This window comes from Methylobacterium hispanicum (genome assembly GCF_022179285.1).
Taxonomy (GTDB): domain Bacteria; phylum Pseudomonadota; class Alphaproteobacteria; order Rhizobiales; family Beijerinckiaceae; genus Methylobacterium; species Methylobacterium hispanicum.
In genome coordinates, this window is the sequence record NZ_BPQO01000006.1 from 50978 (window position 1) to 105503 (window position 54526).

Annotated in this window: 52 protein-coding genes and 1 tRNA gene (1 of these 53 only partly in view); 17 read left to right on the plus strand and 36 right to left on the minus strand. The window is 71.8% G+C overall.

Annotated features, from left to right (window positions below; all coding sequences use genetic code 11):
* Window positions 1-674, plus strand: partial view of a hypothetical protein gene (locus tag MFF56_RS08640; RefSeq protein WP_066924398.1) — the 3' portion only. 31 nt of this gene lie to the left of the window's left edge; the window shows 674 of its 705 coding nt (coding positions 32-705); its start codon lies beyond the left edge, outside the window; the stop codon is at window positions 672-674.
* A gap of 289 nt (window positions 675-963) precedes the next feature.
* Here the strand turns inward: MFF56_RS08640 and MFF56_RS08645 are convergent, their stop codons facing one another.
* The 6 genes from MFF56_RS08645 to MFF56_RS08670 form a co-directional block, all read right to left on the minus strand.
* The gene (locus MFF56_RS08645; RefSeq protein WP_197430649.1) at window positions 964-1818 is read right to left on the minus strand and encodes a DUF4145 domain-containing protein; all 855 of its coding nucleotides are present in this window, start codon (window positions 1816-1818) and stop codon (window positions 964-966) included.
* Complete coding sequence (locus MFF56_RS08650; protein ID WP_156453849.1) at window positions 1797-2231, minus strand: DUF5615 family PIN-like protein; 435 nt, start codon at window positions 2229-2231, stop codon at window positions 1797-1799. The genes MFF56_RS08645 and MFF56_RS08650 overlap by 22 nt, the downstream gene beginning before the upstream one ends.
* A complete protein-coding gene (locus MFF56_RS08655; RefSeq protein WP_082773164.1) occupies window positions 2197-2841 on the minus strand; it encodes a DUF433 domain-containing protein in 645 nt (214 codons plus the stop codon). The genes MFF56_RS08650 and MFF56_RS08655 overlap by 35 nt, the downstream gene beginning before the upstream one ends.
* A 110-nt stretch (window positions 2842-2951) precedes the next feature.
* Complete coding sequence (locus MFF56_RS08660; RefSeq protein WP_066924397.1) at window positions 2952-3260, minus strand: hypothetical protein; 309 nt, start codon at window positions 3258-3260, stop codon at window positions 2952-2954.
* 51 nt (window positions 3261-3311) lie between these two features.
* Window positions 3312-4619 (minus strand): tyrosine-type recombinase/integrase, encoded by a 1308-nt coding sequence (locus tag MFF56_RS08665; RefSeq protein ID WP_066924396.1) that lies wholly within the window; start codon window positions 4617-4619, stop codon window positions 3312-3314.
* Between the two features lie 110 nt (window positions 4620-4729).
* Window positions 4730-4819, minus strand: a tRNA-Ser gene (locus tag MFF56_RS08670).
* 295 nt (window positions 4820-5114) lie between these two features.
* Between MFF56_RS08670 and MFF56_RS08675 the strand changes: the two genes are divergently transcribed.
* The gene (locus MFF56_RS08675) at window positions 5115-5243 is read left to right on the plus strand and encodes a TFIIS helical bundle-like domain containing protein (RefSeq protein WP_066924395.1); all 129 of its coding nucleotides are present in this window, start codon (window positions 5115-5117) and stop codon (window positions 5241-5243) included.
* An 84-nt stretch (window positions 5244-5327) separates the two neighbouring features.
* Here MFF56_RS08675 and MFF56_RS08680 read toward each other — a convergent pair whose 3' ends face one another.
* Window positions 5328-5930, minus strand: a complete 603-nt coding sequence (locus MFF56_RS08680) for an exopolysaccharide biosynthesis protein (RefSeq protein ID WP_066924394.1) — start codon at window positions 5928-5930, stop codon at window positions 5328-5330.
* A 317-nt stretch (window positions 5931-6247) separates the two neighbouring features.
* Here MFF56_RS08680 and bcsS point away from each other — a divergent pair, with 317 nt between their 5' ends.
* Window positions 6248-6997, plus strand: a complete 750-nt coding sequence (gene bcsS, locus MFF56_RS08685) for a cellulose biosynthesis protein BcsS (RefSeq protein ID WP_238229938.1) — start codon at window positions 6248-6250, stop codon at window positions 6995-6997.
* A gap of 59 nt (window positions 6998-7056) precedes the next feature.
* Here the strand turns inward: bcsS and MFF56_RS08690 are convergent, their stop codons facing one another.
* Window positions 7057-7803 (minus strand): SDR family NAD(P)-dependent oxidoreductase, encoded by a 747-nt coding sequence (locus MFF56_RS08690; protein WP_066924390.1) that lies wholly within the window; start codon window positions 7801-7803, stop codon window positions 7057-7059.
* A 130-nt stretch (window positions 7804-7933) separates the two neighbouring features.
* On the opposite strand from MFF56_RS08690, the gene MFF56_RS08695 reads away from it, so the two are divergent.
* The 3 genes from MFF56_RS08695 to MFF56_RS08705 all read left to right on the plus strand — a co-directional run bounded on the left by MFF56_RS08695 (window position 7934) and on the right by MFF56_RS08705 (window position 9404).
* On the plus strand, window positions 7934-8800 hold the full coding sequence (locus tag MFF56_RS08695; RefSeq protein ID WP_066924389.1) for a formyltransferase family protein: 867 nt from the start codon (window positions 7934-7936) through the stop codon (window positions 8798-8800).
* Between the two features lie 7 nt (window positions 8801-8807).
* Window positions 8808-9008 (plus strand): DUF2256 domain-containing protein, encoded by a 201-nt coding sequence (locus MFF56_RS08700; RefSeq protein WP_197430648.1) that lies wholly within the window; start codon window positions 8808-8810, stop codon window positions 9006-9008.
* A 174-nt stretch (window positions 9009-9182) separates the two neighbouring features.
* On the plus strand, window positions 9183-9404 hold the full coding sequence (locus MFF56_RS08705; RefSeq protein WP_066924388.1) for a hypothetical protein: 222 nt from the start codon (window positions 9183-9185) through the stop codon (window positions 9402-9404).
* 23 nt (window positions 9405-9427) lie between these two features.
* On the opposite strand, the gene MFF56_RS08710 is transcribed toward MFF56_RS08705, so the two are convergent.
* From MFF56_RS08710 to MFF56_RS08750, 9 genes are all read right to left on the minus strand, one after another.
* A complete protein-coding gene (locus tag MFF56_RS08710) occupies window positions 9428-10039 on the minus strand; it encodes a nucleotidyltransferase family protein (protein ID WP_066924387.1) in 612 nt (203 codons plus the stop codon).
* On the minus strand, window positions 10032-11066 hold the full coding sequence (locus MFF56_RS08715) for a molybdopterin-binding protein (RefSeq protein ID WP_066924386.1): 1035 nt from the start codon (window positions 11064-11066) through the stop codon (window positions 10032-10034). The genes MFF56_RS08710 and MFF56_RS08715 overlap by 8 nt, the downstream gene beginning before the upstream one ends.
* Complete coding sequence (locus MFF56_RS08720) at window positions 11063-11758, minus strand: XdhC family protein (RefSeq protein ID WP_066924381.1); 696 nt, start codon at window positions 11756-11758, stop codon at window positions 11063-11065. The genes MFF56_RS08715 and MFF56_RS08720 overlap by 4 nt, the downstream gene beginning before the upstream one ends.
* Window positions 11758-12081, minus strand: a complete 324-nt coding sequence (locus MFF56_RS08725; protein WP_066924379.1) for an XdhC family protein — start codon at window positions 12079-12081, stop codon at window positions 11758-11760. The genes MFF56_RS08720 and MFF56_RS08725 overlap by 1 nt, the downstream gene beginning before the upstream one ends.
* Before the next feature lie 138 nt (window positions 12082-12219).
* Window positions 12220-13770, minus strand: a complete 1551-nt coding sequence (locus MFF56_RS08730) for a GGDEF domain-containing protein (protein ID WP_066924378.1) — start codon at window positions 13768-13770, stop codon at window positions 12220-12222.
* A 143-nt stretch (window positions 13771-13913) separates the two neighbouring features.
* Entirely contained in the window at window positions 13914-14759 is an 846-nt protein-coding gene (locus MFF56_RS08735; RefSeq protein ID WP_066924376.1) for a 23S rRNA (adenine(2030)-N(6))-methyltransferase RlmJ, read from the minus strand.
* Between the two features lie 32 nt (window positions 14760-14791).
* The gene (locus tag MFF56_RS08740) at window positions 14792-15493 is read right to left on the minus strand and encodes a ribonuclease T2 family protein (RefSeq protein ID WP_082773163.1); all 702 of its coding nucleotides are present in this window, start codon (window positions 15491-15493) and stop codon (window positions 14792-14794) included.
* Between the two features lie 40 nt (window positions 15494-15533).
* The gene (locus MFF56_RS08745) at window positions 15534-16019 is read right to left on the minus strand and encodes a hypothetical protein (protein WP_066924374.1); all 486 of its coding nucleotides are present in this window, start codon (window positions 16017-16019) and stop codon (window positions 15534-15536) included.
* Window positions 16020-16193: 174 nt separating this feature from the next.
* Window positions 16194-17195 carry an extensin-like domain-containing protein gene (locus tag MFF56_RS08750; protein WP_238229939.1) on the minus strand — a complete coding sequence of 334 codons (1002 nt, stop codon included), beginning with the start codon at window positions 17193-17195 and terminating at the stop codon, window positions 16194-16196.
* A 107-nt stretch (window positions 17196-17302) separates the two neighbouring features.
* On the opposite strand from MFF56_RS08750, the gene MFF56_RS08755 reads away from it, so the two are divergent.
* Window positions 17303-18538: an amidase gene (locus MFF56_RS08755; protein WP_066920348.1), complete on the plus strand. Its 1236-nt coding sequence runs from the start codon at window positions 17303-17305 to the stop codon at window positions 18536-18538.
* A gap of 175 nt (window positions 18539-18713) precedes the next feature.
* Here MFF56_RS08755 and MFF56_RS08760 read toward each other — a convergent pair whose 3' ends face one another.
* Complete coding sequence (locus MFF56_RS08760) at window positions 18714-19088, minus strand: hypothetical protein (protein ID WP_066920346.1); 375 nt, start codon at window positions 19086-19088, stop codon at window positions 18714-18716.
* 95 nt (window positions 19089-19183) lie between these two features.
* Here MFF56_RS08760 and MFF56_RS08765 point away from each other — a divergent pair, with 95 nt between their 5' ends.
* Window positions 19184-20122, plus strand: coding sequence for a LysR family transcriptional regulator (locus MFF56_RS08765; protein WP_066920344.1), 939 nt, complete (start codon window positions 19184-19186; stop codon window positions 20120-20122).
* 4 nt (window positions 20123-20126) lie between these two features.
* Here the strand turns inward: MFF56_RS08765 and MFF56_RS08770 are convergent, their stop codons facing one another.
* Entirely contained in the window at window positions 20127-21011 is an 885-nt protein-coding gene (locus tag MFF56_RS08770; protein WP_238229940.1) for a collagen-like domain-containing protein, read from the minus strand.
* A 244-nt stretch (window positions 21012-21255) separates the two neighbouring features.
* On the opposite strand from MFF56_RS08770, the gene MFF56_RS08775 reads away from it, so the two are divergent.
* Window positions 21256-21528, plus strand: a complete 273-nt coding sequence (locus tag MFF56_RS08775) for an usg protein (protein WP_066921295.1) — start codon at window positions 21256-21258, stop codon at window positions 21526-21528.
* Between the two features lie 20 nt (window positions 21529-21548).
* Here the strand turns inward: MFF56_RS08775 and MFF56_RS08780 are convergent, their stop codons facing one another.
* On the minus strand, window positions 21549-22733 hold the full coding sequence (locus MFF56_RS08780) for an MFS transporter (protein WP_066921292.1): 1185 nt from the start codon (window positions 22731-22733) through the stop codon (window positions 21549-21551).
* A 431-nt stretch (window positions 22734-23164) separates the two neighbouring features.
* On the opposite strand from MFF56_RS08780, the gene MFF56_RS08785 reads away from it, so the two are divergent.
* Window positions 23165-25126, plus strand: a complete 1962-nt coding sequence (locus MFF56_RS08785) for an acyl CoA:acetate/3-ketoacid CoA transferase (protein ID WP_066921290.1) — start codon at window positions 23165-23167, stop codon at window positions 25124-25126.
* Between the two features lie 17 nt (window positions 25127-25143).
* On the opposite strand, the gene MFF56_RS08790 is transcribed toward MFF56_RS08785, so the two are convergent.
* Window positions 25144-25461 (minus strand): hypothetical protein, encoded by a 318-nt coding sequence (locus tag MFF56_RS08790; protein WP_066921288.1) that lies wholly within the window; start codon window positions 25459-25461, stop codon window positions 25144-25146.
* Between the two features lie 296 nt (window positions 25462-25757).
* On the opposite strand from MFF56_RS08790, the gene MFF56_RS08795 reads away from it, so the two are divergent.
* The gene (locus MFF56_RS08795) at window positions 25758-25952 is read left to right on the plus strand and encodes a hypothetical protein (protein ID WP_156453657.1); all 195 of its coding nucleotides are present in this window, start codon (window positions 25758-25760) and stop codon (window positions 25950-25952) included.
* Between the two features lie 27 nt (window positions 25953-25979).
* Here the strand turns inward: MFF56_RS08795 and MFF56_RS08800 are convergent, their stop codons facing one another.
* From MFF56_RS08800 to MFF56_RS08820, 5 genes are all read right to left on the minus strand, one after another.
* The gene (locus tag MFF56_RS08800) at window positions 25980-29507 is read right to left on the minus strand and encodes a CheR family methyltransferase (protein ID WP_308445265.1); all 3528 of its coding nucleotides are present in this window, start codon (window positions 29505-29507) and stop codon (window positions 25980-25982) included.
* A gap of 60 nt (window positions 29508-29567) precedes the next feature.
* Window positions 29568-30587 carry a chemotaxis protein CheB gene (locus MFF56_RS08805; protein WP_238229970.1) on the minus strand — a complete coding sequence of 340 codons (1020 nt, stop codon included), beginning with the start codon at window positions 30585-30587 and terminating at the stop codon, window positions 29568-29570.
* A 77-nt stretch (window positions 30588-30664) separates the two neighbouring features.
* Window positions 30665-33835, minus strand: a complete 3171-nt coding sequence (gene polA, locus MFF56_RS08810) for a DNA polymerase I (RefSeq protein WP_066918218.1) — start codon at window positions 33833-33835, stop codon at window positions 30665-30667.
* Between the two features lie 89 nt (window positions 33836-33924).
* Window positions 33925-35100 carry a PepSY-associated TM helix domain-containing protein gene (locus tag MFF56_RS08815; RefSeq protein ID WP_238229941.1) on the minus strand — a complete coding sequence of 392 codons (1176 nt, stop codon included), beginning with the start codon at window positions 35098-35100 and terminating at the stop codon, window positions 33925-33927.
* A 271-nt stretch (window positions 35101-35371) separates the two neighbouring features.
* The gene (locus tag MFF56_RS08820) at window positions 35372-36541 is read right to left on the minus strand and encodes a YihY/virulence factor BrkB family protein (RefSeq protein WP_082773233.1); all 1170 of its coding nucleotides are present in this window, start codon (window positions 36539-36541) and stop codon (window positions 35372-35374) included.
* Between the two features lie 256 nt (window positions 36542-36797).
* Between MFF56_RS08820 and MFF56_RS08825 the strand changes: the two genes are divergently transcribed.
* On the plus strand, window positions 36798-38666 hold the full coding sequence (locus MFF56_RS08825) for a cation:proton antiporter domain-containing protein (protein WP_066924996.1): 1869 nt from the start codon (window positions 36798-36800) through the stop codon (window positions 38664-38666).
* A gap of 11 nt (window positions 38667-38677) precedes the next feature.
* Here MFF56_RS08825 and MFF56_RS08830 read toward each other — a convergent pair whose 3' ends face one another.
* The 6 genes from MFF56_RS08830 to MFF56_RS08855 all read right to left on the minus strand — a co-directional run bounded on the left by MFF56_RS08830 (window position 38678) and on the right by MFF56_RS08855 (window position 43222).
* Window positions 38678-39031 (minus strand): HepT-like ribonuclease domain-containing protein, encoded by a 354-nt coding sequence (locus MFF56_RS08830; RefSeq protein WP_066924998.1) that lies wholly within the window; start codon window positions 39029-39031, stop codon window positions 38678-38680.
* Window positions 39021-39299, minus strand: a complete 279-nt coding sequence (locus MFF56_RS08835; RefSeq protein ID WP_238229942.1) for a nucleotidyltransferase family protein — start codon at window positions 39297-39299, stop codon at window positions 39021-39023. Before MFF56_RS08835 ends, MFF56_RS08830 begins: the two co-directional genes overlap by 11 nt.
* A gap of 60 nt (window positions 39300-39359) precedes the next feature.
* Window positions 39360-40790 carry a UdgX family uracil-DNA binding protein gene (locus MFF56_RS08840; protein WP_066925001.1) on the minus strand — a complete coding sequence of 477 codons (1431 nt, stop codon included), beginning with the start codon at window positions 40788-40790 and terminating at the stop codon, window positions 39360-39362.
* A 1-nt stretch (window position 40791) separates the two neighbouring features.
* Complete coding sequence (locus tag MFF56_RS08845) at window positions 40792-42003, minus strand: putative DNA modification/repair radical SAM protein (RefSeq protein WP_066925004.1); 1212 nt, start codon at window positions 42001-42003, stop codon at window positions 40792-40794.
* 82 nt (window positions 42004-42085) lie between these two features.
* On the minus strand, window positions 42086-42517 hold the full coding sequence (locus MFF56_RS08850) for an OsmC family protein (RefSeq protein ID WP_066925006.1): 432 nt from the start codon (window positions 42515-42517) through the stop codon (window positions 42086-42088).
* A 96-nt stretch (window positions 42518-42613) separates the two neighbouring features.
* Window positions 42614-43222, minus strand: a complete 609-nt coding sequence (locus tag MFF56_RS08855; RefSeq protein ID WP_238229943.1) for a RecX family transcriptional regulator — start codon at window positions 43220-43222, stop codon at window positions 42614-42616.
* Between the two features lie 119 nt (window positions 43223-43341).
* On the opposite strand from MFF56_RS08855, the gene MFF56_RS08860 reads away from it, so the two are divergent.
* Window positions 43342-44748 carry a TAXI family TRAP transporter solute-binding subunit gene (locus tag MFF56_RS08860; RefSeq protein WP_066925016.1) on the plus strand — a complete coding sequence of 469 codons (1407 nt, stop codon included), beginning with the start codon at window positions 43342-43344 and terminating at the stop codon, window positions 44746-44748.
* A gap of 23 nt (window positions 44749-44771) precedes the next feature.
* Here MFF56_RS08860 and MFF56_RS08865 read toward each other — a convergent pair whose 3' ends face one another.
* A complete protein-coding gene (locus MFF56_RS08865) occupies window positions 44772-47585 on the minus strand; it encodes a PAS domain-containing hybrid sensor histidine kinase/response regulator family protein (RefSeq protein WP_066925008.1) in 2814 nt (937 codons plus the stop codon).
* 205 nt (window positions 47586-47790) lie between these two features.
* A complete protein-coding gene (locus MFF56_RS08870; RefSeq protein WP_066925010.1) occupies window positions 47791-49224 on the minus strand; it encodes an FAD-linked oxidase C-terminal domain-containing protein in 1434 nt (477 codons plus the stop codon).
* A gap of 305 nt (window positions 49225-49529) precedes the next feature.
* On the opposite strand from MFF56_RS08870, the gene MFF56_RS08875 reads away from it, so the two are divergent.
* Window positions 49530-49889: a c-type cytochrome gene (locus MFF56_RS08875; RefSeq protein WP_066925012.1), complete on the plus strand. Its 360-nt coding sequence runs from the start codon at window positions 49530-49532 to the stop codon at window positions 49887-49889.
* A gap of 76 nt (window positions 49890-49965) precedes the next feature.
* Here the strand turns inward: MFF56_RS08875 and MFF56_RS08880 are convergent, their stop codons facing one another.
* Window positions 49966-50484: a MarR family winged helix-turn-helix transcriptional regulator gene (locus tag MFF56_RS08880; protein ID WP_238229944.1), complete on the minus strand. Its 519-nt coding sequence runs from the start codon at window positions 50482-50484 to the stop codon at window positions 49966-49968.
* Between the two features lie 249 nt (window positions 50485-50733).
* On the opposite strand from MFF56_RS08880, the gene MFF56_RS08885 reads away from it, so the two are divergent.
* Window positions 50734-51156 (plus strand): organic hydroperoxide resistance protein, encoded by a 423-nt coding sequence (locus MFF56_RS08885; RefSeq protein WP_066927778.1) that lies wholly within the window; start codon window positions 50734-50736, stop codon window positions 51154-51156.
* Window positions 51157-51489: 333 nt separating this feature from the next.
* Here the strand turns inward: MFF56_RS08885 and ctrA are convergent, their stop codons facing one another.
* The gene (ctrA, locus tag MFF56_RS08890) at window positions 51490-52191 is read right to left on the minus strand and encodes a response regulator transcription factor CtrA (protein ID WP_066927780.1); all 702 of its coding nucleotides are present in this window, start codon (window positions 52189-52191) and stop codon (window positions 51490-51492) included.
* A 422-nt stretch (window positions 52192-52613) separates the two neighbouring features.
* Between ctrA and fliI the strand changes: the two genes are divergently transcribed.
* Together fliI and fliJ are read left to right on the plus strand one after the other, a co-directional pair.
* Window positions 52614-53966: a flagellar protein export ATPase FliI gene (fliI, locus tag MFF56_RS08895; RefSeq protein ID WP_238229945.1), complete on the plus strand. Its 1353-nt coding sequence runs from the start codon at window positions 52614-52616 to the stop codon at window positions 53964-53966.
* 61 nt (window positions 53967-54027) lie between these two features.
* Entirely contained in the window at window positions 54028-54435 is a 408-nt protein-coding gene (fliJ, locus tag MFF56_RS08900; protein ID WP_066918072.1) for a flagellar export protein FliJ, read from the plus strand.
* The last annotated feature ends 91 nt before the right edge of the window (window positions 54436-54526 follow it).

Here is a 54526-nt window from a genome sequence, read left to right on the forward strand (position 1 = left end):
TCGCCTCGGCGCGGGCCGCCAGCGCCGCTCACATCGCCGCCTGCAAGGGCCTGGATGAGGACGACGAGGCAGCGGTAGCGCGTTGCAACGAGGCCTGCGACGCCGACGCCGAAGCCAGCAAGGCGCTGGCGAAGGTGTTGCCCACCACGCCGGCCGGGCTGATCGCGCTGGTGGCCTTTTACGCCGAGGATGGGGAGGGCACCGACACGGCCTCGCTCTACCTCGACCGGATCTTGGTCGTGCTGAAGCACCCTGATTCCGAACGGCTGTTTGCGGGCCTCAGCCCGCAGATTGCATCGGCGGAACAGGCACTTGGCCGAGTGATTCCGCAGGCCGGTTTCGAGGCTTTCGGGACGATGCCCGGCCTATCCGACATCGAGGCGGCATGGCACGGCCTGCCGGCCGAGACCCGCAACCGCATCGGCGTGACGGCCGTCGACATGGTGTTCCAAGAGTTCATCCACGGCGACGCGTGCGTGGTCAACGGTCAGCCCGAGGACCGGCCGTTCCCGGGCGAGACAGAGGAGCACATCGCGATCCGCTGCGCCGCCATGGACGCGACCAACCAGCGCCTGAACGAGCTCACACCGCTGATCGAGGGCGCACTCCCGGACCTGTTCGGCTCGGACGGTGAGAACCCGGCTTGGTGCCCGAACCCGGGACCGAGGCCTTGAAGCGCCGTGGCGTACCTGAGCCTGTCACCCCCGCCCGCATCGAGCGCGCCCTGCGGCTCTGCGCATACCTTGTCGCGCGAGATGGCGACGGGCTTGATCTCGTCCCGATCATGGACCGTCTGGAATCGGAGCTCGCCCGCGCCCGATCCGAGGAAGATCCGGTCTGCCGCGCGCGGCGGCTGCTAAGCGCCTACACCGCCGTGGGCTACTCTCAATATGTTAGCGAATATTCCAATAGCAAGGCGCGACATATTGCACAGTAGAGGAGGCAATGCCAATTCGAGCTTAGTTAATCTTTTTTCTCAGTTTTTACGGGCTTCCTGGGTGGAACTTTGGATTTCATTTCGGTGGCTTTTGCATCAAGGCGCGCCTTTCTAGATGGGGCAACGAACGTGTCATGCACAAAATGCTCCAGTATCTCAGTCATCAAAACAAGATCGGACGCCGCTGGCTTCCAACCGCGATGCGCTGAAGCACTTCCTGCATCGACCAGTGTGGCAAGGCGAGATTTGTCTGCGATGCCAATATGTCCTTTCTCAACTATCTCATCTAGTTTTTTCTGGAAAGACTGCTCGGTATTGATGCCCAACAGTTCGGAGGCGACGTCAAAGGCTGTTCTAATTCTGATCCCTGCCAAAATATTCAAGTCGTTGTCCAGAGCTCCGTAGAGTTCGATTAGAGCTTGATCTAATTTGCCAACATTTGGGGCGTCTATGCCAAATTCCGACATCCACTCCGGCCTTTTCCTCTTCGCAAGTGCTGGCCAATACTTTACCGTCTCATCAAGCTCCATGCCCCAGCCGCCAGCGCCATCGGAAGTATGATGGTAGTTCTCGGTGTCGCACATAATTCTTTGGACAAATATGTAATCACACCCGCGACATTGAAGTATGCGCCAGTCGTCCCACCACTGCATGTGCTCGTCGCTATCAGAAACCTGGTAATGGCCGCGAACCTCACACCACCTTAATCCCCCGCACTTTGCACATTCTGCCTTTCGAGGTTTTATTGTTGTTTCATCGCCCACATTTATCTCCAGCAATATAAAATTCACTTGAGAGCAGTTGGAATTTCTATCTAGAAAATCCAACAAATCTACATAAATTTGCCGTAAACTGGTTTCTATCGAAAAGTCCTTATCCAATGTGGGCCGATCTCGATATAGAGCCGCCGCGATGGCTTCTCGCAGCAGTAGCTCCATTCGAGCAGTATGAGATCCAGCGCTTGTTCTATGCGTGATGCTGCCATTGGTTCGGGGCAGCCCAATTTAATGAGATGAAGCTTCTGAAATTTTTGGTCAGCCATGCCGTAGCGGCCCGCAATCCGCTTCATATCTTTGTCAATGGCTATCAATATGGCATGATTGAGAAGCGCAGTCTTTGCAACGAGGGCGTCGTCTGCACCTTGAAATAGTACATCGCCGTGTAGGATGGCTTCGTAATTCAGGCGCCTGAGCAACGCTGCAACTGAAACGGGAACGCTCTCATCTAAGAGAACGCGAAAGGGATCAGAGACGTCAGCTTCAGGCTGCGGCAGCGTGAGCGATTGCCGCTTCAACGTCTCGCTCCGTTAGCGAAGGATATTCCTTAAGTATTTGATCGACCGAATACCCGGCTTCGGCAAAAGCCTTGATGCTCGCAACCTGAATGCCAGTGCCTGCAATCACAGGTTTGCTTCTTGCAAGACCTTTGACTGTCTGGATCTGGCCAACACTCTCGTCCTTACGGGCACGCATCGTTTTGACCGAGCGTGCCATGTCTGCGCGTACGATCTCCAGGGGGATGCTCAGCACCCCTTGTCCTGTCAGGACTTCTTCGCGTTCACCTGTCTCTGGGTTGTGAAAAACGACACGCTTCTTGAGTACATACAACGTCGTTTTAGCCCAAACGTCGTCACCCATGTCGGCGAGCCGCTGCTTAACGTCGCGCAGATGCTGCAGGGATACGCCGCTGCCGTTGCGAAGCCTATCAAGAACTTGGAGGCACACAAGGTCTCTGAACGAGTAGAGACGGCTTTCATCCCCCTCGCCGAGCTCGACTTTCAAGCTCGGGACGAAAAAGGACGTGCGTCTCCAATACCTGAGCTGCGTCAGGCTGATGCCCGTCACTCGCTGCGCTTCCTCTTCGGTGAACGCAGCGATGACGATTCTGCCGGAGCCCGTCGTCATGCCCGATAAATACCGCGGAACTCGACCACTGCAATGGGCCAGATGCCACACAGGCATCACGTTGAAACCCTAGGTGGGCGACGCCTCGGCCCTCGTGAAGCGTTTGGCTATCACTTCGGATCCACGAACGCCGAAAGCTGCGCGATCATCTCTCTAAGTTGGTCCGGCCACATCGCGCCGCTCGCCGGTATCGTCGGCGCGCCTCGCTGGTCGTACCACATGAGCCAAAAGGCCTCCGTACCCTCTTTCTTGTCTGTGATGTGTTCCAGCCAGAGGCTGTATCCCGAATGCACCAGCGGCACCGGGAAGACGCTTCCACGCGCTTGCCCTGGCCCATGCGGGTGGCCCTTATTCAGGTTGGTCATAAAGCGCGCGTTCTCGCATGTGTACGGCGCGCCGCCGATCCACCACTTGGACATCTGATTCGCTCCTCCCGGAGCCAGACTTTTACCGCACTGCGCGGAACCTGCTTACACCTCCGTCGGCGCGCGGAACGCGATCCGCTCCAGCCACTCCCGCTTTTGGGCGAGGCTCGGCCCGACGCCGTAGCGCGGGCGGTGGTACTTGTGGCCCATCATGGCCGCCGCGACCTTGTCTGGCGCCTCGACCGCCGTCAGCCGGTCCTCGAAGGTATGCCGCAGCGAGTAGAGTGTGGTCCCCTCGGTCGGTAGCAAGCCGTTCTCGTCCAGGAATTTGTTGATCGTGGCGGAGACGCTGGCGGCCTTGTCCCGGTAGCGCGGGAAGCCGTCGGGCTGAGCCTGCATCGCAGCGAGCGCCACGCCGACGAGCGGCATGTCCCGTTCGGACTGGTCCGTCTTCATGCGGCGGCCGATCGGGCGGACCATGACGTGCGGTACGGGATCGTCCAGGCGGATCGTCTCGGCCGTCAGGTTGCAGGCCTCGGACAGCCGCAGGCCGGTCTCGGCGATCAGGTAGAGCAGGCGGCGGGCGTCCGGGTTGAGCCCGTCGAGCGCGCCGGCCTTGAGCAAGTGGTCCTGAACGAAGGCCGGGGCGAAAGCCACGCGCTGGCCGGTGCGGCCGCCCTCGATCCGCATCTGCGCGAAGACGGGCCCGAGGCCGAGCCGGTGGGTGTGCTCGACCTTGCCGAGCATTTTGTTGAGGTGGCCGATGTCCTTGTTGGCCGTCTCGATCTCGACGCCCTCGACCATCACGCGATCGATCCACCAGCGCTGGAAGTCGAGCGCGTCCGAGCGGGTGAGCTTGGACAGCGGCTTGTTGCCGATCACGGTCACGAGGTTGGCGATGGCCCGCTTCTTCGGGTTGCGCCACTTCCGGACCTGGTCCTCGGACATGCCCTTGAGCGAGGGCTTCATCAGCGCCTCGAACTCGTCGAAGAGGCCGTCGATGTCGAGGGCAGGGGGCTCGACGCGGCCGAGCACCGCGTCCTCGGCCGGGCGGTCGTCGGGTTTGCCCGCGGCCAGCGCCTCGAAGCGCGCCAGGATCTCGGCGATCGGGCGCTGCGCGACCTCGGCCGCGGTGATGTACTCGAAGCCGAGCCGCCGTGCGTCTTTCCGGGCGCGGTCGTAGCGGGCCTTGGCGTCCGTGCTCTCGCCGACGAGGCTGGCGCGCCAGAAGGCCTCCAGCTCGGCGTTGATGCGATCGGCCGCCCGGCCGGCGCGGGTGCCGCGCGGATCGTCGGCGATGCGGATGCGGGTGGACTGCCGGACGATGCCCCGGGTGTCGTGCTCGGCGAAGGCGAGGGGAACGCGGCGCTGGTAGTGCCAGAAGCCGGCGCGGCGCGTCAGGAACTCGGACATCCGGGCCCGTGTAGGACGTTACGTAGGACGCTACCGTGCCCCATGAGGGCACGATCGGTCAAGAAACGCCCTCAGCGCGTTGAGATATATAGATTTTCAGATGTAGGACGTGGCGGAGGGAGCGGGATTCGAACCCGCGATACCGTTGCCGGTATACACACTTTCCAGGCGTGCGCCTTCAACCACTCGGCCACCCCTCCAGACCTCGCCAGGGCTCCGAGGCGACGCGGGGAGGCGTCGTGTTGGGGCAGGCCGGACGAGGTGGCGGTGCTGTAGCGTCCAGGCCCGCTCCTGGCAAGGCGTTTGCTGCCGCGCGCGGTGTGGAACGGGCCGGCGCGCGGCGCCTGCTCGTCCGCGGACGGGCAGGGCCGGGCCCGAGGTCCGTCCGGGGGGCGCCGGGGAACGGCCCGACAGGCTCGACCGTTGGATTAGGAGAGCCGTGCCGCCGCCGCCGGAAGGTCGCCGGTGCGCGTGAACGCCAGAGGATCGAGTCCCATGAGCCTGATCGGACGCATCGTCACCAAACTCCTCGGCAACGAGGATCGAGCCGTCGCACGCGATACGCGCAATGCCGATTCGAGCACGCCGATCGGGCGCCTCGTGACGAAGATCCTGCGCCGCTAGCGCGAGCCAAAGGGTGGTTTGCCACGAGGGAGCGGCCCCTGGATCGCACGGGAGCCGCTTCCGCCGCCGCGATCCGCGGCAGCTCTACGGGCTGAACAGGCTCATCAGGCCCGCCACGATCGCGTAGACGAAGCCGGCGTTCAGCGCGACGCCGGCCGTGCCCACCACGAGGCCCGCGATCACCACGACGCCGTCCCGCTCCACCAGCCCGAGCCCGACGAGGCAGACGGCGAGGCCGAGCGGGATCTGGCCGATGATCGGCGCAGCCACGATCAGCGCCATCGCGAGCGTCAGGAGCGCGAGACCCATGCCGCGCATGCCGAGGGCGCTCTCGAACACGCTCATGCGCGGGCGCGACCAGCGCTCCAGGCGCTGCAGGATCGGCACTGCGCGCCGCACCGCGCGCTCGACGTCCTGGCGCGCGATGGAGCGGCCGAGCAGGCGGCGCGGCAGCCAGGGCGCCGACATCCCGGCCGCGATCTGGACGGCGACGAGCAGCAGCAGCAGGCCGCAGACCAACGGGATCGGCGGCGGCATCGGCAGGCAGTTCGGCAGTCCGAGCAGCACCACCAGCAGCGCGAAGGCCCGGTCGCGCAGGACCGCGACGATGTCGCCGACGGTCAGCCTGTCACCGTCCTGGCTGGCCAGGACGGTGAGGACTTCGGACGTTCGTGCACCGGAATACAAGGCTCGGCCGTTGTTTGCTGTCCCGGCGCGGCTCTACCGGACTTCGCCTGCGCCGCCAAGCGCGGGGCCCCCGGGCGGGGTGGGAGGCAGCCGCGGCGGCGAAGGCCATGCAGGCGCGCTTCACGCGTGTCCCGAAGTTAACCTCAAGTTTGATATGGTCGCAATGTTTACTTGAGGTTTGAAGTCTTCATGCGCCGGATTTTGCGTGAGAACCCTTCGTTCGAGCGTTAACGTCTGGTGGTTCTCAATCCCCGCATGTAGGATTGTTGGCACATCTCAGGTTCGCGCGCCGCGCGACGGTCTGAGGAGTGCGCGCGGTGAGCGTTCGGCCGGCCACGTTCCCTCGGTGGATCCGCAGCCTCGGGGCCTGGGTCGCTGAGCTGGGCGCGCTGATGGGGCCCGTGCCGGCCGCGACGGCCGGCGAATGGGACACGGTTCTGTTCGGCACCCTGGACGCGGGCGCCGCGACCTTTCTGAGTGCCGGGGCGAAGGTCGCGCCGGGCGGCGCTGCGGAGGATGGGTTCGTCCTGCTGGCGAGCGTCGGCGCGGGTCACAGGCGCGAGCGCGGCATGTGCGCCTGCGCACGCCTGCCGGTGATGGCGAGCCTCTCGCGCACGACCGCGCTCGGTGCCGTGGTCGCCGGGTACCAGTGGTTCCACGAGTGGGGCGTGGTCGCGCTCTTCGCCGGGCCGGAGGGTTCGGTCGAGATGCTGAGCGGATCCGCCGGCAGCCTGCCGCTACCGGCGCGCTGGGGCCTGCGCCTGCACGGCGAGGTCTGGGCACGGCCGACGCCCGAGACCCTGCTGCAGGCCACCGCGATCCTCGGATCGTCGCGCGAGGATGCCTGGGGACGCCTCGCCTGGGGCTACCGCCTCTGGGGCGCCTATCTGGGGCCGGAGGCGAGCCTCTACGCGGACCGGACCGCGTACCGGAAGTGGAACCTCGGCCTGCACGCCACGGATTTCGCGCTCGGCGGCTTCAGCCTCCGGGCCTCCGCGGGCGTGCAGTTCGAGACGGCACGCCGGCCTGGCCCCTACCTGGCGCTCGCCGTCTGGACGCCGCTGTAGGGGTGCCGGGAAAAGCGCTTGGGAAAGGCGCACCGTGGAGCGGCCGTCGGTGGGCGGTCTCAGCCCTTGGTGCGCAGCGTCGAGCGGCCGCCGTCGGCCCCGATGACCTGTCCGGTGATCCAGGCGGCCTCGTCGGAGACCAGGAAGGCGGCGAGGCGCCCGACATCGTCCGGCTCGCCGAGCCGCTGCAGGGCGTGCATGCCGGCGATGCCCTGCGCCAGGGTCGCGTTGGCCGTGATGGCGGCGGCCAGCGGCGTGCGGGTCAGGGACGGCGCCACGACGTTGACGCGGACCTGCGGAGCGAGTTCGGCCGCGAGCGAGAGGGCGAGGCCCTCCACCGCGCCCTTGGCCATCGCCACGCTGGCATGGGCGGTGAAGCCCTGCCGCGCCGCGACCGTCGAGAACAGCACGACGCCGGCCCCCGCCTCGCCCGCGCCGGCCCGGAGGGCGTCGGCCGCCGCCTGCACCGCCGAGAAGGCGCCCAGCGCGTTGAGCCGGAAGTCGGCCTCCGCGTCGGCCCGCGTCAGCCGCGCGAGCGGGCGCAGGTTGATCGTGCCGACCGCGTAGACGAGGCCGGCCAGGCCCGCGCCCGCCGCCTCCGTCGCCCGCGCGAAGAAGTCCGGGTCGGCGACATCGCCCGCGCTCGTCGTGGTCTCGCCGAGTTCCGCGGCCGCGGCCTCGAGCCGGCCGGCGTCGCGGGCGGCGAGGTGGAGGGCGTAGCCGCGCCCGCGCAGCGCCCTCGCCGTGGCATCACCGATCCCGCCGGTTCCGCCGTAGATCAGAACCCGTCCCCGCGCCCCGCTCATCGATCGCCCCTTGCCTCCGCGCCGAACCGGCTCAAGGTATGGCGGGCCGCGACGGCTGGGAGGCCGCGCGGTCGAGCCGGACCCGTTCACGGCGTCGCAGGCCCTCCGGGGAGACCAGGACGTTGAGACCATGAAGTTCGCCTTCGCGGGCATCGATTTCCTCGGCGGCGTGTTCGAGGCCCTGGTGGGTGCCGGCTGGACCCCAATCAAGCTGTTCAGCCGCCCCTGCGACGGGATCTACGATCACAACGAGGTCGTGCTGGCGCGCGCGCGCGAGGCCCGCGTGCCGATCCAGCTCTCGCGCCTGCGGGTGCAGGACCTCGAGGCGCTGCGGGCGGCGCACGGGCGGGACTGGGCGCTGGTGGTGGCGGGCTATCCCTGGCTGATCACGGGCTGGCGCCCCTTCGCGGCCTACGGCCTCAACCTCCATCCCTCGCCCCTGCCGACGGGCCGCGGTCCCTACCCGCTGTTCCGGGCGGTGGAGCAGGGCTACGAGACCTGGGGCGTCACCGCGCACGTGCTCGCCGAGGAGGGCTTCGACACCGGCGACATCCTGGCCCAGGAGCTGTTCGGCCTGGGGCCGCAGGAGAGCCACGAGAGCCTGCTGGCCAAGTGCCAGATGGCGGCCCGGCGCCTCGCCGCCGGCCCGCTCGCCCGGGAGTTGCCGCAGCGCTGGCGCCGGCCCGAGCCCCAGGGCGACGGCTCGTACTGGCCGCGGGCGAGCGATGCCGACCGGACGCTCGATTTCCGGGCCGGAGTCGATGCGGTGCTCAGGCGCGTCAGGGCCTTCGGGGCGATCGAGACGATCGCGCGGGTCGAGGACGCCCGCATCTTCGTGTCTGAGGCCGGCGGCTGGCACGCGGCGCACGACTACGCGCCCGGCACCGTGGTGCACCGATACCGCCGACACCTCGTGATCGCGGCCCGCGACGGCTTCGTCCAGCTCACGCGCTGGTCGCCCGTCGGCCTCGCCGAGGCAGCGCGGATCGGGCGCTGAGGCCGCGATGCCGCGGATGCGCCGCAAGGGCGACCTGCCGGAAAAGGTCTGCGCGCAGTGCGGACGGCCCTTCGCGTGGCGCAAGAAATGGGAGCGCGTGTGGGACGCGGTGCGCTACTGCTCCGACCGATGCCGAGCGGAGGCGCGCCGCGCGCGGGGCTCCGAGCCGGGCCAGGCCGATCCTGAGACGGATCCCGGTGCTCAGTGATCCGGGCGGACGACTCCGCCCCGCGGATCCTGAGGCCGGAGCGGGCTTGGAAGCCGCGTCGATACGCGTCGATACGCATCGGTCCTAATCCGGAAGCTCTGTTCCGCGCGTTCTATCTCTGGTTGTATACTTGCCGCCGCCATGGGCTTGATCGGCACCGTGGTGCGAGGCCGGATGATGACGGACGAGCTGTGGCGACGGGCGAGGGCGGCCTTCCGGGAGAGCCGCCGCCTGGTGCGCGAGGCGGAGCACCTGCGCCGCAGCGGCGAGGACCTGCGCCACGACCTCGCCGGCACGCTGGAGGACATGCGCGACTTCAACGTCCGGGCGAGCGCCTGGCTTCGGGTGGGGGCGGTGCGGCCGCACGCGCCGCGGCCCGCCCGGCGGCGCGTCTGAGCCGCGGCGCCGGCCGCCCCGGGTCACAGGGCCGCCAGCGCCTCCGGCGTGTCGATGTCGAGGCCGCTGCCGGCCTCGCCCGCGATCTCCACGACGTCCGGCCGCCCCGCCAGGAGGGGGCCGGCTCCGCGGTCGCCCGCGAGCCCGTCGAGTTCCGGCGCCAGGCGGCGGTGGTTCAGCAGGACCGGATTGCCGCGCCGTCCCTGCCAGACCGGCACGATCGCGGCGGCGCGCCCGTCGAAGGCCTCGGCGAGGCGGCGCAGGAGGGCGGGCGCCACGCGGGGCATGTCGCCGAGCATCACCACGGCACCCGGGCACGCCTCCGGCAGGGCCGCGAGCCCGGCCCGGAGCGAGGTGGAGAGCCCGTCCGCGTAGGCCGGGTTCTCGACGAAGCGGATGTCGAGCCCGCTCAGCGCCGCCCGCACGGCGGGCGCGTGCGCGCCGAGCACCGCGACCACCGGGCCGAGGCCCCAGGCGCAGGCGGCCTCGCAGGCGGCCTCGGCCGCGTGCCGCACGAGGGGGCGGCCGCCGAGCGCGGCCAGGAGCTTCGGCTCGGGGCCGAAGCGGGTGCCGCGCCCGGCCGCCAGCAGCACGATGCCGATTCCGGGGGGGAATGCGGGGCCGGGCTCAGGCATCCGCCTCGTCCGGCTCGCCCCCGTCCCGCGGCTGGGGCCGGGAGACGATCTCCATGAGCAGTCCCCCGACGCCGAGCGCGACGATGTCGGCCCGGGTGACGGCGAGGCCCGCGAGCAGGCGGTGCAGCACCCAGTCGAACCCGTTCTCCTTCGGCGAGCGGGCGCAGCCCGGCGCGCCGATCACCGGCATGGCGCCGAGGCTCCCGACCAGGAGGAGGTTGCCGGGATCGACCGGCATGCCGAGATGCTCGACCCGGCCGCCCGCGCGCTCGATCCCGGCCGGGATCACGTCCTGCCGGTCGGCGATCGCGGAGGCGCCGAAGACCACCGCGAGTTCGGCGCCCGCGCGGGAGAGGCCGCCGAGCGCGTCGGCGAGCGATGCGGGATCGTGCGGAACCCGCTCGTCTGCGACGATCCGGGCCCCGGTCGGCGCGAGGCGCTCCGCCAGCACGCGCAGCGTGCGGTCGATCGTACCTTCCTTCAGCCCGGGCAGGCGCGTCGAGACGACGCCGACCCGACCGAGCCGGTAGGGGGCGACCCGCAGCGCCCGCGCCGGCACGGCGGCGCAGGCGCGCTCCAGGACGTCGCCCGCGACCGCGTACGGGATGACCTTGACGGTCGCCACCATCTCGCCCGCGACGACGGGCCGGAAGGGCTGCAGCGTCGCGGCGGTCACCGCCTCGTCCACGGCGTTGACGGCGTCGATCGCGGCGCGCTCGACGAGGAGCACGCCGGCCCGCTCGGCGAAGAGGTTGCAGCGGCCGGTGAAGGGCTCGGCGACGCGCAGCGACCCGTCGCCCGGCCGATCGGCCAAGCGCTCGGCGAGCCGCCGGGCCGCGGCGTCCTCGCCGACGTCGCCGGGGTCAAGGCGCACGGCCACGAGGTCGTCGAGGCCCGCCGCCGCCATCTGCCGGGCCATCTCGGGCGTGACGACGTGCCCCTTGCGCAGGGTCGCGCCCCCCGCCCGCACGGTGTGGGCGGTGACGAGCCCCGCTGCCTCCGAGACGGGGACGCGCCCGAACCTCATGGGGCGGTCTCCGGGCGGCGCAGGGCCTGGACGACCTGCGCCAGCACCGCGACCGCGATCTCCGGCGGGCTCACGGCGCCGATATCGAGCCCGATCGGGGCGCGGATGCGGGCGGTCTCGGCCTCGCCGAGGCCGGCCTCACCGAGGCGCGCGAGCCGGGCCGCGTGGGTCTTCCGGGAGCCCAGCGCGCCCACGTAGAAGCAGCCGGCCCGGAGCGCCGCCGCCAGCGCCGGGTCATCGATCTTCGGGTCGTGGGTGAGCGCGGCCAGGGCGCAGTAGCGGTCGAGGGCCGGTACGGCGCCGCCGAGCGCGGCGTCGGGCCATGCCGGTACGAGTTCCACGCCGGGGAAGCGCTCCGGACTGGCGAAGGCGGTGCGCGGATCGATCACGGTGACGGCGAGGCCGAGGGCGGCGGCCATCGGGGCGAGCGCCTGGCTGATATGGACCGCGCCCACCACGACGAGGCGCACCGGCGGGACCTGCACGGTGAGGAAGAGCTGCCGGCCGTCCCGCTCGACGAGGCCGCTGCGGCCGGCGGCGAGGGCCCGGCGCAGCTCCGGCGCCAGCCGATCCCCATCGATCGCCCCGGCCGTGACGAGGCGCTGCGCCCCGTCCGCGATGTCGGTCACGAGGATCGCGGCCCTGCGCGCCGCGCGCTCGGCATTGAGGGCGTCCAGCGTCTCGGCGCGCATCAGTCCACCCGCTCGACGAGGACGCGGATGCGGCCGCCGCAGGAGAGGCCGACCTGCCAGGCGGTCTCGTCGGCCACGCCGAATTCGAGCACGCGCGGGCGCCCGTCCGTGATCACGTCGAGCGCGTCGGTGATCACCGCGCCCTCGACGCAACCGCCCGAGACGGAGCCCAGGAAGTTGCCGTCCTCATCGATGACGAGGTGGCTTCCCACGGGGCGCGGGGCCGAGCCCCAGGTCTCGATCACGGTCGCGAGCGCCACGCCGCGGCCGTCGCGCCGCCACGAGGCGGCGGCGGTCAGGATATCGGTATCGGAGGAGAGCATCGCCTTGCCTTCAAGACCGGCGCTTGCCCGCTCGGGGCCCGGCCTTCCCCCACGAGGTATGTCGGGCCGGTTCCGGCGCAAGATCGCCCCGCGCGACGGTGCCCGCGCCCGAGGCCGCGCACCGGGGCGTGCTGCCCGCTACGCGCCGACCACCCGCAGGGCCGCCCGCCCGCGCGCGGCCGGGGAAGCGGCCTCGGGCTCCGGCACCGTCGCGCGGCAGGTCCGGTTCCGCCCGGCCTCCTTCGCGGCGTAGAGGGCGCCGTCCGCGAGGCGGAAGAGGTCGTCGGCGGCCGTCTCCGCCGCGGCGCAGGCCAGGCCGATGCTGACGCCGACCGTACCCGCCGCGATCCCGGCCTCCGCGATGGCCAGCTCGGCCACCCGGGCGTGGATCCGCTCGGCGATGCGGGCCGCGCCCGCCATCTCGGTGTCGGGCAGGAGCAGGGCGAACTCCTCGCCGCCGACGCGCGCCACGAGATCGTCCGGCCGGTGGACGCTCGCCGACAGGCCCTGCGCAAGGCCCTTCAGCACCGCGTCGCCGACAGCGTGGCCGTAGCGGTCGTTGTAGCGCTTGAAGTGGTCGGCATCGACGATCAGGAGGCAGAGCGGCTGGCCCGTGCGGCGCGCCCGCTCGCAGGCCGCGCCGAGCGCCGCGTCGAAGCCGCGGCGGTTGGTGAGGCCCGTGAGGACGTCGGTGCGGGAGAGCCGGGCGAGTTCGGCCTCGATGGCGGTGCGGCGGCGCAGTTCCCGCCCGAACAGCAGGGACAGGCCCGCCGTCAGGCCGCCGAGGGCCAGCAGGATGCCGCCGAGGACCAGGGCCTTCCGGCGCCACTCGGCATCGATCTCCCGGGTCGCGACGGCGACGTTGAGGACGAGCGGCAGATCCGGGAACTGGACGAAGGTGTAGTGCCGCTCGACGCCGTCGCTCAAGGTGGTGCCGACGAAGGTGCCCCTGTCCCGGTGCAGGAAGCGCTGGAAGTTCGGGGCGGCGAGGAAGTTCGGCGGCGGGGCGGAGACCGGATCGGGGGTCGGGTAGCGCAGGAGGCGCGTGCCGTCGCGGTGGTACAGGTTGATCGTGCCCTGCCGTCCCAGGTCGATCCGGTCGAACAGGCGGTCGAAATAGGAGAGCGACAGGCTGGCCAGGGCCACGCCGCCGAAGGAGCCGTCCGGCTTGCTGATCCGGCGGCTGAGCACGATGACGGGCGCGCCCGTCAGGCGCGAGACGACCGGGTGGCTGATGTGGAGGCCGAGGTCGGCGCGCGCCTTGTGCGCCTTGAAGTAGTCGCGGTCGGCGTTGTTCACCCGGCGCGGCGTCGTGGAGGCCGCGTCGAGGATGCTGTCGCCCGCCTCGTCGAGGACGAGGGTTATCCCGACGTCCTGGGCGGAGGTCACCCGGTCGAACAGGACGAGCTGGCGCAGCTCGGGGCTGGCCTCCGCCACGCCCGGCGCCTTCAGGTTGTCGACGATGGCCTGCAGCGAGAGGTCGATGATCTCGACGTTGCGCGCGACGTCGCGCTCGATCACCTGGAGAAGGTTGCGCGAGGTCTGCTCGGCCTTCTCCCAGGCGTCCCGCCGCAAGTCGAGCAGCATGAGGCCGGAAACGATGAGCATACCGACCGGCGCCAGCATGCCGAGGACGGTCCACGACCTGGGCGAGCGGAGCGGCCCTGCGAGCCGGCGCGAGGCGGTCATCGATGGCGGCTCCCCGTGACCGGTTCCATTCCGGGCGGAACATCCTCCAGAAACACTGACCAATGCTTTAAAGAAGCCCGGACAATCGCGATTTAACAGTCTTCCGGGGCGATGCGCGGTGCGCGGTGCGGGTTCCGGCGGCCTCAGGCCGGCGGCCCGAGCGGGTCGCAGCGGAACGCGCCGTAGTCGCCCCGGGCGAGGCGCTCGGCGAGCGCGGGCAGGAACAGGGCGGCCTCCTCGGCCAGCCGCCAGGGCGGGTTGACCACGATCAGCCCGGTGCCGGTGAGGCGGGTGGGATCGGGCGGATCGACCACGAGGTCGAGGCGCAGAGCCGGCCGCCGCAGGTCGCGGTCGAGGGCCGCCACCATCCGCTCCACCGCCGCCGCGTCCTTGATCGGATACCACGCCAGGAAGACCCCGGTCGGCCACTTGGCGACCGCCTTCGCCAGATGCGCGCCGAGCCGCTCGACCTCGCCCGGCACCTCGAAGGGCGGGTCGATGAGCACGAGGCCGCGCCGCTCCGGCGGCGGGATCATCGCGTTGAGGGCGGTCCAGCCGTCGAGGTGCAGCACCTTGGTGCGGGCGTCGCGGGCGTAGCGCGCCCGCAGGGTCTCGTGATCGACCGGGTGGAGCTCGACGAAGACGCCCTTGTCGCCCGCGCGCAGCGCCTCGCGGATCAGGGCGGGCGAGCCCGGATAGGCCGCCGCCCCGTGGCGCGCCCGCACGGCCGCGACGGCCTCGCGGTAGGGCGCGAGCAGCGCCTCGACCGGGTCGGCGAAGGGCGCGTCGAGCCGGCCCCAACCGTCGCGCCACTCGCCCGTGCGGGCGGCCTCGTCCGCGTCGAGGTCGTAGAGTCCGAGCCCCGCGAAGGCGTCGATCGCCCGGAAGGCGGCCGGTTTCAGGCAGAGATGGGCCAGCACCCGCACGAGGACGAGATGCTTGAGGACGTCGCAGAAGTTTCCCGCGTGGAAGGCGTGCCGATAGTTCATCCGGGCGCCTTACCCGCGGCGCGGGCGCAGAGCTAGCGCGCCGCCCCGACCGTGACCTCGCGGGCGCGGCAGTTCTGGCGGGCGAGGTCGGGGCAGGGGGTGAAGCCGCGCAGGTCCTTCGTGAGGCAGATGCGCACCTCCTGCAGCGCGTCGCGCGCGCAGGCCACCTGCATCATGTCGGGCCGCAGGCCGCGGTTGGCCGCCACGAACAGGCGGGCGATCTCGATCGGGGCGAGGCGCCGGTCCGGACCCGCGCCCTGGAAGGCCTCCGGGATCGTCACGGCGGCGCGGGCCTCGCGGGTCGCGCGGAAGTAGGCGGCCGGGTCGAGGCCCGAGCAGGTGCCGTGCTTGCGCCACTCGTAGCGGGCCAGCCCCTCGCTCGGATAGACCTCGCCGGCGATCTCCATGGCCTGACGGGTGGGCGCGCGCTCCACCGCCGAGCAGTTCTGCGGGTAGCCGCGCTCGTATTGCGGCCAGAGCCCGTGCACGACGAAGCCGAGGTCGCGCCCGGGCGCGCACTGGCGCTGGTCCGGCCGGGCGGCGGTCTCGCAGTAGGTCGGCGACCAGGACAGGGCGAGGACGTAGAAGTCGAAGGCGCCGGGACGGTCGCCGCCCCGGAAGCCGCCCTGATCCTGCGCGCCCGCGCCCGTCGCGGACAGCAGCGCCGCGGCGAGCGCCGCCGCAATCCCGCGCCTCACCCGCAGCCCTCTGCCGCCCGCCTGGCCGTCCCGCATGACCCGTCCCCCCGGAGGTCGAAGCGCCGTGACCGCCCCCTCAGGGCCGCGCCATCCGGCAGGCGGTGGCGTAGGCGTAGCTGAGGTCGCGGTCGAGCCCGTGGACGCAGAACTCCACGCCCCACTGGTCGCCCAGCAGGCCCAGGCTCTCGCGCACCGAGTAATCGATCTTGCGGCGCATGCCGTCCGAGGTCGTGGCCGTCGCCGAGCAGAAGCGGCGGGGATAGAAGTCGAGGCCCCAGGGGCGCCACGCGGTGCGCTCGATCCGGTCGATCGCCACGATCGTGAGGGAGGAGTTCCAGAACTTGGCCTCCTTCTCGGCGAAGCGGCTCGAGACCTTCTCCAGCACGCTCGGATCCTGGCAGCCCGGGATGTCGGCGTTGAACGGGAAGGTGCGCTCCTCGGCGGGCTCGATCTCCTCGCGGGCCGAGCGGGCGAGCGCCGGCTGGGCGGCCGCGAGCAGCACGAGGCCGGCCCCGAGGGCGGCGCGCATCCGCGCGGGCCGCGCGGGCGTGAAGGCTGTCATGAGCGAGTTCCTGAGCGACACGGGCCGCCTCGTCCGCTGGGTGTCCTGCATCCGGCGACGATGGCCGCGGGGGCGCCCAAGTCAAGCTTTCCCCGCGCGATCCCGCCCGTCCCACCCCTCGTTTCGCACAGCCTGCGTCCGGTGGGTGACACCCGCCGGTTGCAGGCAGGGGGCCTAGTAGAGCGGTCCGGGCGACAGGCCAGGCGGGCTGAGCGAGAGCGGCGCGTCGTCACCGAGGGCCTCGTCCGGCAGGGCGGAGGCGGTGCGCGGTGCGAGCGGTCGCTGCGCGAGCGGGCGCTGCGGCGGCGCCGAGGCGTAGGCCGAGGGCGCCTGATGCTGGGCCGGGGCGCGGGCGACCGGGTTCGGGCCGCGGCCCTGCGACATCGGCGTGAGGCCGTAGGGATCGTCCTCCTCGACATCGACGGGCGCCTGGGGCGGGGCGGGCTGGCGCGGGGGCGGCAGCGGGCGGGTGAGCCGCCGGCCCTCGGCCCCGAGCTGCGGCGTGAACTTGATCAGCGGCTGGCAGATGCGCCGGAGCCCGCGCGGGTCGTGCCGGGCGAGGTCCACGTGGATGTGGTCGTAGTGGAAGACGTTCGAGCCGGGCGCCAGCACCGTGGTGAACCGCTGGCAGGCTCCCAGGAAGACCTCGCGCAGGAAGCCCTGCTCGGCCTCGGTGCCGCGCCAGCCGCCCTTCACGGTGATGACGTAGCCGTCCGCGAGCTTGAAGGACATGATGTCGACGGCGTTGCCGAAGGAATGTTCCGAGAGCTTGGCGCCCGGCTGGTTGTTGCGCCCGCGGCAGGCGTAGGCGCCCGCGTTGATCTCGGCGACCGGCTGGCCGAAATAGAGCTCGGCCGCCGGCTGGATCGTGTCGGCGAGCCACGCCTCGGCCTCGGAGAGGGCCGGGCAGGCGAGCGTCATGCGCTGCTTGAGCGCCACCGTGCCGTTGCCGAGCCGCGTCACCCGGAAGGGCTGCTGCATGCCGCAGGAGCCGGGCCCGTCGATCTCTTTGGCCGGCGTGATGAACTCGGTCGTCGTGACGAGCTTGCGGGACAGGCAGGCCTGCTCCGCCTGATCGCGCCAGGGATCGCGGCGCTCGAACTTGTTGAGCGCACAGCCGGTGAGCCCCGCGCCCGCGAGCGCAAGGGCGGAGAACGCGAGAACGCTACGCCACATGACCCGGACGATGCGCACGAGTCCGTAAAGCCTTCGTCAACGATGCGGGAGGGCGCATGCGCGCGGCGGGCGTTGACAGCGGCGGCTCCGGATCGGACTGGTATGCCATGCTCTCGCTCGTCGATATCCGTTCCCGCATCGCGGCCGGCACGCTCACCCCCGAGGGGGCCGTGCGGCTGTCCCGCGAGGCCGTCGCGGCGCGCGAGCCCGCGGTCGGCGCGCTGGTCTCCGTCGCGCAGGACCCCGTCATCCCGGTCGAAGGGCCGTTCGCGGGCATCGCGGTCGGCGTGAAGGACATCATCGACACCGCCGACCTGCCGACCCAGATGGGCTCGCCCATCTACGCGGGCTGGCGCCCGCGGGGCGACGCCGCCGTGGTGAGCCGCCTGCGGGCGCTCGGCGCCTGCGTGCTCGCCAAGACCACGACCTCGCCCTTCGCCGGCATCGACCCGACGGGCACGCGCAACCCCCACGATCCCGGGCACACGCCGGGCGGCTCCTCGGCGGGCTCGGCCGCCGCGGTCGGGGCCGGGATGCTGCCGCTGGCGCTCGGCACCCAGACCGGCGGCTCGGTGATCCGGCCGGCCTCCTTCTGCGGCTGCGCGGCGATCAAGCCCTCGTTCCGTCTCCTGCCGACGGTGGGGGTGAAGACCTTCTCGTGGGCGCTCGACACGCTGGGCCTGTTCGGCGCGGAGGTGCGCGACGTCGCCTACGCGCTGGCCCACCTCGCCGGCCGGCCGGAGATCGACGGCGCCGCCTCGCCCGACGCCCCCCGCATCGGTCTCGTGCTGCAGGATTTCGCGGGGGCGGCGGAGCCGGAGGCCCAGAGGGCGCTGGAGGCCGCCCGCCGGGCTGCCGAGCGCGCGGGGGCCCGGGTCAGCGAGGTCGCGCTGCCCGCGCCCCTGCCCGAGGCCTGGGCGCTCCACGGCGTGATCCAGGACTACGAGGCCCGGCAGGCGCTCGCCTGGGAGATCGCCGCGCACCGGGCGGAGCTGCCCGAGAAGGTCGGACGCCAGCTCGACGCGGCCGCCGCGATCCCAGCCGCCGAGTACGACGCCGCGCGCCGCTGCGCGCACCGCTCGCGCCGGGTGCTGAAGGACCTGTTCGGGGATTTCGACGCGCTCCTGACCTTCTCGGCGGCCGGACCCGCGCCCGCCGGCCTCGGCTCGACCGGGGACCCGCGCTACAACCGGCTCTGGACGCTGATGGGCGTTCCCTGCGTGAACGTGGCGGTGCCGGGCGACGGCCTGCCGGTCGGCGCGCAGGTGATCGCCCGCTTCGGCGACGACGGCCGGGCGCTCGCCGTGGCGCGGAGGATCGAGGCGGCGCTCGCGCGCGGCTGAGGCCGGCTCAGGCGGGCGGCCCCATCGCCGCCTCCAGCCGCGCTCCGAGCCTGCGCAGGGTGCGGCTGAACAGATCCGGATTCTTGAGCGCGCGGTGACCCGCGCGCCCTGGATCGCCGCCATCGTGTCCTCGGCGAGGTCGAGCGTGTTGGCGTATGGTGCGCCGGCTTGCGCCTCAATCGAGGGCGGCGGCCTGCCGGACGGCGTCGCGCCGCCGCGCGCTCACCTGCACGCGGTCGCCGATCCGCGCGATCTCGATCGCCTCGGGCGCGTCGCCCGGCGCGCGCGGCGTCGAGAGGGTGACGCTCTGGCCGGCCGCGAGCACCGTCTCGAAGCGCACGCCCGGGGCGGCCGCGCGGGGCGCCAGGGTGACGACCACCCGGTAGCCCCGCGCCTCCGGGGTGTAGTAGGCGACCCCCAAGAGCGTGCCGAGATCGATGCTGCCGGCCGCGCCCGGACCGATGTCGGCCGAACGGGCTGCACCGAGGCCGGCACCGACAAGCGTGGCGGCCGCGAGGATGGTCTGGAGGATCATCTTGCGAACGGTCATGGTTCCGGTCCTTCTGAGGGGCCGGGGCTCGCCGCCCCGGTGATGGAGCGGATCTATTTTGCGCTGCATCATGGATCAAACCGATCGCATTGCTAATGACTATCGATCACGTCGATCTAGCTCGGGTCGATCTCAATCTCCTCGTCGCCCTCGACGCGCTGCTGGCCGAGCGCAGCGTCACGCGGGCGGCGGCGCGGATCGGCCTCGGCCAGTCGGCGATGAGCTCGACGCTGGCGCGCCTGCGCCGCCTCTTCGACGACGAATTGCTCACCCGCTCGCCCGAGGGCATGCGCCCGACCCCGCGGGCGCTGGCGCTGGCTGAGCCCCTGCGCACCGCCCTGCGGCAGGTCCAGGCGCTGGTACGCCGCGAGGAGGCGTTCGATCCCGCCACCGTCGAGCGCCGGTTCACGATCAGCCTGCCGGACAGCACGGAGGTTCTGCTGGGGCCGCGCCTGCTGGCCTATCTGCGGGCGGAGGCGCCGGGCGTGCAGCTGCTGCTGCGCGCCTTCGACCGGGCCACGATGCTCGAGGATCTCGACACCGACCGGATCGACCTCGCCATCGCGCTGGCGCCGGAGGGGCAGCTCCACCACAAGACGCGGCTGCTCTACCGCGACAGCTACGTCTGCCTCTTCGACCGGGCCCAGGTCGGCCTGGAGCCGCCGATCTCGCTCGACGACTACCTGCGCTTCCCGCACGTGCTGACCAGCCTGCGCGGCACCGCCCACGGCGTGGTGGACGACGTCCTCGCCGAGCGCGGCCTCGGCCGCACGCTCGCGGTGACGACCCCGCGCTTCCTCGCCGTGCCCTTCCTGGTGCGGGGCGCGCCGGTGATCACGACGATGCACGCGCGGCTCGCCCACTTCTTCGCCAGCGCGCTCGGGCTGACCGTCAGCCCGGTCCCGGTCCCGCTCGCGGAGGTGGCGGTCTCGATGGTCTGGCACGCCTCCTACGACGACGACCCGGCCCATCGCTGGCTGCGGCAGGTCCTGGTCCGGCTGGCCGGCGAGACGCAGGAGGCCGAGAGCCTCTAGGCCGTCAGTAGGGCACGCCCGTCGAGGACCCTGGCGGCGGCTGGATCGGGATCGGTGCGGGCTCCGCGGGGCGCGGCGTACGGGCCGGGGCGGGGCGGGGCTGCGCCGCCGCGGCCGGTCCGCGCGGCCCGGGCGGACCGGCGGGCCCGCGCGGGCCCGGCTTGCCGGCCGGACCCGGCGCGCCCGGATGGCCCGGCTCGCCCTGCGGGCCCGGTTCGCCGCGCTCCCCGCGGGGGCCGGGCGGTCCCGGAAGTCCGGCGGCGCCCGGAGGTCCGGCGGGCCCCGGCGGTCCGGCCGGGCCCTCTGCGCCCATCGTGCCCGGCTCGCCCCGCGCCCCGGCCGGGCCGGGCGGGCCGACAGCGCCGGACGCGCCCGCACGACCCGCCTCGCCGGCCGGCCCACGCTCGCCCGCGGGCCCGCGCTCGCCTATCGCGCCGCGCTCCCCTGCCGCGCCGCGCTCCCCTGCCGGCCCCACGGGTCCGGCGGGCCCCTGGGGGCCGGGCACGCCCTGCGGACCGGCCGGGCCCGGCGGCCCCGCGACGGTGCTGGCGGCGGGCGCCGGGCCGGGCGGGCCCTGCTGGCCGCATTCGCCGACCACGGCGCGCTGCTCCTGCTGGCGCACCCGCAGGGTCACGATGCAGCTCGCCGGATGGTAGATCACCCGGAACTCGAAGTTCCCGCGCCCGTCCGTGCGGCCGGTGAATTGCCCGTCCAGGCTGATCTCGGCGTCGGTCTCCCCGGTCGAGCCCAGGACCCAGAGTTCCCCGCCCGTGATCTTCGCGGCCGAGATCGCGATCTCGGCGCGCGCCGGCGTCACGAGGGGAACCGAGAGCGCGCCCGCGAGCAGCAGCGACCGGCCGAGCGCTCCGCGTGCCAAGCCTTCTGCCAAGCCCCGAACCTCCGGTTGACCGTGGCCCAGAGTGCCGCGATTCCGGGCGGGGCGGAAGCTGTGTCGGGGTCACGCCGCATAAGCGGTGTGGATGGCGTGTCCGCCGCGCCGCAAGGTCTGGCAGCAGTGCCGGCTAACGAGTGCTAAGATATTGTAAATAATACAGTAATCCTTCCGGCGCTCTCTTGATCGAGTCGCGGCTGCGGGTCAAGCTCGGTCGGCCGGATTTGGGGAGCGAGGATCCATGAGCGTGTCGTCCGCCTTCCGTCGCCAGCTCGAGGGCTACAGCCTGACGACTGCCGAGATCCTCTACCGGATGCCCGACCATCCGCACCTGTTGCAGAGCTTCGTCTGGCAGAACCACGACCTCTGCCCGGATTTTCCGGAGCTGCGGCGCTTCCTCGCCTTCTGGCAGGACTCGATCGAGGGGCGGCTGCACGCGGTCCGGGTGGCCCACAGTCGGCTGATCCGGCCGGCGGAGCTGCGCGCCGTCAACGGCGAGTTCCACCTGCACTGAGGGCCGCGTCCCGGACCGCCTCAGGCCACGCGCGGAGCGGGCTTGGCGAGGCGGTGCGCGGTCACGAGGCCGAGCACCAGGATGGCCACCGCGCAGGCGGCGAGGGCCCAGAGCTGGCCGACCGCCTGGAGCGCGCCCCCGATCAGCGCGACGCCGAGCGCCTGCCCGCAGAAGAACGAGAAGGCGTGCAGCGCCACCGCGGAGGCGCGGGCCTGCGGGGCCACCTCGGTCACCTGCACCTGGTAGGTGTTGTGCAGCATGTAGAAGCCGAGCCCCATCGCCACCATCGCCGCGCAGTCGGCCTGCCAGGTGCCGGCGAGACCGATGGCCAGAAGGGCGCCGGCACAGACCGCGCCGCCCGCTGCCAGCATGCGCAGGCCGAGGAGGCGCACGAGGACGCCGACCAGGGCCGAGTAGATCAGGCTGCCCACCGCGAAGCCCGCGAGCACGAGCCCGGCCTCGCGCGGGCCGCCCTCGCCCCGCGCCTCGATCAGCGGCGCGAGGTGCGGGAAGATGCCGAACACCGCGATGGCCTCGACGAAGACGGCGCAGAACAGCACCCGCGCCCGCGGGTTGGCGATGATCGTGCGGTAGCGGACCAGCGCCGTGCCGAAATCCGGCCGGCGCGCGGCGGCGCCCAGGCCCCGCTCGAAGCCGAGCCCGGTCGCGCAGACGGCCAAGGCCGCCCCCAGGGCCGTCGTGGCGAAGACGCCGCGCCAGCCGATCTCGGCCTCCAGCAGGCCCGCGAAGGTCGAGCCCGAGAGCTGCCCCAGCACGATCGCCACGAGGAAGCGCCCGATCGCGACCTGGCGCCGCTCCATCGGCACGCGGTCGCCGAGCAGCGCCAGCGCCAGCGGCACCACCCCGCCCGCGGCGGCCCCCGCCAGCATGCGCAGGCCGAACAGCAGGTCGATGTCGGAGACCAGAGCGCAGGCGCCCAGCGCCCCGGCGAGCACCGCGAGGCAGGCCGTCATCACCCGCTCCTTGCCGAGCGCGTCGCCGATCGGTCCCAGCACGGGCTGGATCAGGGCGTAGGGCAGCGCGAAGGCGGTCGAGAGCAGGGCGGCCCGGTGCGGGTCGCTCGCGAGGTCCCGGGCCAGCACGCCGACGAGCGGCTCCACCGAGCGGCCCGCGAAGGTGCTGGCGAAGCCCGCCACCGCCAGGACGAGGATCAGGCGGGTGGTCGAGCGGGATGCGGGCGTCATGCTCTCACGGGCGTTCGCGGCCCGGGCGCCCCAGACCGGCCGGCAGCGTTACGCGCGGTGCCGGCCGCTGGATAGGTCCGTCGGGGCAAGCTCCGGTACGATCGACTGGAATACCAGATGCAGGAATATGTTGCGGTGCAGTCATCGCTCAGGGAAATTCAAAGGCTTCCCAAATAATCTTCGGTTGCAGGGGTTCGGTCGCCGCTCGTACTCTGCCCAAGACTGGCTCGACCGAATCCGCGCCGGGATCCGCGTTTTCGCGGGGCCCGCGGCTTCGAAGCAACAGGCGCCGGCCGCGCCGCGCCCCCGCACGCGCGCGCCGGCAGCCCGAGCCCGCCGGCAGCGCCGAGGGAGACCCGCCAAGGGCGACCTGGGGAGGAGCGGCCGTCAACGACCTCCGAAGGGGGCGGCAGGGACGGACAACGACGCCCATGAAGAAGAACAAGGTCATCTCCGCCGACGAGGCCATCGCCCTGATCCGCGACGGCGACGTCGTGACCACGACGGGCTTCGTCCAGAGTTGCATCCCGGAGGCGCTCCACGCCGCGCTGGAGAAGCGCTTCGTCGAGAGCGGCGCTCCGCGCGACCTCACCCTGATCATGACGGCGGGTGCGGGCGACAGCAAAGGGCTCGGCACCGGCCGTCTGCACCATGACGGGCTGCTGCGCCGGGTGATCGCGGCCAATTTCGGCCGGATGCCGAAGGTCGCCCAGGCCGCGCAGGAGAACAAGATCCTCGGCTACAACCTGCCGCAAGGGGTGATCTCGCAGCTCTACCGCGCCTGCGCGGCCGGCCAGCCGGGCCTGTTCACGAAGGTGGGGCTGAAGACCTACGTCGATCCGCGTCACGGCGGCGGGCGCGTCAACAGCGTGACCCGGGACGAGATCGTCAAGCTCGTGGAGGTCGATGGCGAGGAGTGGCTGTTCTACACCGCCACCAAGATCGACGTGGCCTTCATCCGCGGCACCTCGGCCGACCCCTCGGGCAACCTCTGCATGTCCAAGGAGGCCCTGACGCTCGACAACCTCGCCCAGGCGATGGCGGCCCGCAACAACGGCGGCATCGTCGTCGCCCAGGTCGAGCGCATCGTCGAGCAGGGCTCGATCAAGCCGAAGGACGTGCGCGTGCCCGGCATGCTCGTCGACTGCGTGGTGGTGGCCGAGCCCGAGCAGCACCGGATGAACTACGGCGTGATGCACGACGCCGCGCTCGCGGGCGAGATCCGCGTGCCGGTCACCGGCATCAGGAAGATGTCGCTCTCCGAGCGCAAGATCATCGCGCGGCGCGCGAGCTTCGAGTTGCCGCCGAACGGCGTGGTCAATCTCGGGGTGGGCGCGCCCGAGGGCATCTCCTCGGTCGCCGCGGAGGAGCAGGTCACCCCCTACATCACGCTCACCACCGAGGCCGGCGCGGTCGGCGGCGTGCTGGCTTCGGGATCGAGCTTCGGCGCGGCGACCAACGCCGACTGCATCATCGACCAGAACCAGATGTTCGATTTCTACGACGGCGGCGGCCTCGACATGACCTGCCTCGGCATGGCCGAGTGCGACGGGGCGGGCAACGTCAACACCAGCCGCTTCGGCGGGCGCCTCAACGGCTGCGGCGGCTTCATCAACATCTCGCAGAACGCCCGCAAGGTGGTCTTCGCCGGCACCTTCACGGCGGGCGGCCTCGCGGTGAAGGTCGAGGACGGGCGCCTGCGCATCCTGCAGGAGGGACGCCAGCGCAAGTTCGTGGCGACCGTCGAGCAGAACACCTTCAGCGGTCCCTTCGCGCAGGAGCGCGGCCAGCCGGTACTTTACGTGACGGAGCGCTGCGTCTTCAACCTGACGAAGCGCGGCCTCGAACTGATCGAGGTGGCGCCCGGCATCGACATCGGCCGCGACATCCTCGCCCACATGGATTTCATGCCGGTGATCGAGAATCCGATCCCGATGGACCGGCGCATCTTCCGGGACGAGCCGATGGAGCTCTTGGCCGACCTCCTCAACCTCAACCTCGCCGAGCGGGTGAGCTACGACAAGGACCGCAACCTGCTCTTCGTGAACCTGGAAGGCTGGCAGGTGCGCTCGAAGGGCGACATCGACGCCCTCCGGCAGGTCTTGGAGACCGCCTGCCTGAAGGCCGGGCAGCGGGTGAACTCGGTGGTCAACCACGACGGGTTCCGCATCAGCGAGAACCTCTACGACGCCTACGCGGAGATGATCGAGTATCTCTGCGCCTACCACTACCTGACGACGACCCGCTACGCGACGAGCGCGTTCCTGCGCCTGAAGATGCAGGAGGCCCTGAGCCGGCGCGGGCTCGCGCCCCACATCTTCGAGCGCAAGGAGGAGGCGCACGCCTTCTTGGAGCACGCGGAGAGCCGGGGCCTCACCGCCTCCGCCGCCTGAGCGGCGGAAGGCGCCCCTCAGGTGGGGCGGGCCTCGGCCTTCCGGCGCCCGATCAGCGCCCACCAGGGCCGGCCGGGGGGCGCGACCACGACGACGGCCGCGCGCTCGGCCGTCGGCAGGGCAGCGCCCTCCTGGAGCATCCTGCGTTGCCGCAACAAGGTGGCCTGCACGCGGCCCATCGCCGTGATGGTCCTGGCGGCCATCAGCAGGTGGCCCTGCCGGGCACCGCGCGCGGCCAGGCTCTGCCGGCAGGCTTCCGCCCGGGCGATGAGCCGGCTGCCTTCCTCGATGTAGCGATCGATCTCTGCGATGGCGGAACTCGGCGTCGATTCCATGCGCGCCTCCGATCCGACGGCGCTCCCGCGTCCCGGAGCGTCGGGCTCTTCCAGAGGCTCGTGAGATGAGCAGTGACCGGCAGGGGCGTCAAGTTCTAAGTCAAGCGGAAGCATGATCTCGCGCTGTCGTGAAGATCGATGCCAGTCTTGGCGAATGTGGTATGCCAGAAGTCAGTCATGGTCCGGATCTCATCTGGCACTGTACGCGCGAGATCATCGGCTCTCATCCGTTCGGGGCATGTGCGCCCGAAGCGGATCGTGCATCGTCGTCCTCTCGTCCCTCGGGAGTGTCGCCGATGTCGAGGCTCACGCTCTTCCTCGCCGCCTTCGCGCTCGCCACGGCCGCGTTCTGGCTGACGATCCTGACCGATCCGCCGACCTCGGAGGCGGCGTCGAAGGCCGTCGATGCGGAGGCGGTGTCCGGCCCGATCCCGCATGTCCGCTTCGTGCCGGAGGAGCTGTGCGGCCGCTTCGGCGACTGCCCGCGCTGAGCGCTCGCGCGCGCCGGTCGCGTCGGATCACGGCTCTCCGGGTGCGTCGCCCCGGCGGCGTTCCAGGGGCAGGTCGACGGTGCAGCGCAGCGCGCCGGCGCGCAGTTCGTAGCGCGTGCGCGCGTCGAGCGCGTAGGGCAGCGCCTTCTCGATCAGCTCGCGTCCGTAGCCGCTGTGAACCTCGCCGCCCGCGACGGCGCTCGGGGCGATGCCCTGCTCCGTCCATTCCAGCGCGAGGCGCCGCCTGCCCGCCTCGTCCGCGTAGGTCCGCCAGCGCACGCTGAGCTGGCCGTCCTCCACGGCCAGCGCGCCGTACTTGCGGGCGTTGGTGGCCAGTTCGTGCAGGGCGAGCGCCAGGGTCTGCACGCTGGCCTTGCGCAGGGACACGTCCGGTCCCTCCACGCTGACGCGGTCCCGCATCCCCGTCGCCGCGAGCGCGTCGAGTTCGGTGCGGATCAGGGCACGCAGCGTGATCGGCTCCTCCTCCGCCCGCGAGAGCAGGCTCTGGACCCGCGAGAGCGCGCCGAGCCGGTCGTTGAAGCGGGCCCGGAACGCGTCGAGCGTCTCGCTCGACGCCATGGTCTGGTGCGCGATGGAGCGCACCACGGTGATCAGGTTGCGGGTGCGGTGCTGCAACTCGTTGACCATCACCTCCTGCTGCTCCTGGAGCTGGCGGAGGTCGTCGATGTCGGTCGAGGTGCCGAGCCATTCCACGATCGCGCCGCGCTCGTCCCGCACCGCGGTCGCGCACATCTTGAACCAGCGGTAGAGGCCGCTCTCGCCCTGCCAGATCCGGCTCTCCATCGCGAGAAGCCCGGTTCCTTCGGCCTCGCGCCAGTGCGCGAGCACGGGGGCGCGGTCGTCCGGGTGCAGGGCCCGGAGCCAGCCGTGGTCGCGGCTCTCGGCCTCGGTCAGGCCCGTGTAGGCGCACCATTGCGAGTTGGTCCACTGCCAGCGCCCGCCGTCCACGGCGCGCCAGACGAGCTGGGGCATGCCCTCCACCAGGGCGCGCAGGCGCCGCTCGCTCGCCTGCTGGCGCTCCTCGGCCAGCTTGCGGGCGGTGATGTCCACGAAGGTGACGACCACGCCCGCGATGAAGTTGTCCACGCTGCGGTAGGGCAGCACCCGGACCATGTAGCGCGCGCCCGTGGTCGAGCCGGTGATCTCGCGCTCCACCGGCCCCAGCGTGCGCAGGACGCGCCGGGCGTCGTCCAGCATCTCCTCGTAGGCGATGCGCGACTTGATGTGGGCGATCGGTCGGCCGACGTCGGACTCGACGAGGTGGAATATCTCGGTGACCGCGGGCGTGTGGTTCGTCACCCGGAGTTCGTTGTCGAGGAAGATCGTCGCGATCTGCGTGCTCTCCAGGAAGTTCTTGAGGTCGCTGTTGATGCGTCCCAGCTCCTGCACCCGGTAGCCGAGCTCGCCGTTGACGGTGGTCAGCTCCTCGTTGACCGATTGTAGCTCCTCCTTCGAAGTCTCCAGCTCCTCGTTGGCCGATTGCAGCTCCTCGTTGAGGGACTGGTACTCCTCGTTGGAGGCCTTCAACTCCTCGTTGGTGCTCTCCAGCTCCTCGATCGTCGCCTGGAGGCGGTCCTTCGTGGTGCGCAGCTCCGCCTCGAGGCCCTGTGTGTAGGCGCTCCGTCCCGGGAGGAGGGCATCGGATCCCGGCCCCGTGTCCGGCGGCGCCGCGCCGTCCTTGAACAGCACGAACCAGCGCGTCGGCCGGCCCGGTTCGTCCTGGAGCGGCTCCACCACGAGATCGACCGCGCGGCGGTGGCCGTCGATGCCCATGCGCACGCCCTCGGCGTGCGCGGCGCACCGGTCCGCCATCGCCCGTTCCAGCGCCGTGCGCAGGTCGAGCCGCAGGTCCGGGTGGGCGAGCTGGAGCAGGTTCAGGGTGGCGGCGCCGCCCGCCGGATCGATGTAGCGGCCGGTGTGGCCGGAGAAGTGCAGCACCGTGCAGGCCTCGTCCACGATCACGTAGGCGGGCGCGTGGCGCTCGGCGAGGCGCTCGGCCTGGCGCGCCAGGCTCGCCTCGAGGCGCTGCGCCCGGTCGGAGGCCCGCACCCCGTCGGGGTCCGGCCGGCGGACCGTGGTGAGGGGGAAGTCGGGCAGGATGCGCGCGTGGGTCTGCAGGCGCCGGAAGATGCGGACGCGGTTCTCGACGGGAGCGAACAGGTCGGCGTGCCGCGACACGTTCTCGGAGGTGCCGAGGAAGAGCGAGCCGCCCGGCCGCAGCGCGAAGTGGAACACCGGGATGAGCCGGGCCTGCAGGTCGGTGCCGAGGTAGATCAGCAGGTTGCGGCAGGAGATCAGGTCGAGGCGCGAGAAGGGCGGGTCCTTGATGATGCTGTGCTGCGAGAAGATGCACATCTCCCGCAGTTCCTTGACCACGCAATAGGTGTTGCCCTCCCGCACGAACCAGCGCGCGAGCCGTTCCGGGCCGACCTCGCGCACCACGGTGTCGGCGTAGCGCGCCGCGCGCGCCGCGGCGAGCGCCCGCCCGTCGAGGTCGGTCGCGAAGATCTGGACCTGCGGCGCCTCCGCGAGGAGCGCCATGTGCTCGCGCAGCAGGATGCCGAGCGAGTAGGCTTCCTCGCCCGTGGAGCAGCCGACCACCCAGATCCGGATCTGGTCGTCGCGCCCCTTGCCCGCGAAGAGCTGCGGGATCACCGCGCGCTCCAGCACCTCGAACTCGCGCGCGTCGCGGAAGAACTGGGTCACCCCGATCAGGAGGTCGTCGAAGAGCTGCTGCACCTCCTCGGGCTGGGCGCGCAGGTAGGCGACGTAGTCTCCGATCTCCTCCCGCTGCACCACCTGCATCCGGCGCCGTACCCGGCGCAGGAAGGTGCCGGGCTTGTAGCCGTGGAAGTCGTGCCCGGTCCGGTCGCGCAGCATCCCCGCGATGCCGGCGAGCGCCGCCATATCGGTCTCGGACCCGGGCTCCTGCCGGTCCGATTGCCGGATGTAGGCGGCCAGTCGCGCCGCGAGCGCCTCGATGGGCAGGACGGCGTCGGCGAGCGCGGCCGGCATGGTGCCGGCGCCGACGTCGCCCGCGCGGATCGCGGCTGTCTCCTCCGCGAGCGTGAGCCCGCCGGCCTCCTTCACGGCCTTGAAGCCGAGGGTTCCGTCCTCGCCCGTGTCGCCGAGGGCCGCCACGATGCTGCGGCCGTCCGCGGCGCGGGCGAGGGAGACCAGGAAGCTGTCGATCGTGCCCCCGTGGCCGGCGGCCCGCTCCGGCACGGCGGCCCGGAAGCGGCCCGCCTCGACGGCGACGAGGACGCCCGCCGCCGGCAGGTAGATCCGTCCGGCCAGGACCGGCTCCCCGTCCACGATCTCGGCGAGGTCGCGTCCGCTCTCGCGGAGGAGGCGGGCGAGGCGCGCCGGATCGAGCGCCTCGCGGTTCTGCAGGATCACCACGACGGCGGCGCCGGCGAGCGGCAGGCGCGTCAGCAGGTACTCGAGTGCGGCGGTGTCCGCGGCCGCGCCCGTCAGGGCCACGATGACGCTCGCGCCCTCAGGGGCAGCCTGCGACGCCGGTGTCTTCGCCACGTCCGTTTCCCATCCTGCGGCGCGGGCCGCCCGCGCCCATCGAAGCGCCCGGCCCGCGGTTCAGGTCTCGGAAGCCCTGTCCTGGTCGAAGGATCGGGCCGTCCCCGCTCCCAGCACCGCGCGGCGCAGCGTCTCGGCGTGATCCCGATACTCGGCCGCGCGCGCCGCGTACATCTCGGCGACGGCGGGACGGCCGGTCCCGCGCGCCTCGGCGGCCATCCGGGCGACGAGTTCCGCCCGCTCGCCGACGATGCGCAGGGCCACCCGCATCGCCTCGTCGACCGCTCCCTCCTGGGCCTTGGCCGCCGCCTCCGCCGTGTAGGCGTGCCCGACCTGGCAGCGGAAGCGCAGGGGCCGGGCGTCCCGCACCTCCGAGAGGACGCCGCCGCAATGGGGGCAGGAGAGGGCGACCGGGTCGGCCACGCGGCGCAGCACGGCGCTGTCGATCCGCTCGCCCGCCGCGATCTCGACCTCCAGGCGGATCCCGGCGGGCACGGGCGGGCGCGGGCCCGCCTGCTCGCCCACGAGGTCGGCGAGCAGGTCCCCGATCCGGGCGCTCGGCACCCTGAGGCCGTCCGCGACCGCGGCAAGCGCGCTCCGCGGCATCTCGTCGACGATCGCGTCCGCCGGATCCTGCACGATCGCGACGCCTCCGCAGCGCCGCACGGCGTCGAGCCCGGCCGCGCCGTCGTTGAGGAGCCCGCTCAGGATCACGCCGATCACCCGGGGGCCGTACGTCGCGGCGGCCGAGCGGAACAGCGGGTCGATCGAGGGGCGGGCCATGTTCTCGCGCGGGCCCCGCCCGAGCCGGATCCGCCCGTCCGCCACGATGAGGTGGCGGTCGGGCACGCCGAGATAGACGTGGCCCGGCGCGATCGGCATCCCGTCCTCGGCGGGGCGGACCGGCAGGTCGGCGGCCGCCGCGCTGACCGTGGCCATGAGGCCGAGGCTGCGGGCCGGGACGTGCAGCACCACGAGGATCGCGGCCGCGAGCGTTCCGGGGAGCGCGCCCAGGATCGCCTTGAGCGGGGCGGTCGCGCCGGAGGAGCCGCCGATGACGATGATGTCGCGCTTGCTCAGGGCCGGCTCACGGGCTCCGGGGATGTTCGGTCAACCGCCGCGGCCCCGCGGGGTTCTGCGCGATTCGCCGGGCCGGCTCAGTGCGCCTCCTGCCAGTTCCCCGCGTCGCGCGCCTCGACCACCAGCGGCACCCGCAACGTCAGGGCCGGGGCGGGCGCCTGCTCCATCACCGCGGCGATCACGGGGAGCGCCCGCTTCACCTCGGCCTCGGGGGCCTCGAAGACCAATTCGTCGTGCACCTGCAGCAGCATGCGCGCCTCGATCCTCTCGGCGGCGAGCGCCCCCTCCATCCTGGCCATGGCCCGCCGGATGATGTCGGCGGCCGTGCCCTGGATCGGCGCGTTGATCGCCTGCCGCTCGACGCTCGCGCGCTCCTGCGGGTTGTTCGAGCGGATCTGCGGGTAGTGGCAGACCCGGCCGAACAGAGTGGTGACGTAGCCCTTGTCGCGGCAGAGGCGCTTGGTCGTGTCGATGTAGTCGCGGATGCCGGGGAAACGCTCGAAATACTGCTTGATGAAGGCCGAGGCCTCGGCCTGGCCGATGCCGAGCCGGTCGGCCAGCCCGAAGGCCGAGATGCCGTAGATGATGCCGAAATTGATGGTCTTGGCGCGCCGCCGCAGGTCCGGCGTCATCTCGGAGAGCGGCACGCCGAACATCGCCGAGGCGGTGGCCGCGTGGATGTCGATGCCCTCCTCGAAGGCCTGGCGGAGCTGCGGCACGTCGGCGATGTGGGCGAGGATGCGCAGCTCCACCTGGCTGTAATCGGCCGAGATCAGCCGGTTGCCGGGGGCGGCCACGAAGGCGCGCCGGATGCGCCGGCCCTCCTCGGTGCGGATCGGGATGTTCTGCAGGTTCGGCTCGGACGAGGAGAGCCGGCCGGTGGTGGTGGCCGCGAGCGAGAACGAGGTGTGGACCCGGCTCGTATCCCGGTCGGCATGGGCCTGGAGCGCGTCCGTATAGGTCGATTTCAGCTTCGAGAGCTGGCGCCACTCCAGGATCTTCTTCGGGAGTTCATGGCCCGCCTGGGCGAGTTCCTCCAAGAGCGTCGCGGGCGTCGCCCACTGGCCGGACGGGGTCTTCTTGGCGCCGGGCAGACCCATCTTGCCGAACAGGATGTCGCCGATCTGCTTCGGGGACGAGACCGAGAACGTCTCCTGCGCGTCCTCCTGGATCTCCTCCTCAAGGCGGGCCAGGATCTGCGAGAAGTCGCCTGACAGCCGGCTCAGCATGTCGCGGTCGACCCGGATGCCCGCCCGCTCCATCCGGGCGATCACCGCGATCAGCGGGCGCTCCAGGGTCTCGTAGACGGCGACCCGGTGCTCGGCGACGAGGCGCGGCTTCATCATCCGCCAGAGCCGCAGCGTCACGTCCGCGTCCTCGGCCGCGTAGGCGGTGGCGCGGTCGATCGCGACCTTGTCGAAGGTCACCTTGTTGCGGCCGGTGCCGGCCACGTCCGAGAAGGTGATCGGCTGGTGCCCGAGATGGCGCCGGGCGAGCTCGTCCATGCCGTGCCCGCCCTTGCCGGCGTCGAGCACGTAGGAGATCAGCATCGTGTCGTCGAAGGGCGCCACCTCGATCCCGTGGCGGGCGAGCACCAGCCAGTCGTATTTCAGGTTCTGGCCGACCTTCAGCACGCCCGGATCCTCAAGGAGGCCCTTCAGGCGCTTGAGGGCTGCGGCGACGTCGATCTGGTCGGCCACGCGCCGGAACTCGCCGGTGGCGGTCTTCGCCTTGCCGAAGAGGTCGCCGTCGCCCGCGCCCTCGACCGGTTCGAGATGTTCGAGCGGGATGTAGGCGGCCCGCCCCGGCGCGGTCGCGAGCGAGACGCCGACGAGGCCGGCCTTGTGCGCGTCGAGGTCGTCGGTCTCGGTGTCGACCGCGACGACGCCCGCTTCCCGGGCCTCCGCGATCCAGGCGTCGAGCTGTTCCAGCGTACGGATCGTCTCGTAGGATTGCGTGTCGAAGGGTTTGACAGATTCCGCCGCGCGGGCGGCCACGAGGCCGCCGGGCGTGGGCTCGGGCGGCGCGCGGGTCCGGGGCGCGGCGTCCGGCAGGTCGAACTCGGCGAAGGGATCCGTCTCGCCGCCCTCGGGCGGTGCGGCGCCCGGGGCGCGCTCGGCCCCCGCCGCCGCGGTCTCGGGATCGGGCGGCACGGCGTCGCCGAAGAACGGCACCGCGTCGCTGCCGCCGTTCGGGTTGGCGTAGCCGTGGGCCCGCGCACCTGGCAGCAGGCGCGGGTCGGGCTTCACGGCTTCCGGATCGACGTGGAGCATCTGGGCGATGCGCCGCGTCAGCGTGTTGAACTCCATCGCCTTGAGGAAGCCGACGAGCCGCTCCGGGTCGGGCTTGGGCAGCGCCAGGTCGTCGAGCGCCACGGGTACGGGCACGTCCTCCATCAGCGCCACGAGCTTTCGCGAGAGCTTGGCCTGGTCGATGTTGGCGAGCAGCGTCTCGCGGCGCTTGGGCTGCTTGATCTCGCCCGCCCGCTCCAGGAGCGCCTCCAGGCTGCCGAACTCCTTGATCAGCGCGGCGGCGGTCTTCAGGCCGATGCCCGGCACCCCCGGCACGTTGTCGGAGGTGTCGCCGATCAGCGCCAGCGCGTCGCCGATCTGGCTCGGCTGCAGGCCCTCCCACTTGGCCACGATCGCCTCGACGTCGAGGTTGCGCTCCGGCCGGTAGCCGGGCTTGCCCTTGGCGCCCGACTCGAAGTCGTAGAAGCGCACCAGCGGGCCGACGAGCTGCATCAGGTCCTTGTCGGAGGAGACGATGATCACGCCCGCGCCCCGCGCCTCCGCCTGCCGCGCGTAGGTGGCGATGAGGTCGTCGGCCTCGTAGCGTTCCAGCTCGATCGCGTGCAGGCCGAAGGCGCGCACCGCATCGCGCATCAGCGGCATCTGCCGCTTCAGGTCGTCCGGCGCGTCGGGGCGATGGCCCTTGTAGTCCGGGAACATCTCCTTGCGGAACGAGCCCTCCGACTTGTCGAAGACGATGCCGAGATGGCTCGGCATCGTGCCGGCCGCGCCGTCCTGAAGGAACTGCGCGATCTTCGTGCAGAACAGGCGCACGGCGCCGGTCGGCAGCCCGTCGGAGGGGCGGGAATTGTACTTCTGGTCCTGGTTGATCGACTGGAAGTAGGCCCGGAAGATGAAGGACGAGCCGTCCACCAGGATCACCTGATCGCCGGGCCCGACGGGCTTGCCGGCTTGCTGGGCGTCCTCGCTCGGCTGGGTCTCGGTCTTCGCGCTCATCGGGCCTTCGCGTCGCATCGCCTGAAGGCCTGTCTAGTGCCGTTTCCGGCCTCTGGGAAACGGCGATTGGGTCGCGGGGCTTCGTGTCCTCAGGCCCGTGCGGGGCGGCCCATGGGCAGGGCGTCCCGCCGCCGGCGCGCGGCGCGGCGGCGCAGGAGGTAGAGCGCGATTCCCGTGCCCACGAAGAGCGGCATGGCGAGCGCGGCCAGGCAGAAGACCAGCGCGACGACCGGGCCGAAGAAGCGCCCGCGATGCACCTCCAGCATGTTGTCGGCCATGCGCCGGCCGAGCGCGGCCTCCTCGGCGCGCGCGGCCGAGACGAGCGCACCGGTTCCCGGATCGAAGGTCATCTCCGAGCGCGCGCTTGGGGGATCGTCGGCCCCGGCGCGGTAGCGGATCCGGATCGTGCCGTCCCGCGCGCCCGGCAGGGTGACGGTCGCCAGGGCCGGGTTGGGGCCGGCCGCCGCCGTGAAGGTTTGCCACGCCGCATCGAGCGCGGGCGGGCGGCGCTCGCCGCGGGCGCCGGCCGGCTGGACGGCTGGGCGCTGCGGGCGCGCCTCCGGCCAGCTCCCGGTCAGCAGGTAGGTCGCGCCGGCCCGGTAGGCGTCGAAGGACCACCACAGGCCGCTGAGCGCGAGGACGGCGTAGACCGGGATCAGCCACGTGCCGACGACCGCGTGGAGCGACCACCAGCGCGCGCGTCCGGGGCGGGCGAGCGCCGGCCTCAGCCAGACCCGCCAGGTGTGCAGCCTCGGCCAGCGCAGGTAGAGGCCGGTCCCCAGGAAGACGAGGAGCGCGACGGCGCAGAGGCCCGTGACGGTGCGGCCCCAGCCGCGCCCGCCGCCGGGCATGAGCAGCCAGCGGTGCAGATCCCGGATCGTCTCGAAGGTCGCCTCGCCCGCGACGGTGCCCCGGTCGGCGCCGTCGTAAGGGTCGACGTAGCGCGCGGGCGGGTGCTCGCCCGGTCCGGTGCCGGCGAAGCGCACCCGCACCGCCCGGTCCGGATCCCCCGGGATGCCGAGACCCGCGACCCGCAGTCCCGGATGCTGCGCCTCGATCCGGGCGACGAGCGCCCCCGGACCGAGCCGGACCCGTTCGCCGGACTCGACCGCGAGGGCGCGCGCGTTGAGGCCATCGAGAACGGCCTCCTCGTAGCTCATCAGCGCGCCGGTGACGCCCACGAGTGCCAGGACCAGCCCGGCGGTCAAGCCGAGCGCCCAGTGGATGCGGAACAGGATCGTGCGGAGCGACGGTTGCAGCGGCAAGTGCGGTGTCCCGGCGGGTGTTCGCGCGGCACGGCGCCCTGCGACGGGACCGTTCGGCGGCAGTCCGACCTATTGACCGGCACGCAGTGCGGTCAAGACCGCATTCGCTGCGATGTCTGAAATAGAGATCCCTGGTTTTTATCGATTCTAAGCTGGACGACATCGCGCCTGGATATCGATACCCTTCGGAAATGGTCCGGGCCACTTCGAGGCCGGTGTCGCTGGTCCCGCGAACCTCCGGCCCGCGGCGCGGGGCGCCGCGATGGGCGCCTCATCGGGCGCCCGCGGCCTCGCCCACGGTGTCGGCCATGCGGGCCTCGCGCCGCCCGAGCGGCTCGGGCCGGCCTCGGGTGGTGTCGTGGGCGGTCTGGTGCTCCATCTCGGCGTTCACCTCCGCGCCGATCAGCACGATGATGGTCGAGATCCAGATCCAGGTCATGAAGCCGATGGCGGCGCCGAGCGACCCGTAGGTCTTGTTGTACGAGCCGAAATTCGCGACGTACCAGGAGAACAGCAGCGAGCCGGCGAGCCAGAGGAAGCTCGCGAGCGCGCTGCCCCAGGTCACCCAGCGCCAGCGCGGCGCGTCGCGGCTCGGACCGAAGCGGTAGAGCACCGCGAGCCCCAGCAGCACCACGACGAACAGGGCCGGCCAGCGCAGCAGCGCGACGTACCACGCGTCGCTGCTCAGCCCGACGGTGTTGAACACGATCGGCAGCACCACGATGCCGCCGAGCGCCAGCACGATGAACAGCAGCGCACCCGCCGTGAAGCAGAGCGAGACGAGGTTGAGCTTGAAGAAGTTCCGCTTCTCCCGCTCCTCGTAGACGATGTTGAGCGCGTCGAAGACGCTCTTCATGCCCCCGTTGGCGCTCCAGAGCGAGAGCAGGATGCCGGTGAGCACGGTGAGCCCGAGCTTGCTGTCGCCGGCCTCGGTGAGCCGCCGGACCTGATCACCCACGATCTCGACCGCCCCGGAGGGCAGCACCCCCTGCAGGCTCTCCAGGTGCCGGCTGATCTCGGCGGGGTCGGCGAACAGCCCGTAGAGCGAGACCAGCGCCGCCACCGCCGGGAAGATCGCCAGCAGGACGTAGAAGGTCACGCCCGCCGCCACCGAGACCAAGCGGTTCTCCGAGACGTCGTGGAAGACCCGCAGGCCGATGTCCTTCCAGCCGGCCGCCGGGATCTCCGAGGGGGTGCGCGCCTGCCGCCCGCGGTGCGCCTCCCGCTTCGAGACCTGCTCCGCCTCCCGGCCCGCGTGCGAGCCCGAGGTCTCGCGGGCGGGCTCGGAGGATCCGGCGCGCGCCGGCGCCGCGGAGGTGTCCCTCCCCGAGCCGCGCCGCCGCGGCAGGGCGACGAGGCCGATCAGCGCCGCCGAGAGGGCGATCGTCCAGAGCGCGCCGCCTCCGTCGGTCCGGGCGGCGGGTTCGGCTTCGGCCGGCATCGGCGCTTCTCCTGGCATTCCACTGGCATCCTGGTCGGGGCGACCACGCGGACAACCGAGCGTTGTGCGTTCCGGTTTCATTCCCGGGCCGGCGTGCCGTCCGGCACGCCGTTGCGGCGCGCGACAAGCTAAGGCGTTCGGGGACGATGCGGATTTTCTTTTCCCGCAACCGTTCCAGCCGCCGCCGCGACGTTTAAGGAAGAGGGCCGGATGCCGCCGGCCCACGCCCCGTGCCTCGAGAGGAGACCTGAACCCGGTGCCGCACGCGACCGAGCTCATCGCCATCATCGCCCTCGGGCTCGTCCTCGCCTTCCTGTGCGGGATGCTGGCCCAGCGCCTGCGGCTGCCGCCGCTGGTCGGCTACCTGCTGGCGGGCGTGCTGGTCGGCCCCTACACGCCGGGCTTCGTCGGTAACAGCGAGCTCGCGGGCCAGCTCGCCGAGATCGGCGTGATCCTGCTGATGTTCGGCGTCGGCCTGCACTTCTCGATCGGCGACCTGATGGCGGTGCGCGCCATCGCGCTGCCGGGCGCGATCGTGCAGATCGCGGTGGCGACCGCGATGGGCGGTGGGTTGGCCCTGCTCTGGGGCTGGGGCATCGGGGCCGGGCTCGTCTTCGGCCTCGCGCTCTCGGTGGCCTCCACGGTCGTGCTGCTGCGGGCCCTGGAGGAGCGCGGCCTCCTCGACAGCGACAAGGGCCGGATCGCGGTGGGCTGGCTCATCGTCGAGGACCTGGCGATGGTGCTGGCGCTGGTGCTGCTGCCCGCGCTCGCTCCCTCGCTCGGCGGCAAGGCCGAGGAGCAGAGCCACGGGGCCGCGCACGCGCTGGCGGACTTCGTCGGCGGCCTCGTCGGATCGGGCCTTGCCGACAGCATCTGGCTGACGCTGGGCCTGACGCTCGCCAAGGTCGCGCTGTTCGTGGCGCTGATGCTCGTCGTCGGTCGCCGCTTCGTGCCCTGGCTGCTCGATCAGGCGGCGCGCACCGGCTCGCGCGAACTGTTCACGCTCTGCGTGCTGGCGCTCGCGCTCGGCCTCGCCTTCGGCTCGGCGGAGCTGTTCGGCGTCTCCTTCGCGCTCGGCGCCTTCTTCGCCGGCATGGTGCTCGCCGAATCCGATCTCAGCCATCAGGCCGCGGCCGATTCCCTGCCCCTGCAGGACGCCTTCGCGGTGCTGTTCTTCGTCTCGGTCGGCATGCTGTTCGACCCCTTCATCCTGATCCGCGAGCCGCTCTCCGTGCTGGCGGTGCTCGGCGTGATCATGCTGGGCAAGTCGCTCGCGGCCGTGGCAATCGTCCTCGTCTTCAAGCACCCGGTCGGCACCGCCCTCACCATCGCGGCGAGCCTCGCGCAGATCGGCGAGTTCTCCTTCATCCTCGTCACGCTCGGGCTCTCGCTGAAGCTGCTGCCGACGGAGGGCCGCGACCTGATCCTCGGCGGCGCGCTGCTCTCCATCACCCTGAACCCGCTGGCCTTCGCGCTCGCCGCGCGCGTCGAGGCGTGGCTCGCCGACCGGCCGGACCTCGCCCGCCGCTTCGAGCGGGGCGGGGCCGACACGGTGTCGGTGACGGGCGAGACCAAGGCGCCGCGCCGCCACGCCGTCGTCGTCGGCTACGGCCGGGTCGGCAGCAGCATCGGCAAGGCGCTGGAGACCTGGGACCTGCCCTTCGTGGTGATCGACCGCGACCGGCGCCGGGTGCTGGAGCTGCGCGAGGCCGGCATCGAGGCGGTCTACGGCGACGCGCTGGCCCCGGGCATCCTGGAGGCGGCGGGCATCGGCCAGGCCCGGCTCCTCGTGAGCGCGACGCCCGATTCGCATCAGGCCCGCCGCCTCGTGGAACTCGCCCGCGAGGCGAACCCGCGCATCGATACCCTGATCCGCACCCACAGCGACGCCGAGCGCCGCCGCCTGGAGGAGGAGAAGGTCGGCCTCGTGCTGATGGGCGAGCGGGAACTCGCCTTCGGGATGACGTTCTACGCGCTGCGCAGCCTCGGCCTGAAGGACGGTGAGGCCCGCCTCTTCGTGGACGCCGCCCGCGCCGAGAGCCGGGCCGAGGCGCCGACCGAGACCGAGATCGAGCAGAGCACGCCGGAACTGCGCCCGCACAAGGCGGAGGTGGCGGAAGGGTAGGTGCCGCGCGCTCAGGAGGGCTCAGGGCAGGGACCGAGTTCCGCGTCGCAGACCGCGATGATCTCCTGCATGCGGTCGTGCACCGTTTGCCAGATCATGCGCGGCGAGACGTTGTCGTAGGCGTGCCGGTCGACATTCCCGGCATCGGCCACCTGCCGCCAGGGGATATGCGGATGGCGGTCGACGACGGCCGGATCGAGCCGGCGGCTGGCTTCCGAGACGATCTCCAGGCAGCGGACGACAGCGTAGAGCGTGCGCCGGTCGGCCTCGAAGGCCGCGACGGACATATCGCCCACGAAGGTGAGCGCCGTCGCGGCGTTCTCGCGGATGTCGACCAGGGCGCGCCGGCCCCGTTCAGAACGCATCGATGACGTCCCGTAGCGCGTGCGGACGCACCTCGGCCTTCAGGGCTGCACGGTTGGCGACATCGACCCGCCGCGGATACAGGCCCTCGATGAACTGCACGACGGCAACGTAGGCGTAGACGTCCCGAACCCTGTCCTCGTCGATCTCGATCAGCAGATCGACGTCGCTGTCCGGCCCCGCCTCACCGCGTGCCGTCGAGCCGAACAGCCCGGCATGCCGGACGCCGCGGCTGCGGAGATCCGATTCGTGCGCGCGCAGGATCTGCAAGGCGGTGGCGCAATCCATGTGCGAACTCTAGCAGCCCCCGGTGGACGCCAGCAACGCGCCTCAGCCGGCCAATTCCCGCCCCAGCTCCGCCACCCGTCGCAGGTCGCCGACGAAGGCCCCGTACGCTTCCGCCTTCGCCTCGTCCGGCAGGCGCAGCAGGTAGGAGGGGTGGACGGTGATGAAGCCCGCGAAGCGGTTGTGGTGGCGCTCGAACTGGAACGGCCCGCGGGCGCGGGTGATCGGCACCGCCTTGCCGGTCAGCGCCAGCACGGCGGTGGCGCCCAGCGCCACGACGAGGCGGGGCGCGACGAATTCCAATTCCCGGTCGAGCCACCAGCGATAATGGCTGACCTCGCCCGCGGTCGGCTTCTGGTGGATGCGGCGCTTGCCGCGCTCCTCGAACTTGAAGTGCTTGACGGCGTTCGTGAGGTAGCTCGCCCCCCGGTCGATCCCGGCCTCCTGCATCGCCCGCGAGAGGAGCTGCCCGGCAGGACCCACGAAGGGCCGGCCCTTCCGATCCTCCTGGTCCCCGGGCTGCTCGCCCACGAAGGCGATCGTCGCCCCGACCGGTCCCTCGCCGAGCACCGCCTGCGTCGCGCCCGGTACCAGCGGCTCGCTGCGCCGGATGATCGCGTTGAGCTCGTCCAGCGAGGCCGGGTCCTGGTCGGCCATCGCGGCGACGGCGCGGGCGGGGTCGCGTCTGGCGGGCACGCTCGGGCTCCTCTCGATCATCGCGCGCGTGCCGGCCTCGGCCCCGCGCACCAGGGCTGGAATCGCCAGGGTCTCGGGCATGTTCCGCCAGTACTTCTTCGGCATCTCGGCCCGCATCGCCTTCAGGTTGGTGCGGGCCGGGTTGAAGGTGCTCTCGTAGTAGTCGCGCCAGCCGGCCTCGAAGCCGTCGCCGGGCGGCAGGTCCTCGCGCCGGCCGGGCGGGCCGAGGCGGAGCGCGGCGCCGTCCCAGTGGGCGGAGGCGTCCGGCGTCAGGATGGACCAGGTCAGCGAGCGGAAGCGCGCGACGAAGAAGGGCGCGGCAGCCTCGAGGATGTGGTGGTCGGGCTCGAACCACGCGGTGAAGCGCTCGACCCCGGCCTCTTCGCTCCGGCGGAAGCGCAGGAAGGCGTGCATCTTGTGCAGGTCGCGCCCGATCGCCTTGCGCATCAGGTTGAGCCGGTGGACCAGGGGATCGCTCGGCACCGCCATGAGGTGACGCTCGCCCGCGCGCACGCGCCAGATCAACTGGAAGAGAAGGGCGTAGCGCTCGGGATCGCGGTGGGGCACCACCATCGGCACGAGGTCGGCGACCGCGCGCGGCAGGCGCAAGGGACCGGTCTCCGCGGGCGGCGCGCTGCCGAACAGGTCGGATGTCGCGCCCACGCTCCAGGCGACGCGCTCGGGCGGCACGCCCTCGGCCACGAGGGCGCGGACGGCGGCGCGGAAGCCGGCGAGGTCGGCACCGGGCGCGAGGGCGACGGCGCGCGTCGGCCCCGTCATCTCAGAACAGACTCAGCTGCCGCGCAGGCTCGGCGAGCCGTGCCCGGAGATCCAGCCGGTCGGTCTGGCCGCCCGGCGTGTAGTCCGCCGCGATCAGGAAGGGCCGCGCCCGCTTCAGCGCCGAGGTCAGGCGGGCCACGTCGTCGAGGCGCAGCGTGGTGTGGCGCCGCGCCTGGATGATCCGGTCGACCGCCCGCGCGCCGAGGCCCGGCACCCGCAGCAGCATCTCGCGCTCGGCCCGGTTCACGTCCACGGGGAAGCGCGCCCGGTTCTTCAGCGCCCAGGCGAGCTTCGGATCGACGTCGAGGGCGAACATGCCCTCGTCCGCCGCGTCCGCCACGTCGTCGGGGGTGAATTCGTAGTACCGGATCAGCCAGTCGGCTTGGTAGAGCCGGTGCTCGCGCTGGAGCGGGGGCGATTTCAGCGGCAGGATCGCGGCCCCGTCCGGGATCGGGCTGAAGGCCGAGTAGTAGACGCGCTTGAGGCCGACGCTGCCGTAGAGATGCGCGCTCTTGCGGATCAGCGCCTCGTCGGTGGTCGCGTCCGCGCCCACGATCACCTGGGTCGACTGGCCCGCGGGCGCGAAGCGGCGGCGCTCGGCCTTCGCCTCGACGATGCGCTCGCCGATCTGCGCCATCGCGCCCTGGATCGAGGCGCCGTCCTTCTCGGGGGCGAGGCGCTCCAGGCTCTGCTCGGTCGGGAGTTCCACGTTGATCGAGAGCCGGTCGGCGAAGAGCCCCGCCTCCTCGATCAGCCAGGGGCTGGCCTCGGGGATCGTCTTCAGGTGGATGTAGCCGCGGAAGCCGTGGTCGCGGCGCAGGCTCTTGGCCACCCGGTTCATCTGCTCCATCGTGTGGTCGGGCGACTTGATGATGCCCGAGGACAGGAACAGGCCCTCGATGTAGTTGCGCTTGTAGAACTCCACCGTGAGGCGCACGACCTCCTCGACGGTGAACTTCGCCCGGCGCACGTTCGAGGAGCGCCGGTTGACGCAGTAGGCGCAGTCGAACAGGCACCAGTTGGTGAGCAGGATCTTGAGGAGCGAGACGCAGCGCCCGTCCGGCGTGTAGGCGTGGCAGATGCCCGCGCCCGTGGTGGAGCCGAGCTCGCCCTTCCTGGCGCTCCGCTTCGGCGCCCCCGAGGAGGCGCAGGAGGCGTCGTACTTCGCCGCGTCCGCCAGGATGCGCAGCTTCTTCGCGAGAGTCTCGTCCATCGAACAAACAATGAACGCTCGCGTGGCGGAAACAAGGTCGCGCGCGGGAGAAACCCCGCGCGCGATGCCGCACCGGCCGGGATCAGCCCTGGCTGAGCGTCGCCTTCAGGGTGATCTCGGCGTTGAGCACCTTCGAGATCGGGCAGTTCACCTCGGCGGCGTGGGCCAGCTCGTCGAACTTGGCCTGCTCGATGCCCGGGATCGTGGCGGTGAGCGTGAGCGCCGACTTCGAGACCTTGAAGCCGTCGCCCTCCTTCTCCAGGCTCACCACCGACTCGGTCCTGAGCTCGGTTGCCGTGAAGCCCGCGCCCTGGAGCTGGAAGGCCAGCGCCATGGTGAAGCAGCCGGCATGCGCGGCCGCGATCAGCTCCTCGGGATTGGTGCCGGGCTTGTCCTCGAAGCGGGTGTTGAAGCCGTAGGGCTGGTCGGAGAGCACGCCCGACTGGGTGGTGAGCTGGCCCTTGCCCTCCTTGCCGCTGCCCTGCCAGTGGGCGCTCGCCTTGCGGTTGATCATCGTTCGCCTCCGTTCGGGCCCGGTGCAGGATGCGCCGGGGCCGTTCCGTCGCGGAGGTGGCGCGGGGGCGCCGGATATCCAGGGGCCGCGAGGCTTTCAGTCCTCGCGATCCGTCCCGTCCGGCTCGGCATCGACGGTGTCGCGCGCCAGCCCGTAGCCGAAGCCGGCTCGGGCCAAGGCCGCGAGGTCGCGGTCGCGGTGGGCGGCCCGCTGGTCCGGCCGGCGGAAGGGGCCGAGGCGCCGCCGCTTCGCGTAGGCCAGGGCGGCCTCCGCCTCGACGGCTTGGCGGTCGTCGTCCGCTTCCTCCCGCTCGGCCTCCATCGCGGCCTCCACGACGGCGCGGGGCACGCCCTTGGCGGCGAGCTTCGCCGAGACGCCGCGGGTCGATGTGCCGCGCCGCCGCAGCGTCGCGAGGCGGGCGCGGGCGAAGCGGGCATCGTCCACGAGCCCCGCCGAGAGCGCGCGGGCGACCGTGGCCTCGATCAGTTCGGCGAAGGAAGCCGGATCCTCTTCGCGCGCACGGGCACGTTTCTCGACACGGCGCGCCAGCGTCCGGCGCAGCATCTCGGCCGAGGCGCTGTAGCGCTCGAGATAGTGCAGGGCGGCCCGCTCCAGCCACGCGGCCGTGACGGGGCGCGGCGGACGACGGGGCGGCGCGTCCGGACCATCACGGGAAGGTGAGGTGGCAACGATTTTGCGGATCACGGGTTCTTCACGATCTGAACAGGATCTCGTTGCATGATGCCACGATGCAACGCTTGCAAGGCGACAAGATCGGCGCCCGGATCGAGCATCGTCTCCTCCGCGCCGCGTCGGCAACGGTCTTGAGACGCGAGTGGGTCCTTGTCCTGCTCGCCCTCGGACTCGCCACGACGGCGGCGCTCGTCTTCTACCTGTCGCGCCCGACCGTGCTCACCGTGGCGGTCGCGCCGCAGGACGGGCCGGAGACCGGGCTGGTGGAGGCCTACGCGCAGGCCCTCAACCGGGCGCGGGAGGACGTACGGCTGAAGCTCGTCCGCCACGGGGACGTGCGCGACAGCGGCGCGGCGCTGCAGGCCGGCCGTGCCGATCTCGCCATCGTGCGCCCCGACGTGTTCATGCCCGAGAACGGGCTGACGCTCGCCGTGCTGCACGACGAGGCCCTGTTGATCGCGGCGCCCGAGGCCGCCGGGATCGACGATTTCCCCGATCTCGCGCGTAAGCGCATCGGCTTCGTGGTGCGACACGACGCGGATCTGCCCTTCCTCGCCAACATGCTGGCCTTCTACGATCTCGCGCAGGCCGGCGGCGACACGGCGGAGGCGGAACTCGGCCCCGGCCACGTCGCCCTGGTTCCGCTGAAGCCCGCCGAGGTCACGGCGGCGGTGGCCGAGAAGCGGGTGGACGCGGTCGCCGTGATCGCGAGCCCCTCCTCGAAGCCGGCGCTGGCCACGGTGCGGGCGGTCGAGTTCGGCGCGCCCGAGCGCAAGGTCGCGCTGGTCTCCGTGCCCGACACCGACGCGATCCTGCAGCGGTATCCCGAGCTCCAGGCGGTGACGATCCCCGCCGGTACCTTCGGCGGGCGGCCGAAGCGCCCGGCCGAGGAGGTGAAGACGGTGGGCGCCTCCTACCGGCTGATGGCGCGCAGCACCGTCAACCGCGTGGCCGTCGCCTCGGTGACGCAGCACCTGTTCGAGTGGCGCTCGAAGCTCGCCGCGGTCGCGCCGGTCGCCAAGCTGATGAAAGCGCCCGACTTCGACACCACGGTGGCGGCGACCTCGGCGCGCCTGCCGAACCACCCGGGCGCGGTGGACTATTTCGAGCGCGAGCAGCAGACCTTCCTGGAGCGCTACGAGGACTACATCTACCTCTTCGCCTTCTTCGGCGGCACGATCGGCTCAGGGATCGCGTGGCTCGGCCAGCGGCTGGCGCGCAAGCGCCGCGAGCGGGTCGATGTCGTGCTCGACCGGCTCCTCGACATCCTGCGGGAGGCCCGCGGCGCGGGCCGGGCCGAGGTGCTCGACACGCTCGCCCGCGAGACCGACGAGCTGGTGGCCGACGTGGTGCAGTACGCGCGCGAGCGCACGATCGACGCCCGCACCCTTAGCGCCCTCATCCTGGCGGTGGACGCGGTCCAGGCGGCGCTCGCCGACGCGCGGCGCCAGCTCGGCACCGGCCCGTTAGAGAGCCGGACGGAGGCGCGGGCGCGCACGGCCCGCCTGCTGGGGCACGGACTGTCGGCGGCGGAGTAGGGGCGCGCCTGCGGCGGTCGCGCTCAGCCCTCGATGATCGCCCGGATGCGGCCCGCGAGCGCATCGATCGCGAACGGCTTGGTCACCATCTGCGCGCCGGCCTCGTCCGCGTCGCCGAAGGTCGCGTTCTCGGTGTAGCCCGTGATGAACAGCACCTTGAGCCCCGGGCGTAGCGCCCGGGCGCGCCGGGCCAGCCGCCGCCCGTCGAGACCGGGCAGGCCCACATCGGTGACGAGCAGGTCGATCCGGCCCGCGCCCTCCACCAGGGCGAGGCCCGCCAGGCCGTCGGCCGCCTCCAGCGCGAGATAGCCGAGATCGTGCAGCACCTCGACGATGAGGTCGCGCACCACCGCCTCGTCCTCCACCACCAGCACCGTCTCGCCGCGCCCGACCGGGACGGCCGCCTCGTGCTCGGACGACCGCCCGGGGGGCGCGCTTCCCCGGTGGCGCGGCAGGTAGAGGCTGATCGTCGTGCCGCGCCCGGACTCCGAGGCGATGGCGACATGCCCCTCCGATTGCCGCGCGAAGCCGTAGACCATGGACAGGCCGAGGCCCGTGCCCTGGCCGATCGGCTTCGTGGTGAAGAACGGGTCGAAGGCCTTGGCGATCACCTCGGGCGTCATCCCGGTGCCGGTATCGGTGACCTGGATGCGGACGTAGTCGCCCGCGGCGAGCCCGGCGGGACGGCGCGCGTCGGTCCGGCCGAGCGCGGCGTTGTCGGCCGCGATGGTCAGCCGCCCGCCGGCCGGCATCGCGTCGCGGGCGTTGATCGCGAGGTTGAGGATCCCGTTCTCGAGCTGGTGCGCGTCGCAGAGCGTGGGCCAGAGCGCGTCCGCGGTCGCGATCTTCAGGGCGACGCGCTCGCTCAACGTGCGCCGCAGGAGCTCCTCCATCCCGGCGATCAGGGCATCGACCGCGACGGGGCGCGGCTCCAGGGGCTGGCGCCGCGCGAAGGCGAGGAGGCGGTGGGTGAGGGCAGCCGCGCGCTGGCCGGAGGCGAGCGCCGCCGCGATGTACTTGTCGATCTGGTCGCCGCGTCCCTGGCGGATGCGGGTCTGCATCAGATCGAGCGAGCCGACGATGCCGGTGAGCAGGTTGTTGAAGTCGTGGGCGATGCCGCCGGTGAGCTGGCCGACCGCCTCCATCTTCTGGGCCTGCAGCAGAGCCTCCTCCGCTTGGCGCTGCTCGGTGATGTCGCGTCCGACGACGTAGTACAGCGCGCCCTCGGGCACCGCGGTCCACATCACGGTCCGCCGCTCGCCGTCCGCGCAGATCACCCGGTCGATGAAGGAGGTCACGGTCTCTCCGGCCGCGAGCCGCGCCAGGGTCGCGACCGCCCCCGCGTGGTCGGCCGGATCGACGCGGTCGAGGAGGGGGCGGGCGAGCAGCGCCTCGGCGCTCCAGCCCAGCATCCGCGTCCAGGCCGGGTTGACGGATTTCAGGTAGCCGTCGAGCCCGACCGTGCCCATCAGGTCCGACGTGGTCTCCCAGAGCCGGTCGCGCTCGCGCGTGCGCGCCTCGACCTCGCGCGTCAGCGCGGCCTCGACGCTCCGGCGCTCGGTCACGTCCTGCACGAAGACGTGGACGCCCTCCACCGCTCCGTCCGGTGCCGTCCGGGGCCGGAGGCGCACCGCGCCGATCCGCTCGCGGCCGTCGGCGTGCGGCAGGCTGGTCTCGAACTCCACCTCCGCCCCCGCCAGCGCCCGGTCGATCCACGAGCGGGACCCGGCGAACGCCGCCGCGCCGACGACCTCCTCGACCGTGCGCCCGATCATCCAGGCGGGATCGACCCCGTACCAGCTCCGGTAGGCGGCGTTGGCGAACCCGTAGCGGTAGTCCGGCCCCACGAAGGCGACGAGGATCGGCAGGATGTCGGCGACGACGCGCAGCTCCGCCGCGGCGGTGCGCAGGCGCGCCTCGCTCGCGGCCAGCGCCTCCGCGGCGAGGCGGCGCGCGGTGATGTCGAAGGTCGCGCCGGGAAAGCGCGCGGGATGCCCGTCGTCATCGAGGATGCAGTGGCCCTGCGCCATGACCCAGCGGACCGCCTCGTCCTGCGGGGCATCCGTTCGCAGGAGCCGGTACTCAGCCGTGAAGTCCCCGCCCGTCCGCATCGCCGCGGCGATCGCCGCCTGCAGCTGCGCGATGTCCTCAGGGTGGATGCCGGCGAAGAACTCGGCGATCGGTGCGCCCCGGGCGGCCGTCTCGGGATCGACGCCGTAGAGCCGGGCGAAGCGCGCGTCGGCGGTGACGCGGTCGTTCGGGACGTCCCAGTCCCAGGTCCCGATGCCGTCGCCCGCCGAGAGCGCGAGTTCGAGCCGCTCGTCGCTCGCGCGACGCTGCCGCTCGGCCAGCACGTGCGCCGTGGTCTCGGCGGTGGTGCAGATCATCCCGGCGATCGCGCCCGAATCGTCGCGGACCGGCGAGTAGGTGAAGCTCCACCACGTCTCCTCCGCTGCGCCGTGTCGGTGCATGGTCAGGGGCAGGTCGGTCGCCGCGATCGGCCGGCCGGCGAGCGCGCTGGCGCAGAGCGGGCCGACGTCGGCCCAGACATCCGCCCACAGCTCGGGGAAGGGCGTGCCGAGCGCCCGGCCGAGCCGGTCGCCGAGGATCGGCCGGTAGGCGTCGTTGTAGAAGCTGAGGAGGTCCGGCCCCCAGGCCAGGAACATCGCGCTCGGGCAGGCCAGCATGGTCGCGAGCGTGGTGCGCAGCGAGACCGGCCAGGATGCCGGAGGCCCGAGCGCCGTGCCGGACCAGTCGCGCGCCAGGATCTCCCGCCCCGTCAGGCCGCCCTCGGCGAGGAAGCGGAGGGCCGGCGGAACGCCGGCCGCGGGTTCCACGCCCGGTTCGGTACAGTGGACGGCCGACACGCTCACGGGGACGGCCCGGCTCCCACGCCGCCCGCAACGGTCCCGCCGCGACCGACCCCGCACAATCCGATCCGACGCATGCCGATCCCACGCATGCGGGAACCGATGTGGGCAACGCGCGCCGCAGTCAACGCGGGCGTGCCCCCGGACGCGCGATTCAGTTGCGCATCGCCGCTCAGGCCGCGACCCGGCCGTCCAGCGGGAACACCTTGGCGGGGTTCATCAGCCAGCGTGGGTCGAAGACGTTGCGCACCCGCATCTGCTGCTCGAGATCCGCCTGGTTGTACTGGAAGCGCATCAGCTCGCGCTTCTCGATGCCGACGCCGTGCTCGCCGGTCAGGCAGCCGCCGGCCTCGACGCAGAGCTTCAGGATCTCGTCGCCGGCGGCCTCCGCCTTCTGCAGCTCGCCCGGCTTGTTGATGTCGAACAGGATCAGCGGGTGCAGGTTGCCGTCGCCCGCGTGGAAGACGTTGGCGACGCGAAGCCCCTTCTCGGCGCAGATCGCGCCGATGCGCTCCAGCACGGGCCCGAGCTGGCCGGTGGGGATGGTGCCGTCCATGCAGATGTAGTCGGAGATCCGCCCGGTCGCCCCGAAGGCGGACTTGCGCCCCTTCCAGATCGCGGCCGATTCGGCTTCCGACTTCGAGACCCGGAGGCTGGTCGGGCGGAAATCCTGCGCGATCGCCGCGATGCGGGCGAGCATCGCCTCGCACTCGGCGTCCGAGCCCTCGACCTCGATGATCAGCATCGCCTCGGCGTCGCGCGGATAGCCGGCCTGGGCGAAATCCTCGGTGATCAGGATCGCCTCGCGGTCCATGTACTCGATCGCGACCGGGATGATGCCGGCCGCGATGATCGCCGCCACGCAGTCGCCCGCATCCTCCACCCGCGAGAAGCCGACGAGGGCGGGCCGCGCGCCTTCCGCCGCCCGCAGGATCCGCACCGTGGCCTCGGTGACGATGCCGAGCTGCCCCTCCGAACCGCAGACGAGGCCGAGCAGGTCGTAGCCGGGGCTGTCGAGGTGGTCGCCGCCGACCTCCACCACGGTGCCGTCGTTCATCACCAGCGTCACGCCCATCAGGTTGTTGGTGGTGACCCCGTATTTGAGGCAGTGGGCGCCGCCGGAATTCATCGCGATGTTGCCCGCGATGGTGCAGGCGAGCTGGCTCGACGGGTCGGGCGCGTAGAAGAAGCCCTCGTGGCTGACGGCGCCCGAGATGGCGAGGTTCGTGATGCCGCTCTGCACCCGCGCCGTGCGGTTGGCGAAATCGAGGTCGAGCACGCGGGTCATCTTGGCGACCCCGAGAATGATCGCGTCCTCCTGCGCGATCGCGCCGCCCGCGAGCGAGGTGCCGGCGCCGCGCGGCACCACCCGCACGCCGTTGGCGTGGCAGTAGGCCATCACGGCCGAGACCTCCTCGGTGGTGGAGGGCAGCACCACGGCCAGCGGCATCTTGCGGTAGGCAGTGAGCCCGTCCGTCTCGAAGGCGCGGCGCTCGTCCTCGCTGGTGACGAGGGCCTCCGGCCCGACCAGGGGGCGCAGGCCCGCGAGGATGGCCTCGCGGCGGGCGAGGATCTCGGGATCCGGGTCCGGAAAGCGGATCGACATGGCGTTGGCGTCCTCTGGCGTCTCGTCCCGGTCCCGCACCCGCCCGGCGCCCGATGGCGCCGCAGGGGACCGGCCGGCGGTTTGGCGGCGATGTTAGCGGATCCGCGCGCCGCCATCCACGGGCGCCGCCCATCGGGTGCGCCGCGTGCGGCATCGTACGGTCCGGCAGGCGGGCCGGGCGGCCGGAGCCTTGTCCCGCCCGCACGCGCCCTAGATGCCAAGCAGTCTAGTCTTGACCTGTTCTAAGGGCTCAAGCTCTGCCATAACCGCAGGCGGCGTTGACCCGCCCAAAGGAGGAAAAACGAATGCGTCACATGATCCTCGGCGCCGCGCTCGCGCTGCTCCTGCCCGTCGCCGCACAGGCCGAGGGCGATGCCGCGGCCGGCGAGAAGGCGTTCGCGCCCTGCAAGGCCTGCCACAACTTCGAGAAGAACGGCGTCGGGCCGGACCTGAAGGGCGTCGTCGGCCGCAAGGCGGGCACCTACGAGGGCTACAACTACTCGGCCGCGCTGAAGAATTCGGGCCTGACCTGGGACGAGGCCAACCTCAAGGAGTGGCTGAAGGACCCGAAGGCCAAGGTGCCGGGCAACAAGATGGTCTACCCGGGCCTGAAGGACGAGAAGAAGCTCGACGACGTGATCGCCTACCTCAAGTCCAAGAGCTGAGCGAACAGCGGACCGGCATTCCGGTCCGTCCGGGCCGCTCCCGCATCGGCGGGGGCGGCCATTTCGTATCCGCGCCTCAGCAGGGCACGCCCCCGTGCAGCCCGTTGCGCAGGGTGACGAGGTTGTCGAGGAGTGCCCGGCGCCCCTCCATGTCGAGGCCCGTCATGCCGCCGGCCCGGTTCGGGACGCAGGCGAGTTCCTCGCGCAGCGCGCGCCCCTCGGGCGTCAGGAAGATGCTGACCTGCCGCTCGTCCACCCGGTCGCGGGCGCGGCGCACCCGGCCCGACGCCTCCAGCCGCTTGAGGAGGGGCGTCAGGGTGCCCGAATCGAGGAACAGGCGGTTGCCGATCTCCTTCACGGTCAACCCCTCCTCCTCCCACAGCACCAGCAGGACCAGGTATTGCGGGTAGGTCAGGTCGTGCTGGCCCAGCAGGGTGCGGTAGGCGCGCCCGAAGGCGTGGGCCGCCGCGTAGACGGCGAAGCAGAGCTGGTTGTCGAGGAGCTGCGGGTCGGCCGGGTCGATCGCGCGGGCGGGCGGGACGTCGCCGTCGGTCTTGCGCGGCGCGCGGGCCTGGGCGTCTGGTCGGCTTGGCATGAAACTCAACTCCCGTCCGGCTCGCCCGAGCCGCACCGCGCATCGCAAGTATGAAACCCGCATCGTAGACAGAAGATCGTTCGCGCACAATGAATTTGCCGCAACGCACCTATCGATTGCGCGCAATTGAGCGTCGCGGCAGGGCTGGGTATAAGGGTTGTGCGCAACCGGGTTTGGCGACCGGCAGGAACCCTGAGGTTCCACAGACGGGTTTCGCGACCACCGGAACGAGTTCCAGAGGAGAACACCATGCAGGCACTCTACACCGCCCATGCCCACGCGACCGGCGGCCGCGAGGGATCCGCCGCCTCGAACGACGAGCGGCTGAGCGTCGGCCTCGCCACCCCGAAGGAGCTCGGCGGCAACGGCGGTGCCGGCACCAATCCCGAGCAGCTCTTCGCGGCCGGCTACGCCGCCTGCTTCCTCGGCGCGATCAAGTTCGTGGCCGCGCAGGACAAGGTGAAGATCCCGGAGGACGCGAAGGTCGAGGCCGATGTCGGCATCGGCAAGCGCGAGGACGGCACCGGCTTCGGCCTCACCGTCGCCCTCCGGGCGACCCTGCCGGGCATCGAGCGGGCCCAGGCCGAGGACATCGTCCGGCGCGCCGACGTGGTCTGCCCCTACTCGCACGCCACCCGCGGCAACATCCGTGTCGAGGTCACCGCGGCCTGAGCGCGGGATCGGCGCGGGCGAACATCTTGAGGGCGGGTCCGGTCCAGGCGACCGGGCCCGTCCGTCTTGCCTTCGGGGGCTTCCGCCGAACGCAGAGGAGGCCGGTACAGGGCGCGGGCTCCCTCTCCCGTGCGGGAGAGGGGGCACGGCGCGGTTCGGGTCCGACCCGAGGATTGCCGCCGGCCTCCCGGTGAGCAGGCGAGAACCCGAGGGCCGGCCCCGTGGCCGGCAGGGGAGGGGGCCGGAAAACGAAAGGGCCCGCCGGCGCGGGGAAACCGCGGCGGCAGGCCCTGTTCCGCACCGGCGGGGTGCGGGGATCGGCGATGGGGGGCGTCAGACCGCGATGCGCTCCTCGACCTCGTTCGGCTCGCGCAGCACGTAGCCGCGGCCCCAGACGGTCTCGATGTAGTTGCGGCCCTGGCTGGCGTTGGCGAGCTTCTTGCGCAGCTTGCAGATGAACACGTCGATGATCTTCAGCTCGGGCTCGTCCATGCCGCCGTAGAGATGGTTGAGGAACATCTCCTTGGTCAGCGTGGTGCCCTTCCGCAGCGAGAGGAGTTCCAGCATCTGGTACTCCTTGCCGGTGAGGTGCACGCGGGCGCCGCCGACCTCGACGGTCTTCTGGTCGAGGTTCACCACGAGGTCGCCCGTGGTGATCACCGACTGGGCGTGGCCCTTCGAGCGGCGCACGATCGCGTGGATGCGGGCGACCAGCTCGTCCTTGTGGAAGGGCTTGGTGAGGTAGTCGTCGGCGCCGAAGCCGAGGCCCTTCACCTTGTCCTCGATGCCGGCCATGCCCGACAGGATCAGGATCGGCGTCTTCACCTTGGCGACGCGAAGCGACCGCAGAACCTCGTAGCCCGACATGTCGGGCAGGTTCAGGTCGAGCAGGATGATGTCGTAATCGTAGAGCTTGCCGAGATCGACGCCCTCCTCACCGAGATCGGTGGTGTAGGTGTTGAAGTTCTCGGACTTGAGCATCAGCTCGATGCTCTGCGCCGTGGCGCTGTCGTCCTCGATCAGAAGTACCCGCATCGTCGGTCCCCAGCCCCGCCGGCCGCATCATCGTACGGACACGTCCCCGCCGCGCTCTCCCACGGTCCTGTGGAAGAGCGTTGCCACGACATTGACGTACGACGCTATGCGTTAATCGTTAACAAAACCTGATTCCGGGTTGCAAGCGGTCCGTTCGCATCTCGCCCAGGCCCGAACCTGAGTCGTTGACGGTCTGTTCTCACAGGACCCCCAACGCCGCGCGTACCGAACGCTCGATCCCCTGCCCAAGTGCCTCGCCCGCAACGGATCCGTGAGCCCTGTTGCGCGCCGGTCACGCCGGCGCGCCTTGTCGGGCGGGAGCCCGTGGAGGCTCCTGCCCGGCATCGCGGGTACGGGTCGCTACAAGCCCGATGAGCGCAGTGTTAAGGAGGGAGGTAAACGAAGCGTTGAGGGGCGAGCGGGTGTCGCAGAATCCTCCGGCCAAGCCCACGCCGCCCTCGCTCGCGACCCTGCGGGCCGCGCTGGAGCGGGTCGAGACGGTCGAGACCTACGGGCGCGTCGTGGCGATCCGGGGGCTTCTCGTCGAGGTGGCGGGGCCGGTCTCGGCGATGCGGCTGGGTGGGCGGCTCGACGTCGAGGGGGTGGCGGGCCTCATCCCCTGCGAGGTGATCGGCTTCCAGGGCGAGCGGGCGCTCGCCATGCCGTTCGGCTCGCTGGAGGGCGTGCGCCGGGGCTGCCCGGCTTTCGTGCGCGACGAGGCGGCGGGCGCGGTGCGGCCGTCCCAGGGCTGGCTCGGCCGGGTGATCGACGCGCTCGGGCGCCCGGTCGATGGGCTCGGGCCGCTGCCGCAGGGGCCCGAGATCTACCCCTTGCGGGCCGACCCGCCCCCGGCCCACGCGCGGCGCCGGGTCGGCACGCCGCTCGATCTCGGCGTGCGCTGCATCAACACGTTCCTCACCATGTGCGCCGGCCAGCGCATGGGCATCTTCGCCGGCTCGGGCGTGGGCAAGTCGGTGCTGCTCTCGATGCTCGCCCGCTACACCGCCGCGGACGTGGCGGTGATCGGCCTCGTCGGCGAGCGCGGCCGCGAGGTGCAGGAGTTCCTGCAGGACGACCTGGGTGCGGCGGGCCTTGCCCGCTCGGTCGTGGTGGTGGCGACCTCCGACGAGCCGGCCCTGATGCGCCGCAACGCCGCCTACGTCACCCTCTCGGTGGCCGAGCACTTCCGCGACCAGGGCGCGCGGGTGCTCTGCATGATCGACTCGATCACCCGCTTCGCCATGGCCCAGCGCGACATCGGGCTCGCCGCCGGCGAGCCGCCGACCGCCAAGGGCTACACGCCGACCGTGTTCAGCGAGTTGCCGCGCCTGCTCGAGCGGGCCGGGCCCGGGGTGGGGGAGGGGACCATCTCGGCGCTGTTCACGGTGCTGGTCGAGGGCGACGACCACAACGAGCCGGTGGCGGACGCGGTGCGCGGCATCCTCGACGGGCACATCGTGATGGAGCGCGCCATTGCCGAGCGCGGGCGCTACCCGGCGATCAACGTGCTGCGCTCGGTCTCGCGCACCATGCCGCGCTCCTGCGACCCAGCCTTCCTCCCCGTGGTGCGCCGGGCGCGGCGGGTGCTGGCCACCTACAGCGACATGGAGGAGCTGATCCGCCTCGGCGCCTACCGCGCCGGCTCCTCGGCCGAGGTCGACGAGGCGGTGGCGCTGATGCCGGATATCGAGGCTTTTCTGGGACAGGGTAAGGAAGAAGCAACGTCCATCGGTGAAGGTTACGCACGTCTCGCCCAGATCGTGGGGGCGGGGTGAGAGGCGCGTTCCGGGATGACCGGTTGGGGCCTCCGTCGAAGCGTGGAGTGAGCGTCCCCCCATGAAATCGCGTGACACGCTGATCCGCCTGCGCCGCTTCCAGGTCGATGAGAAGCGCCGCCGTGTGACGCAGATCGAGATGATGATGGCCGACTTCCTGCGCATGGCCCAGGAGCTCGACCGGGAGATCGCCCAGGAGGAGGCCCGTGCCGGCATCTCCGACACCGCCCACTTCGCCTACCCGACCTATGCCCGCGCCGCCGCCGGCCGCCGGGACAACATGCGCCAGTCGGCCGCCGCGCTGGAGGACCAGCTCGCCGAGGCCAAGGCCGAGCTCGGCGAGGCCTTCGAGGACCTGAAGAAGGTCGAGATCCTGGACGACCGCGAGCGCTCCGCCGAGCGCGCCGCCGAGGCCGCCCGCGAGCAGGCCGCGATGGACGGCATCGGCCTCGGACGCGCCCGCGCCTGAGGCTGGCCGCGAAGTCCCGTACGGGGCCGGGTGGCCGGCTCCGCCTCGCCGTCGCGCATCGCTGCGCTGCATCGCCGGGGTCCGTGCCCCG

What these genes read in the sequence shown, in the direction of transcription:
- MFF56_RS08655 (WP_082773164.1), bottom strand. Translation starts at nt 2,841, where the DNA reads ATGACGACGGGCTCCGGCAGAATCGTCATCGCTGCGTTCACCGAAGAG.
- MFF56_RS08660 (WP_066924397.1), bottom strand. Translation starts at nt 3,260, where the DNA reads ATGTCCAAGTGGTGGATCGGCGGCGCGCCGTACACATGCGAGAACGCG.
- MFF56_RS08665 (WP_066924396.1), bottom strand. Translation starts at nt 4,619, where the DNA reads ATGTCCGAGTTCCTGACGCGCCGCGCCGGCTTCTGGCACTACCAGCGC.
- MFF56_RS08675 (WP_066924395.1), top strand. Translation starts at nt 5,115, where the DNA reads ATGAGCCTGATCGGACGCATCGTCACCAAACTCCTCGGCAACGAGGAT.
- MFF56_RS08690 (WP_066924390.1), bottom strand. Translation starts at nt 7,803, where the DNA reads ATGAGCGGGGCGCGGGGACGGGTTCTGATCTACGGCGGAACCGGCGGG.
- MFF56_RS08695 (WP_066924389.1), top strand. Translation starts at nt 7,934, where the DNA reads ATGAAGTTCGCCTTCGCGGGCATCGATTTCCTCGGCGGCGTGTTCGAG.
- MFF56_RS08700 (WP_197430648.1), top strand. Translation starts at nt 8,808, where the DNA reads ATGCCGCGGATGCGCCGCAAGGGCGACCTGCCGGAAAAGGTCTGCGCG.
- MFF56_RS08705 (WP_066924388.1), top strand. Translation starts at nt 9,183, where the DNA reads ATGATGACGGACGAGCTGTGGCGACGGGCGAGGGCGGCCTTCCGGGAG.
- MFF56_RS08710 (WP_066924387.1), bottom strand. Translation starts at nt 10,039, where the DNA reads ATGCCTGAGCCCGGCCCCGCATTCCCCCCCGGAATCGGCATCGTGCTG.
- MFF56_RS08715 (WP_066924386.1), bottom strand. Translation starts at nt 11,066, where the DNA reads ATGAGGTTCGGGCGCGTCCCCGTCTCGGAGGCAGCGGGGCTCGTCACC.
- MFF56_RS08720 (WP_066924381.1), bottom strand. Translation starts at nt 11,758, where the DNA reads ATGCGCGCCGAGACGCTGGACGCCCTCAATGCCGAGCGCGCGGCGCGC.
- MFF56_RS08725 (WP_066924379.1), bottom strand. Translation starts at nt 12,081, where the DNA reads ATGCTCTCCTCCGATACCGATATCCTGACCGCCGCCGCCTCGTGGCGG.
- MFF56_RS08730 (WP_066924378.1), bottom strand. Translation starts at nt 13,770, where the DNA reads ATGACCGCCTCGCGCCGGCTCGCAGGGCCGCTCCGCTCGCCCAGGTCG.
- MFF56_RS08735 (WP_066924376.1), bottom strand. Translation starts at nt 14,759, where the DNA reads ATGAACTATCGGCACGCCTTCCACGCGGGAAACTTCTGCGACGTCCTC.
- MFF56_RS08740 (WP_082773163.1), bottom strand. Translation starts at nt 15,493, where the DNA reads ATGCGGGACGGCCAGGCGGGCGGCAGAGGGCTGCGGGTGAGGCGCGGG.
- MFF56_RS08745 (WP_066924374.1), bottom strand. Translation starts at nt 16,019, where the DNA reads ATGACAGCCTTCACGCCCGCGCGGCCCGCGCGGATGCGCGCCGCCCTC.
- MFF56_RS08750 (WP_238229939.1), bottom strand. Translation starts at nt 17,195, where the DNA reads ATGTGGCGTAGCGTTCTCGCGTTCTCCGCCCTTGCGCTCGCGGGCGCG.
- MFF56_RS08755 (WP_066920348.1), top strand. Translation starts at nt 17,303, where the DNA reads ATGCTCTCGCTCGTCGATATCCGTTCCCGCATCGCGGCCGGCACGCTC.
- MFF56_RS08760 (WP_066920346.1), bottom strand. Translation starts at nt 19,088, where the DNA reads ATGACCGTTCGCAAGATGATCCTCCAGACCATCCTCGCGGCCGCCACG.
- MFF56_RS08765 (WP_066920344.1), top strand. Translation starts at nt 19,184, where the DNA reads ATGACTATCGATCACGTCGATCTAGCTCGGGTCGATCTCAATCTCCTC.
- MFF56_RS08775 (WP_066921295.1), top strand. Translation starts at nt 21,256, where the DNA reads ATGAGCGTGTCGTCCGCCTTCCGTCGCCAGCTCGAGGGCTACAGCCTG.
- MFF56_RS08780 (WP_066921292.1), bottom strand. Translation starts at nt 22,733, where the DNA reads ATGACGCCCGCATCCCGCTCGACCACCCGCCTGATCCTCGTCCTGGCG.
- MFF56_RS08785 (WP_066921290.1), top strand. Translation starts at nt 23,165, where the DNA reads ATGAAGAAGAACAAGGTCATCTCCGCCGACGAGGCCATCGCCCTGATC.
- MFF56_RS08790 (WP_066921288.1), bottom strand. Translation starts at nt 25,461, where the DNA reads ATGGAATCGACGCCGAGTTCCGCCATCGCAGAGATCGATCGCTACATC.
- MFF56_RS08795 (WP_156453657.1), top strand. Translation starts at nt 25,758, where the DNA reads ATGTCGAGGCTCACGCTCTTCCTCGCCGCCTTCGCGCTCGCCACGGCC.
- polA (WP_066918218.1), bottom strand. Translation starts at nt 33,835, where the DNA reads ATGAGCGCGAAGACCGAGACCCAGCCGAGCGAGGACGCCCAGCAAGCC.
- MFF56_RS08820 (WP_082773233.1), bottom strand. Translation starts at nt 36,541, where the DNA reads ATGCCGGCCGAAGCCGAACCCGCCGCCCGGACCGACGGAGGCGGCGCG.
- MFF56_RS08830 (WP_066924998.1), bottom strand. Translation starts at nt 39,031, where the DNA reads ATGCGTTCTGAACGGGGCCGGCGCGCCCTGGTCGACATCCGCGAGAAC.
- MFF56_RS08840 (WP_066925001.1), bottom strand. Translation starts at nt 40,790, where the DNA reads ATGACGGGGCCGACGCGCGCCGTCGCCCTCGCGCCCGGTGCCGACCTC.
- MFF56_RS08845 (WP_066925004.1), bottom strand. Translation starts at nt 42,003, where the DNA reads ATGGACGAGACTCTCGCGAAGAAGCTGCGCATCCTGGCGGACGCGGCG.
- MFF56_RS08850 (WP_066925006.1), bottom strand. Translation starts at nt 42,517, where the DNA reads ATGATCAACCGCAAGGCGAGCGCCCACTGGCAGGGCAGCGGCAAGGAG.
- MFF56_RS08870 (WP_066925010.1), bottom strand. Translation starts at nt 49,224, where the DNA reads ATGTCGATCCGCTTTCCGGACCCGGATCCCGAGATCCTCGCCCGCCGC.
- MFF56_RS08875 (WP_066925012.1), top strand. Translation starts at nt 49,530, where the DNA reads ATGCGTCACATGATCCTCGGCGCCGCGCTCGCGCTGCTCCTGCCCGTC.
- MFF56_RS08880 (WP_238229944.1), bottom strand. Translation starts at nt 50,484, where the DNA reads ATGCCAAGCCGACCAGACGCCCAGGCCCGCGCGCCGCGCAAGACCGAC.
- MFF56_RS08885 (WP_066927778.1), top strand. Translation starts at nt 50,734, where the DNA reads ATGCAGGCACTCTACACCGCCCATGCCCACGCGACCGGCGGCCGCGAG.
- ctrA (WP_066927780.1), bottom strand. Translation starts at nt 52,191, where the DNA reads ATGCGGGTACTTCTGATCGAGGACGACAGCGCCACGGCGCAGAGCATC.
- fliJ (WP_066918072.1), top strand. Translation starts at nt 54,028, where the DNA reads ATGAAATCGCGTGACACGCTGATCCGCCTGCGCCGCTTCCAGGTCGAT.